Raw genomic sequence first — 55,281 nt, forward strand, 5'->3', positions numbered from 1 at the left:
AGCAGAAGATAGCCAGCATGAACACAGACTATCTGGATCAGGTCTTGGCAGCGGGGCTGAGGGCAATGGCGGCGCAGTGAGCATGAACACCTTGGTTTTTTAACAAAATGTTCACGCTCTCACCCTGGTGGTGCAACTGGCAGTGTTCGGGGCGTTTGCGTTCATGGTGGTACTCCTCCAGATTGGTAGCGAAGCTCAAAGCTGCCCACTCTCGGCTGGCTGGGAAGCGGTCATGATCTTCCCTTGAAGGCCCGCAGCAGCCGCGTCACAGACAGGACAAACAAGCCGGTCAGCGTGAGGGCTGCAATACCCCAGTGCTCCCCGATGAACGCGCCGGCCGTCGTGCCGGCTAGCACAATGGCGAGAATCGGCAAATGGCAGGGACAGGTGAGCACGGCCAGCGCGCCCCACAAGTAGCCGGTGATCGGTTTGTGCGTCTCAGACGGCAAGTGCTCTGGGCTGTTCATGGCAGACTCTCCGCGTGCTGTGCCGGTTCGGTTGGCATGGCGGCCAGTTGCATTTCGAGGCTGGCCAGGGCCTCGCGCCGACGCTCGACGAGTTGCCGCAACACGGCAAGCTGCGCAGACGCACCGTCACCGTCCGCAGCATCCAGCGCCCGGCACAGCCGCGCCAGTGCGTCCAGGCCGATACCCGCTTCGAAGGCAGCCCGTACAAAGCGCAGCCGTTGCAACGCGGTGTCATCGAACAAGCCGTAGCCGCCCGTGATGCACGCGACCGGCCGTAGCAATCCGCGCAGCAGGTAGTCGCGCACGATATGCACGCTCACCCCGGCATCAAGGGCCAGCCGGGACACTGTGTAGGCGCTCATTGAACACCTCCTTTTCCTCATCCGGCGCAGCACGAAAGCTGCTTCACGTCCTTGCTGAAGGTCTGCGCCGCGAGCTTCAGCCCTTCGACCATGGTCAGGTAGGGGAACAATTGGTCGGCCAGTTCCTGCACGGTCATACGGTTGCGAATGGCGAGCACCGCCGTCTGGATCAGTTCACCCGCTTCCGGGGCCACCGCTTGCACGCCGATGAGCCGTCCGCTACCTTCCTCGATGACCAGCTTGATGAAGCCGCGTGTGTCGAAGTTGGCAAGCGCACGCGGCACGTTGTCCAAGGTCAAGGTGCGACTGTCGGTCTCGATCCCGTCGTGATGTGCTTCCGCCTCGCTGTAGCCCACGGTCGCCACTTGCGGGTCGGTGAACACCACGGCCGGCATCGCGGTCAGATTGATGGCGGCGTCGCCGCCGGTCATGTTAATGGCCGCACGAGTGCCGGCCGCTGCCGCCACATAGACGAACTGCGGCTGGTCGGTGCAGTCGCCGGCCGCGTAGATGTTCGGGCTACTGGTGCGCATGCCCTTGTCGATGACGATGGCCCCCTGCGCATTGACGGCTACCCCCGCCGCTTCCAATGCCAGGCTGCGCGTGTTCGGTGTCCGGCCGGTGGCGACCAGCAGCTTGTCGGCGCGCACTTCGCCCTGTCCAGTGGTCAGCACGAATTCGCCGTCCACATGGGCGACTTGGCTGGCTTGCGTATGTTCCAGTACCTTGATTCCTTCGGCACGGAAGGCGGCTGTGACGGCCTCGCCGATGGCAGGGTCTTCGCGGAAGAACAGCGTGCTGCGCGCAAGGATCGTGACCTGGCTACCCAGCCGGGCAAAGGCTTGCGCCAGTTCCAGCGCCACCACCGACGAGCCGATCACGGCCAGGCGTTCGGGAATGGTGTCGCTGACCAAGGCCTCGGTCGAAGTCCAGTAGGGTGACTCTTTCAGGCCCGGAATCGGCGGCACGGCCGGGCTGGCACCCGTGGCGACCAGGCAGCGGTCGAACGCCACCACACGCTCGCCGCCATCGTTTAAACGGACGGCAAGGCTCTGGTCGTCCTTGAAACGCGCTTCACCATGCAGCACGGTGATGGCCGGGTTGCTGTCCAGGATGCCTTCGTACTTGGCGTGGCGCAGCTCATCGACGCGCGCCTGCTGCTGGGCCAGTAGTTTGCTGCGATCAATCGCAGGCACAGTCGCCGCGATGCCACTGTCGAATGGGCTTTCACGGCGCAAATGGGCGATATGGGCAGCGCGGATCATGATCTTGGACGGCACGCAGCCGACATTGACGCAAGTGCCGCCGATGGTGCCGCGCTCGATCAGCGTGACGTTCGCACCTTGCTCGACGGCCTTCAGCGCCGCCGCCATCGCGGCTCCGCCGCTGCCAATAACGGCGACGTGCAGTCCGTCCCCATCACCACCAGCCTTGTCGCCACCGCCCAGCCTTCCCAGCGCCTTGCCAAGCAGTCTGCCCCGCGCTGAAGTGGATGGGGCATCGGCGGGTGTGGCCTTGTAGCCCAGGCCGGCCACAGCGGCGGTCAGCGCCTCTGGCGAGGTGCCGGGATCGGTGGCGAGTTGCGCGGAGCCTTTCGGGTAGGACACGAGCGCCGACAGCACGCCCGGCACTTTCTCCAGGGCGTCCTTGACATGTGTCGCGCACGAGTCGCAGGTCATTCCGGTGATATTCAAATACATTGCATCGTTCCTTTTCGTTTCGGCAACTGCCAATGCAGTTAGCCGTGTTTGGGTGGTAGTTCGCAGCGGCGGTTGGCCGGTGAGAGCAGATCCCAGATCGACACCCCGATCATCAAGGCCAGACCGACATAGAGGAGGTTCGCCGTCCACCAATTGCCAAAAAACAAGAGCATGGCCGCCAGCACGATGGCTGGGCCGACCATCCCGAGCAGGCTGCGGTACCATTGCCGATGACTCAGCCAGCCCAGTGCATTCGCCAGCAAAGCCACGACTGCGAACAGCGGCAGCAGCTTGGAGATAAACAACCCTTCGTATTCCTGTAGAAAGCCAAGGCCGATGGCCGCGCCCAGGCTGGCGATAGCCGGGAAACAGGCAGCGCATCCCATCGCGGAAACAACGCTGCCAAGCGCGCCAGCCTTGTCGGCAATGCGTGTAATCAGTCCCATGATCGCCAGGTTCGGACTCAGTGGCTCATTGCTTAACGCTGGACGGGTAGCCCGCATCGCCAGTGGCCTTGATCAACTCATGCACACTGGTCTTGGTATCATCGAAGGTGACAACCGCTTCGCGTGGTTCGAAGGTAACGTCAACTTTATCAACGCCTTCAATCCTGGAAATCGCCATTTTGACGGTGATCGGGCAGGTGGGGCAGGTCATGCCGGGTACGGACAGCGTGACGGTCTGGGTCGCGGCCCACACGGGGGCAACAACGGCAGCGAGGGCGAGGGCGGCAAACAGTTTTTTCATGATGAACTCCTGTGATTAATAGAAAAATGGCATGACGTAGGGAAATCCGAGCGCGACCAGGACCAGCGCGGCCACGATCCAGAAAATGAGCTTGTAAGTAGCTCGCACTTGGGGAATCGCGCAGACCTCACCCGGTTTGCAGGCTTGCGCCGGGCGGTAGATGCGCCGCCAGGCGAAAAACAGCGCGACCAGCGCTGCGCCGATGAAGATCGGGCGATAGGGTTCCAGCACCGTCAGGTTGCCGATCCATGCCCCGCTGAACCCCAAGGCGATCAAAACCAGCGGCCCCAGGCAGCAGGCCGACGCAAGAATGGCGGCCAGCCCACCGGCGAAGAGCGCGCCGCGCCCGTTTTGTGGTTCAGACATACGCTTGTCCTTTCAAATTTGGTTTGGATAGCTTAAGCTTACTTCCGTAGTTATGTACGGAGTCAAGCGATATGCAAATTAATTTTGAGAATCTGACCATTGGCGTTTTTGCCAAGGCGGCCGGGGTCAATGTGGAGACCATCCGGTTCTACCAGCGCAAGGGCCTGCTGCCGGAGCCAGACAAGCCCTATGGCAGCATTCGCCGCTATGGCGAGGCGGATGTAACACGAGTGCGGTTCGTGAAATCGGCCCAGCGGCTGGGCTTTAGCCTGGACGAAATTGCCGAGCTACTGCGGCTGGAGGATGGCACCCATTGCGAGGAAGCCAGCGGCCTGGCCGAGCACAAGCTCAAGGACGTGCGCGAGAAAATGGCTGACCTGGCGCGCATGGAGGCCGTGCTGTCTGAGTTGGTGTGCGCCTGCCATGCGCGAAGGGGGAACGTTTCCTGCCCGCTGATCGCGTCACTACAGGGTGGAGCAAGCTTGGCAGGTTCGGCTACGCCTTAGCGTGCTTTATTTTCCGAATTCTGAGACGACCCCTACCTGAACAAGCGCTACCGCTGCATTCTGACCAACATTGAGGAGCGAACCCTGCTCGACCTGCTGGCCACCCGCCGCCAGGACGTGGTGACCAACTACCTGATGAAGCTGAAAGACCGGCAGAAGGTCGAGATCGTCAGCATGGACATGTGGAACCCCTACCGGGCAGCGGTCAAGGCTGTGCTGTCCCAGGCCCGTATCGTGGTCGATAAGTTCCATGTGGTGCGCATGGCCAACGATGCCCTAGAGAGAGTGCGCAAGGGCCTCAGAAAGGAGCTGAAACCGTCCCAGAGCCGGACTCTCAAGGGAGACCGGAAAATCCTGCTGAAACGCGCTCACGAAGTCTCAGACCGGGAGCGCCTCATCATGGAGACTTGGACAGGCGCGTTCCCGCAACTGCTGGCCGCCTACGAGCACAAGGAGCGCTTCTACGGCATCTGGGACGCCACCACACGGCTCCAGGCAGAAGCCGCCCTGGACGAGTGGATAGCCACCATCCCGAAGGGCCAAAAGGAAGTCTGGAGCGATCTGGTCAGGGCAGTGGGAAACTGGCGCGAAGAGACCATGACCTACTTCGAGACGGACATGCCCGTCACCAACGCTTACACGGAGTCCATCAACCGACTGGCCAAGGACAAGAACCGTGAAGGGCGCGGTTACTCCTTCGAGGTGATGCGGGCACGAATGCTCTACACCACGAAGCACAAGAAGAAGGCACCGACTGCGAAGGTCTCTCCTTTCTACAAGAAAACCATCGGTTACGGACTGCCGGACTTCGCAGAGGAACTCAACTACGGAGTCGATCTATCAACCATCTGAGGGTGGTATCAGATTGATGGGGTGAAGGTGCCCCATCAACCATTAAATCCGTATACCCTTAATTACAACGATATGGCGGGTTAGATTAAGCATGGCAACATGCCTGCGTTGAAAGCAGAATGACGAGCGAAGAACCTACGCCAGAGAAAGCTGTTACCTGCCCGTGTCGAGGGTGTAGCCCATACCCCTGATGGTATGGATAAGCCTTGGCTCAAAGCCATCGTCAATCTTGGCACGCAGCCGGCGAATGGAGACATCAATCACATTGGTGTCGCTGTCAAAATTCATGTCCCATACTAGGGACGCAATCAGTGAGCGCGGCAGCACTTCTCCCTGCCGGCGTACCAGCAGTTCCAGCAGCGCAAATTCCTTGTTGGTCAGGTGAATGGGAGTGTCGGCACGGCTTACCTGACGGCGGGGCAAGTCCAGCACCAGATCGGCCACCTGCAGTCGGTGCTCCTCCCGGCGGGGCGTACCCCGGCGCAACAGGCTGCGCACCCGGGCCAGCAGCTCGGCAAAGGCAAAGGGCTTAACCAGATAGTCATCGGCGCCCAGTTCCAGGCCGCGTACTCTGTCTTCCACACTGTCCCGCGCGGTCAAAAACAGTACTGGCATCTGCCGGCCCTGCTCCCGCAGACTCGCCACGATGTGCCAGCCGTCCAAATCCGGCAGCATGACGTCCACTACCACTAGATCGTAAGGTTCGGCGCAGGCCTGGTGCAGGCCATCGAGGCCGTTGCGCACCAGATCTACCACCAGGCCCGCCTCGCGCAGGCCCTTTTGCAGGTAATTGCCGGTGCTTTCTTCGTCCTCGATGAGCAGCAGTTTCATGGTTAGCTCCGTGGGGTTGGTTACCCCGATGATGGCGCACGTTAGCTCTGTTCTCAAGCCCGCTATAGCGGGCTGCTGATTGTCTCGCCAGAAGATGGCAATTTTGTCATCTTCTCGTCATGTTGGCTTCAGGTGCGCCTATCTATGCTGTCTCTATGACAGTAGGCAATTTAGGGAATGTGATGACACAGCCAAAAAACACGCTCAATCTGCCTCGGCGGCGCTTTGTGCAGGGACTGGCCGCAGGCGGCGTGGTGCTGGGGTTGGCGCCGATGCTGGCCTCAGCTCGCTCACCCGTGCCGGCTACCGTGACCGGCCATGTGCCCACGCTTACCGGAACCGAATTCGATCTGGTGATCGATGAAACCCCGGTCAATTTCACCGGCAAAGCGCGCATGGCCACCACCATTAACGGCTCTATTCCGGGCCCCACCTTGCGCATGCGCGAGGGCGATACCGTTACCATTCGCGTCACCAACCGGCTCAAGGAGCCTACCTCCATTCACTGGCACGGCATCATTCTGCCCTTCGAAATGGACGGCGTACCCGGTATCAGCTTTGCTGGCATTCCGCCCGGCGAAACCTTTACCTACCGTTACACTCTGGAACAGAGCGGCAGCTACTGGTATCACTCCCACTCGGGCATGCAGGAGCTGACCGGCATGTACGGTGCGCTGATTGTGGATCCGGCCGATGCCGATTCAATCAAGGCCGATCGGGAGCATGTGGTGGTGCTGTCGGACTGGACCGACGAAAATCCCATGCGGGTATTCGGCAAACTGAAAAATCAGGGCGATTACTACAACTTCAACCAGCCGACGGTGGCGGATTTTTTCCGCGATATGGCCAGTGGCGGTGTGGGGGCGGCGCTGGAAAAGCGGCAAATGTGGAATGAAATGCGCATGAGCCCCAGCGATCTGGCGGACTTGTCTTCCGAGACCCTGACTTACCTGATGAATGGCACCACGCCTGCCGGTAACTGGACCGGGCTGTTCAAGCCCGGGGAGCGGGTACGGCTGCGCTTTGTTAACGGCGCCGGCAATACCTTTTACGATGTGCGTATTCCCGGTCTGAAACTCACCGTGGTGCAGGCCGACGGCGTGAATGTAGAGCCGGTGGAGGTGGATGAATTCCGCTTTGGCCCCGGTGAAACCTACGATGTGCTGGTGGAGCCCACCGCTGAGGCCTATACCCTGTTCGCCCAGGCCATGGACAGAACCGGTTATGCCCGGGGCACCCTGGCCACCCGCGAAGGGCTGAGTGCGGCGGTGCCGCCACTGGATGAACCTCAAGCCCTGACCATGGCCGACATGATGGGCAGTATGGACCACGGTGCCATGAATGGCATGGCGGGCATGGACCACGGCGCCATGAATGGCATGGCGGGCATGGACCACGGCGCCATGAATGGCATGGCGGGCATGGACCACGGTGCCATGAATGGCATGGCGGGCATGGACCACGGTGCCATGAATGGCATGGCGGGCATGGACCACAGTGCCATGAACGGCATGGCGGGCATGGACCACAGTGCCATGAACGGCATGGCGGGTATGGACCACAGTGCCATGGCTGGCGGTCTGGCGGCGGCCAGCAAGGCAGTCCGTCATGCCCGTACCGAATATGGCCCCAGTGTCGATATGCGAGTAGACATGCCGCGCACCAACCTCGATGACCCCGGCGTGGGCCTGCGCAATAACGGCCGGCGGGTACTGACCCTGGCGGATCTGCGTACTCCCGGTGGCCCCATGGACCCGCGTCCGCCCGAGCGGGAAATTGAACTGCACCTCACCGGCAACATGGAACGCTACACCTGGTCGTTCGACGGCGTCGAGTTTGGCGGTTCCACGCCCATTCACCTGAACTACGGTGAGCGGGTACGCGTTATTTTGCACAACGACACCATGATGACCCACCCCATGCACCTGCACGGCATGTGGAGCGAGCTGGAAAGCCCGGACGGCGAGTTTCTGTGCCGCCGCCACACCATACCGGTGCAGCCGGCCCAACGCATCAGCTTTCTGGTGACCGCCGATGCCCTTGGCCGCTGGGCCTGGCATTGTCATCTGATGTTCCATATGGACGCGGGCATGTTCCGCATGGTGGTGGTGTCATGAGCAAACAGACAGCAGTGATGAAACATGTATTGGGCGTGTTGGCGCTGACCGCCCTGCCGGCCCTGGCTCAAATGGACCACGGCGATATGCAAATGCAGGGCGGGCAGCCGCCGGCCGATGCTCGGGATCCTCATGCTTACTCCGGTGGTTTCAGCCTGGACGAAGGCCCTTATGCGCTGCCGGGGCCCCGCCAGCTTAAACTGGCCGACGAGCACTGGTTTTACGGTGTGCTGGCCGACCGGCTGGAGCGGGTGGACGACGGCGATGACCAGGCACTGGCTTACGAGGTTAACGCCTGGGCTGGCCGCGACTACGACCGGGCGGTGGTGAGGGCGGAAGGCGACATTGAACACGGCAGGCTGGCGGAAGCCAGCACCGAGCTGCTGTGGCGCCATGCCCTGACCGGGTTCTGGAACAGCGATCTGGGGGTACGTTACGACACCGGTCACGGCCCGGATCAGGGCTGGCTGGCCGCCGGTGTGTCGGGGCTGGCACCCTACTGGCTGGAGCTGGACGCCACCGCCTACCTGGGCGACGACGGTCAGACCGCGCTGGCACTGGAGGCGGAATACGAGCTGTTATTGACCCAGCGGCTGGTGTTGCAACCGGCCATTGAACTCACCGCTTATGGCAGCAACGATGCCGAGCGCGGTCAGGGCCGGGGGCTGTCGGATCTGGTGGCCGGTGCCCGATTACGCTATGAGATAACTCGGCAGTTCGCACCTTATGTGGGCTGGGAATGGCAGGCTGCCTTGGGTGATCGCGCTGATCAACTCAGAGAAGAAGACGAGGCTACTCAGGAACATCGCTGGGTAGCCGGGGTCAGGTTCTGGTTTTAAGCTGCAGACAATATTTTTTATTTATCAGGAGCAATATCCATGAAAACCACGTTGTCCGTTTTAATGCTGTCCTTGTTGCCCGGCTTGGCGCTGGCCGCCGGTGAGCACGGCCACCATGAGGGCCATAATGCCGCCTCCATGCAACAGAGCATGCACGGGGTGGGTCGCCCCGGTCAGCCGGCCGAGGTCAGCCGTACCATAGCAGTAGACATGGGGGATGACATGCGCTTCATCCCGGCTGCCATTGAGGTAAAGGCGGGTGAAACCGTGCGCTTTTTTGTAAAAAATGCCGGCAAGCTTAATCACGAGCTGGTGCTGGGCAACCTGGCCATGTTGAAGGAGCATGCCGACATGATGCGTGAAATGCCGGGCATGCAGCACGCCGAACCCAATATGCTGAGCCTCAAGCCCGGTCAGAAAGGGGGACTGGTGTGGCATTTTGATCAAGCCGGCACCGTGGACTTTGCCTGCTTGATCCCGGGGCACATGGAAGCCGGCATGACAGGTCAGGTTCAGGTCGTACAATAACCAGCAGGCCCGCTTCAGCGTTTTAAGGGCTGAATTGCTAACAACAGGAGACAGAATGTGAGCAAAACATCGGACTCATCCCGTTGGGTGCTCTGGCTTGGCGGGGGCCTGGCCCTGCTGCTGCTTGCCATGATCGCTGGTCACTTTCTGATGGGCGGCAGTCAAATGTGGGGCGACATGCCTCATGGCCGGACACTCTCGGCGCAGGGGCAAGCCACCTACGGCGAGTATTGCGCCAGTTGCCATGGTGCTGACCTCAGAGGCACCCCAAAGGGGCCACCCTTTATTCACAAGGTATACGAGCCGTCACACCACGGTGACGAGGCCTTTTACCGGGCCGCCGCCAACGGTGTGCGTGCCCATCACTGGCGCTTTGGCGACATGCCGCCGGTGGAAGGCATCAGTCGCGATGAGGTGAGCGACATTATCGGCTATGTCCGTGAGCAGCAACGGCAGAATGGCATTAGATGATCGGGAAACGGCCCCGATGGTGGCCGTGTGATGTCGGCTTGAGCCGGTGATATCAGGTCAAACACTCTGCAAAGTCCATGTGCCGTAAGCCCTTGCATGTTGAACACAGGAGCAGTCTGCACATCTAAAGAAACGGACCCTTGGTTTTACCTTTTCATTCTCAAGGAAACCAGATCATGGCGAAAGCGGTACGACACCAGGACAAACACGGCAAGGCGGATGCTGAAAAGCAACGTTGCCATGATGGCATGGAGCAGCAACAGGAGCTGTTGATTCAAGGAGCCAGCTGTGCCGGCTGTGTCAAAAAAATTGAAGCGGCCTTGCAAAGCGTGCCTGGTGTCACCCATGCCGAAATGAATTTTGCTCAGCGTACTGTCAGTGTTGAAGGGGCGGTCGACGCCAGCATCCTGATCAAGGCGATAGAGCAGGCCGGCTATGGCGCACAAACTCAGTCTGCAGACAGCGATGACGACGCCCTGGAGGAAAAAGAAAAAGCCGACCGTGCCTACTACAAACGCCTGATGCTGGAAATGACCATTGCTCTTGGCCTGGGTGTGCCCTTGATGATTTATGGTCTGCTTATCGGTGAAATGACCGTCACCACAACATCGGAACGCATTGTCTGGCTGCTGGTTGGCCTGCTGACACTGGGAGTGATGATCTTTTCCGGCAAGCATTTTTATGTAGGAGCCTGGCAGTCCTGTAAAAATCATTCTGCCAACATGGATACCCTGATTGCTCTGGGCACGGGCACAGCCTGGCTGTATTCGATGGTGGTGGTGTTTTTCCCCCAGGTCGTACCCGACATGGCCCGCCATGTTTATTTTGAAGCGACCGCCATGATTATTGGCCTGATCGATCTGGGGCTGGCACTGGAGCTGAAAGCGCGGGGGCGCACTTCAGAAGCCATTAAGCGCTTGATTGGCCTTCAGCCCAAAACGGCGCGTGTCATTCGCGATGGCAATGACATGGATATTCCCATCGAGCAAGTTAGGTTGCATGACCTGGTTCGAGTGCGTCCTGGAGAGAAGGTGCCGGTGGACGGTGAAGTCATTGAAGGTCATACCGCCATTGATGAATCCATGCTGACCGGAGAGCCCATGCCGGTGGAGAAAAAGGAACAGGATGAGGTGGTGACGGGCACCATCAATAAAACGGGGGCGATTGTGTTCAAGGCGACCCGGGTCGGTAAGGACACGGCTCTGGCGCAAATTATCGGCATGGTAAAACGGGCCCAGAACTCCAAGCCGCCCATTGGCCGGCTGGCGGATGTGATTTCGGCGTATTTTGTCCCTGTGATCATGATGATTGCCATCGTCAGTGCATTGGCCTGGCTGAATTTTGGGCCTGAACCGGCGGTGGCCTTTGCGGTGGTATCGGCGACCACGGTATTGATTATTGCCTGCCCGTGTGCCCTGGGTCTGGCCACGCCCATGTCGGTGATGGTGGGCGTTGGCAAGGCCGCAGAAGCGGGGGTATTGATCCGCAACGGCGAAGCTCTGCAAACTTCCTCCAAAATCACCGCCATGATCCTGGATAAAACCGGCACCATTACCCTTGGTGCCCCCAAGGTGACGGACATTGTAACGGTGGACGGGGTTGACGAGGCCGGGGTGTTGCAACAGGTTGCCAGCCTGGAATCCGGCTCTGAACACCCCCTGGCCCTGGCTGTGGTCGAGTCGGCCAAAGAGCGCGGTATTAAACCCTTGGCCGTTACCGGATTCAACGCCATTGCCGGTCACGGTGTCGAGGCGGTTGTCGAGGGTAAAAACCTGTTGTTTGGCAACGAAAAGTTAATGAAGGATCAGGGTGTTGCCCTTGATGACTTCGTTGACAAGGCGCAGCAGCTGGCGGCAGAGGCAAAAACACCCATGTATTTTGCCGTGGATGGCAGGCTGGCGGCACTCATTGCCGTGGCCGACCCCATCAAGGAAGACTCCATTGCGGCTATCAAGCGTCTGCAACATAACGGTATTCGTGTGGTCATGCTGACTGGTGACAACCGGGCCACGGCCAGGGCCGTGGCGGAAAAGGCCGGTATCAAGGAATTTTTCGCCGAGGTTCTGCCGGAGGACAAGTCCAAAAAAGTACAGGAACTGCAAATGCAAGGGGAGGTGGTCGGCATGACCGGTGACGGCATCAACGACGCGCCGGCATTGGCGATGGCCAATGTGGGGTTTGCCATCGGCACCGGCACCGATGTGGCGATTGAGAGTGCCGACATCACCCTGATGCGCGGTTCACTGCATGGACTGGCCGATGCCATTGCCGTGAGCAAGGCGACATTGCGTAACATCAAACAAAACCTGTTTGGTGCCTTTATTTACAATATTGCGGGTGTGCCCGTTGCCGCCGGTTTGTTATACCCATTCTTCGGACTTCTTTTAAGCCCGGTCATTGCGGGGGCCGCCATGGCGTTTTCCTCGCTGACGGTGGTCACCAATGCCAACCGCCTGAGACTGTTCAAAACTCGGGAGCACTAAGGAGGAGGGGGAATGATTTTAGTTAACGTACTTGGCGTTTTGCTCATTGCCTTGATTGTCTGGTGGTTTTGGTTATATCAACCCCAGGCAACCGACCTGGGCGCAAGCGAACTGACCATTGTGGTGGAAAATGGCACCTATCAGCCGGCGCGGATCCAAGTGCCGGCCAATCAATCCGTGGTCTTGAGTTTTTTGCGTAAAGACTCGTCCCCCTGCTCCGAGACGGTTTTGTTCCCGGCGTTGAAGCTCAGCGAGACCTTGCCATTAAATAAGGTTAAGAACATCACACTGCCGGCGATGCAGGAGGGTGAATATGACTTTCATTGCCAGATGCAAATGTACCGAGGCCGGCTTCTGGTGGTGTGAGGGATAAAGAAAGATCTGCAATGGAGTCAGGTGCGAACCTGTCGGTTTGAAACGCCGTTATCGATGTGATTGAGCTGAGGTATGCCATGAATAAAAAACCGTCATTCTTGTCGACGCCCAGAGGGTGGCTCATTTTAGGTGTGGTTGCTTCACTCACTTACTTCTTGTTGGTCGAGCATAAACAGCACCTGTTTATCTTTTTACCCTATCTTATTTTTTTGCTGTGTCCATTAATGCACCTGTTTATGCACAGAGGGCACAAGCATGGCGAACATCACCATCATGACCCTGGTTCCGATGAGAGCAAGGAAGAAGCTTATCGTCGGGGGTTGGAGCAGGGGCGTCGAGAAGCTAAACACAAACCAGAGGATTAACATGTAGTTGGAGGGGTAATAGTAATTACACTGCTACAAGAGTTTCGATGTTATTTGTACTGAAACACAGTTACTCATATCAGGAGAAATATCATGAAAAAGTTAATTTTCGCTTTAACCCTGTCCTCCCTGTTCTCAATGCCTGCAATGGCTGAACAGGATAACCATCATCAGCAAGGCCAGAATATGCCCTTTCAGGGGGATATGATGATGAACCATGAGCAGATGATGACGATGCGTGAACATATGCGATCGGCTGCTGACACCATGATGCAATTGCAGGGAGAAACCGATCCCGAAAAACGTCAGGCTCTGATGCAGGAACACCTGGAACAGATGCAGGAAGGCATGCAGATGATGGACATGATGCATGAGGGTAATGATGACCAACTCCCAATGCCCAACATGATGGATATGTTGCAGCAGCGCATGAACATGATGAACGAAAATATGGATATGACGAAGATGATGATGGACCAGATGCAAATGCATGAAAGTGAACAGCGGCGTGAGTAAATGCACAGGGATGAATGATCTAAGGGGGCAGGGACTCTAGCCATGTTTAAATGAAAGGAGGGTTAGGTATGGCGAATCATAGAGCAGGGATTAACCCGGGGTTTTTGACAACCCATACCTTGAGTCTGACTGAAATGAGTCGGGCCAATATGGATGCCATGCTGGCGGAGATTGAAGCGCAGCACTGGGTTGACACGCTGGCGCTGGATAGTAAAACGAAAAAGCTGAAGGTTGCTTATGAGGCATCATCTCATAACATCGATGATATTATCGACATCATTGAGCAGCATGGTGCGGCGCTAAAAGATAGCTGGTGGAGTCGTACAAAACTTGGCTGGCAGCGGCAAACCGACGAGAACATTAAAAATAATGCAAAGCATGAGCCGCATTGTTGTAATAAAGCCCCACCTGGCCATTGAAATAATGTATCAGCCCATGCCGTCGGTTATATGCTGGCATGGGCGTATGAAAAACAACGTTTGCTTGCAATTCATTCCTGGCCGGCGGGAAAGCGCATGGTAAAGCAGGTTTCCTGCTCGTCGGAGTGTACCGACAGGGTGCCTCCGTGGCTGGTCACAATGGCTTTGGCGATGGCCAAGCCCAGTCCAGAGCCTTCGGTCATCTGCTGGCGGGCGTGATCCGCCCGGTAAAACCGGTCAAACAGCCGAGGCCATTCCTCGGGAGGAATGGGGGAGCCCGGGTTGGCCACCTCCACAGTCACGGCGCTGTCATTGCCGTTTACACGAATACTCACTTCTTGGTGTGCCGGGGTGTAACGAATGGCATTGGTCAGCAGGTTGCTGATGGCCCGTTGCAGCATGGCCCTGTCTCCCCACAACCGGGCATGGCCCAGGCGTTGCAACCGCACCTGTCGTTCACTGGCCAGCGGCTCGAAAAACTCGATCAACTCGTCCACTTCTTCCGCCAGATCCAGCGATTGGCACTGTATGGCTAATTGTCCCTGCTCCGATTTGGCCAAAAACAGCATCTCATTGATCATTCTGTTCAATCTTTCGGCGGCTTCCAGGTTGGCATAGAGGGCTTCCCGGTAGTCATGGTCCGAGCGGATCTGGCTCAGGGCAACCTGGGTTTGCAGTAGCAGGCCGTTCACCGGGGTGCGCAATTCGTGGGCAATGTCGGAGGAAAAGGTGGTGAGCCGCTGAAAGGACTCTTCCAGCCGATCCAGCATGTTGTTAAAGGCGTGAATGGGCCCATGCAGCTCGACCGGAGCACCGCTTACCGGCAGCCGGTGATCCAGCTTGTTGGCGGTGACTTGCGTGGACAGCCTGGCCAGGGAACGTAGGGGCTTGAGTCCGGCGCGCGAGGCCATCCAGCCCAGCAAAATTGAGATCAAGGCAATGCCGCCGGTCAGCCAAAGCAGGCCGTTTTTGATGTCATTGATAAAATGCTGGTGGTAGCGGGTGTCGAATATCACGCGGATCATCACTGTATCCGGCATCTCCGACACGGATGTCCGGGGCGGCAGAGCAAAAGGAGCTGATATGCTGCGGTAGTGAATGCCGTTTTCTTCCCAGCTTTCAATCACAGGCCCAGCATTGACGTCTGTGGCCGGAGGTCGGAATAGCTGACTGCCCGCCAGCAGTCGCCCCTGGGGAGTGGTGATCTGCAACCTATGGTCGCCATAGCCGGCCAGAGCGCTATGCAACCTGGATTCCAGCCTGGCCCAGTCCGGCTGGCCATTGTCCAACTGGGTAGCCAGCAGGCTTTTCACCAGTACCATTTTGCCCCTGAGATCGGCCTCGTCCTGGCGGGCGAAGTGCTGCTCCAACGACTGTATCAACACCATGCTGACCAAGCCCCAGATAGCCAGCATGGTCAGGCTGAACATCAAGCTCAGGCGTGCGGTAAGGGAAAGATGATTGCGCATGGTATGCCGCCCGGTTGAATGATCCCGATCGTGATCTATAAAGGGAATGCGATGTTAGCAAATACAGGAAGCACATCACTTGATTTTTTATACAATAGTTATCTTTGTAGTATGTTAGATTTCAATTCTTGGCAAAAAAAAGCGACTCACCGTCGCTTTTGAAGTTTATCTACCCAAACCACTCCCGCAGCTTGCGGTCGGCTTGCCGCTCCACCTCGGCATCCACGTACAGCGAGATGGTGACCAGGGCGGCGCTCAGCACCGCCAGGTCGTCGCTGTAGCCAATCACGAACACAGCATCCGGAATGGCATCCAATGGAACGAGGAAGTAGGCCAGGGCACCATAAACCACCGTCTTGGCCCACAGCGGGGTCTCCGGCTTTTGGGCTGCGTAGTACAGGCACAGGCAGTGGCGGATCACTTCTTTACCTGCCCGGCGCAGGTTGGCCCTGAGCTTGCGCCAGAACCGTTGCTCGTTGAACTGGGGCTCCAGCTCATTCGGGTTGAACTCCATGGGGACTCCTTGGGTTAAATCTGGCCGCGCTCTGCCAGAGACACGCAGCCTTCCAGGCCAACAACCACATGATCCAGAGTGCGGATATCTACCAAGTTAAGCGCATCGCGCAGGCGCTGGGTAATAGCCACGTCCGCCCGGCTGGGCTCGGGATCGCCGGAAGGGTGGTTGTGCACAAAGATGGCGGCGGCTGCGTTGCAGGTTAAAGCCAGCTTGACCACTTCCCTGGGGTAGACGCTGGCGGCGTCGATGGTGCCGCGAAACAGCTGTTCGAAGCGCAGAATGCGGTGCTGGTTGTCGAGCAGGACCACTGCAAAAATTTCGTGCTCGCATTCCTGCAGCAGGGTTTGCAGCGCCTCAAAGGTTTTGCTCGGGGCGTCGAGCACTCGGCCCTTGGCCAGCCGCCGGCGGGCCAGCTTGTGGGCCATGTGGAGAATGTCGGCCTCGGTCACCGGACCGGGAGCCAGGTAAGTGCCGGACTGCTCACCGGCTACAAAGGTTTTATTGCTCATGGGATCCTCCAGGCATAAAAAACGCCGCTCAGTGGCGGCGCGTAAAAGGGGTATTTATAACCAGGGCGTGAGGGCTAGAAGCGTTTCACTTCCAGATAAACTGAAACGCCAGCAATGATGATTAACAGCCCCCAGGCAAGCCATTCAATCCAGGGTTTGTTCATTCTGAGTCTCGTTTCTACTTGGTTGATGGAACGACAGTGCCGAGTTTGTTGGTCAGGCGAGTGGCCTTGACCAGGTTGGCGGGTTTGTTTTCAGGCTCTGACTGTTCGGTTTGCTCCGGGTAGAACTCGTCCAGCAACAGCGGGACTTCATCTTCACCATCTTCAAACTGGCCGTTGTGCAGCAGTTGCCTAGCGGTGTGTTCCAGGCTGGCAATGTCTACGCCGGACTGCCGATAGTGCTCGGCCTCCTGCAATGCCGTGCTGACAGCTTGCGCCAGGGTGTCCTCGTCGCGCAGGGTCAAGTCCACGTAATACACCGGAGTGCGGTAGGACTGGGTGGTGCTCTTGGCCCTGAGCTTGAGTTGCAGCGCCAAGTGCCGGGTATGGCCACCGGTTACCGCCTCAAAGTAACGCAGCCGGGCCGCCAGGGTTCGCACCGAGTTATAACCCGTGGTGCGAAAGATAAAGCTGCCCAGTTCGTCGTTCTGGCCTTCCACCTGCAGATTCAGGCGGCCATAAAGCTTGCAGCCCTGCTCATGGGCAAAGCGGCAATACTCCGGCCCCGGGCAAGTCACTTCTTCCATTCCTCCTTCATTCACGCGTTTGGCGGTCTCGCCATTGCCCACGCACAGCGGCCGCCCGGTACTACGATCAAAGGCGCTGTACTCGGCCCGCAGGTTCAGCTCACTGTCGTTGAACAATACCCGCACCGGGATTGCCCGGATCTTGCCGTTGGCAGCGCCCTCCGCGTAGCGCTGGTGCAGCGGGTGCAGCAGCCAGCCGTTGCGGCTCTGGACCTGGGTGGTGAGGGTAAAGCTGTCGTCCTTTTCCGGCAGCCACTTGTCGTTTTTGTTGACCAGCTTTCCAATGCTGATCCGCCCGATAATGGGTGGCGTGATGGCCAGTCCCTTGATCATGACTTGCTCCTTTGCAGTTGCACAGTAAAACGGCGTGAGCCGGGCACGGTTTTGCTGCACTGCTGCAGCCATTCCGGATGGGAATGGCTGAGCTTTTCCATATCGGGCACCACCCGATCACGGCTGCGTTTCCAGCTGATCTTTCCTTCCTGGAATACCGCGCCGCCGGCGTCGCCCAGGGCGGCTTGCAGTTGTTGCTTGAGCCTGGCCTCGCGAGCTTCGGCTTCTTCCTTCTTCTCCTTGGCACTGAGAAAGTGGCAGAACAGGGTGTTCATTTCCGCCGACTCGGTCAGATCCAGTACCGGTGTTTTGTCTTCGGGGTAGATCGATTGCAGGGCCTGGCCGGCGTCTTCCGAACCGTCCGGCTCCGGTTGGGTGTCGTTGACCACGTGCTGCCAGAACACGGTCTCCCGCTGGATCAGGTCGGCAATTTTGTCGTCGTCCCGATTAATGCGGTAGATACGAAAATCCTGCCCGGCAATCAGTACCGCCACATCGGCCCAGGCATGGCCGGTGACGGCCAACTGATGCAGTACCTGGCACTGGTACGCGAGGGGGATGCCCTGCTCCCACTGGGGCGCGGAGTGATAACCGGCGGTCTTGATCTCCAGGGTGCCGACGCCATCCGGGTGGCCCAGTACTTCCCGGTCCAGGTTGGCGAGCATGAAGGGATGTTCCGGGTGCTGCAGCACCGCATTGACCCGACGCACCTTGAGCTTGGTGCGCTGGGCGTAGACGTAAGCCAGCACCGGCTCCAGGGTGGTGCCCCAGAATACCGCTTCGTTGTTGCTTAAGTCCGGTGCCGGACGACGGCCGGTTTTCTCCAGCCACAGTGACAAGGGGCTCTTGTAGGGGGACAGGCCAATGGCCACCGCCGCATCGGACGAGCCGATACCGGACTGGCGCACTTCCAGCCATTGTTGGTGAGTGAGGGCCTTGGTGTCGGCCAGACGCAGAGCTTGAGAGTAACGAGTTTTCATGGTGAGTCTCCTTAAACGCATAAAGGCCCTGCTGGCAAACGCCAGCAGGGCCTATGTGGGTTGTGTGGGTAATAACGTCAGGAAAGCAGGGCCATGGCCTGGCCGTAAGCTTTTTGTTTCAGTTGAGCGCCGAGTCCGAACCAGGCGGAGTCGAGCCGGTTGTCCTGACTGCGGGCACGGCGATGGTGGTCCACAAACTCGGTCATGGCGTTCACTAGGCCCCAGGCGGTGTTCTTGCTGGAAGCCAGGTCAGCGCCCATACCGGCACCGTCGTACAGGCTCAGCAGTTGCTGCATGGGTTTGGAAGGCAACAGATCGCTATCGGTGGCGCAAGGGTCGTCCAGCACTTCAGCAAAAAAGCGGTGCGCTTCTTCTGGTGAAACCGGACGTTGGCTCATGGCCTTCAGGTCGCGCATGAAGGTATCCCAGCTCGACAGGCCCAGCCCCAGAGCTTCTTTCACCTGCTTGGGGTCAAACACGGTGGAATGGGGCACCTTGATGGCTCCGGCTTTCTGGTTAACGGCTACCTGCAGGGTGTTGTTGCATACCACCCGCACCGAGGTGAACTGTGCCGTGGTACACAGGGTGCCGTCGCAACTGGTGGCCAGCAGCAGATAGCCCTTGATGTGGTCGTTTCCCTTGAGCTTGTCCGCCTGGCCGGTTTTGGCCAACGCCCACAGTTTACGGCCGCCCTTAAGCACGCCGGCGGTTTCCAGCTCAAAGCCACCGGCCTGCACCAGGTCTTTATAGAAATGCAGTACTTCCCTGGGCTGCACCACCTTGTAACGGTTGGACACTACCGACAGCGGAGCCAGGGTATCGGAGCGATACAGTACCTGAGCGCCATCGTGACTGCGAAGGAACAGGCCGTCATCGGCGGCGTTGAACATGACATCGCTTTGCTTGATGGACCAGTCCATGCCGGCCTCTTTTAGCCAGACCGACAGAGGCTGCTGGCGGCTGAGCTGATTGCCCAGGCCATGCCAGGGCGTTTGGCCCACGTAGGCCATGGATTCGATGAGGTGAGACATAATGAATACTCCATTGATGCCTGATCAACGCAGGCTGAGAAAAGGCGGTGTTGTTCTACCGAGATCAATGAAGTGATATAGGTTTATAAATTTTTACAATCGAGTGTGATTTGTATTTTTATTCAATATCTAACGGTGCAATTTGTGCTGAGGATGCGTGGTGCTAAGTGATGAATAGGGAGTTAGAGGGGAGAATCGGCCAGATCGTGAGCCCGGATTTTGTGTAGGTTGAATTGTAGGTTTTTATTTTTTGTTTTAAAAATCCTTTATAAATCAATGCTAATACACCCATGCATCATTGGCGTATGCTGGGATTTGTCTTGACTCATAAGCGAAATCAACACCTTAGTATCTTGAAATATGAAGGTTCGGCAATGACGTTGGCGACTTTCGGCCAGGAGCGGCATAATACCAGCATATTAAACCCAGCACATGTCCGGAGGCCGGGGTTGCGGGATTCCATACTGGCACAACAACTTGGCGAGGCGCTGGCCGCGCGGGGGTGGCGGATCACCACTGCCGAATCCTGTACCGGCGGTGGCATCGCCGCCGCCATTACCGATATCGCCGGCAGTTCAGCCTGGTTTGAGTGCGGATACGTTACTTATTCCAACGCCGCCAAAAGCGAAATGCTGGGGGTGTCCGCCTCGCTTATTGCCCACTACGGGGCAGTAAGCGAGGCGGTGGTCGTGGCCATGGCCAGGGGGGCCTGTGCCGCCTCCGGCTGTGAGCTTGGGGTTGCGGTCAGCGGTGTGGCCGGGCCAGGCGGGGGCAGTCCGGACAAGCCGGTGGGCACCGTCTGGCTGGCCTGTTATCTGGCCCCGGCAGATCGTCTGCATTGCCACCTGCTCCGGCTGGATGGAGATCGCCTTGCCGTGCGCCGGCAGGCGGTGATTGCGGCCTTGCAGGAGTGTCTGGCACTGCTGGCGGAACACCAGACTTGATACTGTACGAATAACCAGTATACTCAACCTATTATCTTGATACGCATCAGCACTTCAGCGGAGCACCTCATGGATCAGAACAAAGAAAAAGCCTTGGCCGCCGCCCTGGGTCAGATTGAAAAACAGTTTGGCAAAGGTTCCATCATGCGGTTGGGCGATAACAAGGCGTTGAATGTTGAGGCCATTTCCACCGGCTCCCTGTCGCTGGATATCGCTCTGGGCATCGGCGGCCTGCCCACCGGTCGTATTGTGGAAATTTACGGTCCGGAATCCTCGGGCAAAACCACCCTGACGCTGCAGGTGATTGCCGAGGCCCAACGCCAGGGCAAGGTCTGTGCCTTCGTTGACGCCGAACACGCGCTGGATCCGGTTTATGCGGGCAAGCTGGGCGTAAATGTGGACGATCTGCTGGTGTCCCAGCCGGATACCGGCGAGCAGGCCCTGGAGATCTGCGACATGCTGGTGCGCTCTGGTGCCGTCGACGTCATCATCGTCGACTCGGTGGCGGCACTGACGCCCCGTGCCGAGATCGAGGGCGAGATGGGCGACTCCCACGTGGGCCTGCAGGCGCGCCTTATGTCCCAGGCTCTGCGCAAACTCACCGGTAACATCAAGAGTGCCAATTGCCTATGTATCTTCATCAACCAGATCCGTATGAAGATAGGTGTCATGTTCGGCAGCCCCGAAACCACCACCGGCGGCAATGCCCTTAAGTTCTACGCCTCGGTGCGCCTCGATATCCGTCGCATCGGCGCTATCAAGGAAGGGGACGAGGTGGTCGGCAACGAAACCCGGGTCAAGGTGGTCAAGAACAAGGTGGCGCCGCCCTTCAAGCAGGCCGAATTCCAGATCATGTATGGTGCCGGCATTTCCAAGGAGGGCGAGCTGATCGAACTGGGTGTCAAGCACAAGCTGATCGAAAAAGCTGGTGCCTGGTACAGCTACAAGGGTGACAAGATAGGCCAGGGCAAGGCCAACTCCATCAAGTACCTGCAGGAGCACAAAAATATTTCCGACGAGATAGATCAGCAGTTGCGCCAGCTGCTGCTGACGCCGGCGGTACGTGAGGACAACGGCGAGCGGGACTACGAGACCGTGGCCGAGCTGGACTCCCCGGAGGGTAATGACGATTTCTGATGAACAGGCCGGGATTTTCCCGGCCTGAATGATTAAGGGCCGGCCATGGAACCGAATCCGACTTCTGCCTCCCCTTGGGATACCGCCCTGAGGTTGCTGTCACGCCGGGATCACGGCCGGCGGGAGCTGGCTCAGAAACTGCGCCAGCGCGGCTTCGAGCCGGAACAGATCGAGCAGGTACTCGATCGGCTGGAACAACAGCACTGGCTGGAAGAGAGCCGTTTTGCCCAGGTGCAGGTGCGTCAGCATCTGCTTAAGAAGCACGGCCCCCGGCGTATTCGCGCCGAGCTGCAACGCAAGGGCGTGGCCGGTGCCGATATCGAGGCGGCTCTGGCGGCAGAGGCCCCCGATTGGTTCGAGCTGGCCGCGCGCTGCTACCTGGCCCGCTTTACTCCGGCCGTCCGGCTGGAGCTAAAGGAAAGGGCCCGGCGGGTGCGTTATTTGCAGGCTCGCGGATTCGAGCCCGAGCATATCCGCCATGCCCTCGACAGCTTCCCCGACTGAATATCCCCATCCCGCCGCAAGGCGCGTTTTACATTGGGCCGGATAACTTTTAAATTATCCCGGTTAACGCCTATCGCATCCCCAATTTGACAGGATTATCCATGCAGATGACCACATCCGAGTTGCGCACCGCGTTCCTCGAGTATTTTCGCCAGCAGGGCCACCAGGTGGTGGCATCCAGCTCGCTGGTGCCCCACAACGACCCCACCTTGCTGTTCACCAACGCCGGCATGAACCAGTTCAAGGACCTGTTCCTGGGCCTTGAGCAGCGGGCCTACAACAGGGCGGTGAGTTCCCAGCGCTGTGTGCGCGCCGGCGGCAAACACAATGACCTGGAAAACGTGGGCTATACCGCCCGTCACCACACCTTTTTTGAAATGCTGGGCAACTTCAGTTTTGGCGACTATTTCAAACAGGATGCCATCCGCTTTGCCTGGGAGTTCCTCACCGGTGTGGTCAAGCTGCCCAAGGACAAGCTCTGGGTGACCGTCTATGCCACCGATGACGAGGCCTTCGATATCTGGGCCAAGGAAATCGGCGTACCGACCGAGCGTATCGTGCGCATCGGCGACAACAAGGGGGCGCAGTACGCCTCCGACAACTTCTGGACCATGGGAGACACTGGCCCCTGCGGTCCCTGCACCGAGATCTTCTACGATCACGGCCCCGAGATCTGGGGCGGCCCTCCCGGCAGCCCGGAGGAGGACGGCGACCGCTACATCGAGATCTGGAACCTGGTGTTCATGCAGTTCAACCGCCATGCGGACGGCACCATGGAGCCACTGCCCAAGCCGTCGGTGGATACCGGCATGGGCCTTGAGCGGATTGCCACCATATTGCAGGGGGTGCACTCCAACTACGAGATCGACCTGTTCCAGGCCTTGATCAAGGCCGCCGCCGGGGCCGTTGGCACCCGGGATCTGGACAACAAGTCCCTGCGGGTGATAGCCGATCATATCCGCTCCTGTTCCTTCCTGATCGCCGACGGCGTCATGCCGTCCAACGAGGGCCGGGGCTATGTGCTGCGTCGCATCATCCGCCGCGCCGTGCGTCACGGCCGCAAGCTGGGTGCCGAGCAGGCGTTTTTCTATACCCTGGTAGGGGCCCTGTGCGAGCAGATGGGCGATGCCTATCCCGAGCTGAACAGCCAGCGTCCGGTGATTGAAAAAGTGTTGCGGCTGGAAGAGGCGCAGTTTGCCCGCACCCTGGACCGGGGGCTGCAACTGCTGGAAGACGCTATCGGTGAACTGGGCGAAGGCAAGGTGTTGCCCGGCGAAGTGGTGTTCAAACTTTACGATACCTACGGTTTCCCGGCGGATCTCACCGCCGATGTGTTACGGGACCGGGATATCAGTATCGACGAGGCCGGTTTTGAAGCCCTGATGCAGCAGCAGCGGGAGCGCGCCAAGGAAGCCTCCAATTTCGGCGTCGATTACTCAAAGGCGATCAAGGTCGACGGCTGCACCGCCTTTACCGGTTACGAGCACCTGGCCCAGCCGGCCCGGGTAACCGCCCTGTTCAAGGACGGTGAACCGGTACCGGCGCTGATCGCCGGTGAAGAGGGTGCCGTGGTGCTGGATACCACCCCCTTCTACGCCGAGTCCGGCGGCCAGGTGGGCGATGCGGGCGTGATCAAAATGGACGACGGCCTGTTCGTGGTCAAGGACACCCAGAAAGCCGGCAACGGCATACTGCATCTGGGCTATCTGGAGCTGGGCACGCTGGAGGTGGACGAAACCGTAACCGCCGCGGTCGATGGCCAGCGCCGCCAGGCCACTGCCCTCAACCATTCCGTCACCCACCTGTTGCATGCCAGCCTGCGCAAGCTGCTGGGTGAGCACGTGACCCAGAAAGGCTCTCTGGTGGGGCCGGACCGGCTGCGCTTCGACTTTTCCCACCTGGAAGCGATGAGTGCCCAGGAAATTCGCGAAGTGGAAGACAGGGTCAACCGGGATATCCGCGCCAACCACGCGGTGTCCACCGAACTGATGGAACTGGACGCTGCCAAGCAGGCCGGCGCCATGGCCCTGTTTGGCGAAAAATACGACGACGAAGTGCGGGTCGTGACCATGGGCGATGCTTCCGTGGAGCTGTGTGGTGGCACCCATGTGCGCCGCACCGGTGATATCGGCCTGTTCAAGATCCTGTCCGAAAGCGGCATTGCCGCCGGTGTGCGTCGTATTGAGGCAGTAACTGGCGATGCGGCCCTGGCCTACCTGCACCAGCTGGATCACGAGATCTCCCAGGCGGCCAGCCTGGTCAAGGGAGATCTGTTCTCGGTCACTGCCAAGGTGCGTCAGGTGCTGGATCGCAGCCGCCAGCTGGAAAAGGAAATCGAGCAGCTTAAGGCAAAGCTGACCGCCCAGGCCGGGGCTTCCCTGCTGGAACAGGTGATTGACGTTAACGGCACCAAGGTGCTGGTGGCCAAGCTGGAGGGTGTGGATGCCAAGTCCCTGCGCGGCTCCCTGGACGATCTCAAGGCCCGCCTGCAGTCCGGTGTGGTGGTGCTGGCGACCGTGGCTGACGACAAGGTCAGTCTGATCGCCGGGGTCACCCAGGATCTTACCGACAAGGTCAAGGCCGGCGAACTGGTCAACCTGGTGGCTCAACAGGTGGGTGGCAAGGGCGGTGGCCGTCCCGACATGGCCCAGGCCGGCGGAACCGAGCCTGCCCGGCTGCCGGCGGCGCTGGCGTCCGTTACCCCCTGGCTGGTCGAGCGGCTATAATTTTATCCGCCAGGGGAGAGCCGAAGTGAACCAAAGAGGCCTGTCGATGACAGGCCTCTTGATTTTTCTCTTTGCTTACCCCATCTCATGCCAAGGGAAGGCTAGGTTTTTCGGCGCCTTTATCGGATAATGAATAACATTTTTTACTAATACATCTTGTTAACAGGAGCATTCATATGCTGATTTTGACTCGTCGCGTAGGGGAAACCCTGATGATTGGTGATGAAGTAACCGTGACCGTGCTGGGCGTCAAGGGCAACCAGGTACGTATCGGCGTCAATGCCCCGAAAGAGGTTTCCGTGCATCGTGAAGAAATTTACATGCGTATACAGGCCGAGAAGGGCTCCGAGCAGGAAGGTCAGTACTAAGGCATTGGGGGCGTTTTTTGTTCGGTCTGGGTGCTTTTAACTCATTGTGTTTAAAGACTGTTCGAACAAAAAACGGATTGGAAAAAGTGTTTGACTTATTTTCGCCGGACAGTAATATACGCCCCGCAAACACGGTGAGGTGGCCGAGAGGCTGAAGGCGCTCCCCTGCTAAGGGAGTATGCGGCTTATACCCGCATCGAGGGTTCGAATCCCTCCTTCACCGCCATTTACGCATCCGTAGCTCAGCTGGATAGAGTACTCGGCTACGAACCGAGCGGTCGGAGGTTCGAATCCTCCCGGATGCGCCATATTGTACAACACAGTTTTTTTAGATAAGCATCCGTAGCTCAGCTGGATAGAGTACTCGGCTACGAACCGAGCGGTCGGAGGTTCGAATCCTCCCGGATGCGCCATCTAAATCCTGAAACCAAAAATTTGCATCCGTAGCTCAGCTGGATAGAGTACTCGGCTACGAACCGAGCGGTCGGAGGTTCGAATCCTCCCGGATGCGCCATTTTACAAAAAGCCGGTCTCGTACCGGCTTTTTGCTTTTCTGCGTTTCGCAAGTTCCCGCACTGTTTTACCCAGTTGTTGTATTTTTGTATGCAAACCACATTTATATTCTTTATGTTGAATAATTATTCTTATTTGATGGCTTTAAATGTGGAAAATTCGCTCTGGCTCACACTTTTTTTGTAATATTTACAACAAATTTGAATCGGCAACATTGCCAAGGCGGCCCCAAGCTGGGTATTCTCTTGGCCGGATAGTAGACAGCAAGGAGCATGCTGATGAATAACGTTTCTGAACAACTGCTTGAGGCCGCATCCCTGATGGGACTCGGCATGGCATTCGTGTTCGCTTTTCTTTCCCTTGCCATACTGGCGATCACCGTGATGTCTCGGCTGGCGGCGGAAGCCGCTCCGGCCCCTAAGGTGGCTGTGCCGGCGTCATCCGCCCCGGGCCTGAGCCCGCAAAAGATGGCGGCCATCGGCGCAGCCATCAAGCAATACAAAAACAATAACAAGTACTGAGCCCGGCTCAGACATGGACTAACTGAAAACGGAACTTAAAACGGAGCTTCGTCATATGACCAAACCTCTTGCCATCACCGACGTGGTGCTGCGTGATGCCCACCAATCCATCCTGGCCACTCGCCTGCGCCTGGAAGACATGTTGCCGATAGCCGCCAAGCTGGACGATATCGGCTACTGGTCCCTGGAAACCTGGGGCGGTGCTACCTTCGACGCCTGCATCCGCTACCTGGGCGAAGATCCCTGGGAGCGCCTGCGCGCCCTGAAAAAGGCCATGCCCAAGACCAAACAGCAAATGCTGCTGCGTGGTCAGAACCTGCTGGGCTATCGCCACTATGCCGACGACCTGGTGTACAAGTTTGTCGAGCGGGCGCGCACCAACGGCATGGACGTGTTCCGCATCTTCGACGCCATGAACGATGTACGCAACCTGGAAACCGCCATCAAGGCGACTGTGGCGGTAGATGGCCACGCTCAGGGCACCATCTCCTACACGACCTCGCCGGTGCATACCCTGGAGATGTGGGTCGACATGGCGAAAAAACTGGAGGACATGGGCTGTCACTCCATCTGCATCAAGGACATGTCGGGCCTGCTCAAGCCCTATGAGGCCGAAAAGCTGATCAAGAACATCAAGGCGGCGGTCAAGCTGCCCCTGGCGCTGCACTGCCATGCCACCACCGGCCTGAGCCTGCCGACCCATATGAAGGCCATCGACGCCGGCATCGACATGCTGGACACCGCCATCTCTTCCATGAGCATGACCTACGGCCACTCGCCCACCGAGACTCTGGTGGCCATGGTGGAAGGCACAGATCGGGATACCGGTCTGGATCTGGTCAAGCTGGAAGAAATCGCGGCTTACTTCCGGGATGTGCGTAAAAAGTACGCCAGGTTTGAAGGCAGCCTCAAGGGCGTGGACTCCCGCATCCTGCTGGCCCAGGTGCCCGGCGGCATGCTCACCAACATGGAGAGCCAGCTCAAGGAGCAGGGTGCGGCCGACAAGATGGACGAAGTACTCAAGGAAATACCGCGGGTGCGCGAGGACCTGGGCTTTATCCCCCTGGTGACGCCGACTTCCCAGATCGTGGGCACTCAGGCGGTGATCAACGTGCTTACCGGCGAACGCTACAAGAGCATCACCAAGGAAACCGCCGGTGTGCTCAAGGGCGAATACGGCGCCGCGCCGGCGGCGGTCAATGCCGAACTGCAAAAGAGGGTGCTGGATGGCGCCGATCCCATCACCTGCCGTCCGGCGGATCTGCTGAGCGACGAACTCGACAGGCTGACCACCGAATTCCTGGGACTGGCCAAAGAGGAAAAACTGCGGGTCGCTGCCGACGAGGTGGACGATGTGCTGACCTATGCCCTGTTCCCGCAAATCGGCCTCAAGTTTATCCGTAACCGCGACAATCCCGCCGCCTTCGAACCGGCGCCGGGCAGCGAGCCCGAGCCGGTTGCCGCCCCGGCAGCTGCCAAGGCCACCGATAGCGCGCCCGAGGTGTATGCGGTCAAGGTCGACGGCCAGCTGTTCGAAGTGGAAGTGGGTCCGGCCGGCAGCATCAGTGCCGTACGCGAGGGTAGTGCGGCGCCGGTTGCCGCACCCGCACCTGCTGCCCCGGCAGGAGCTGGAGAGGCAGTGGCAGCGCCGTTGGCGGGCAATATCTTCAAGGTGGTGGCCAGGAAAGGCAGCCAGGTTGCCGCGGGTGACGTACTGGTGATCCTGGAAGCCATGAAGATGGAAACCGAGGTACGTGCCGCCCGTGCCGGCCTGGTGGCCGATGTCATGGTCAAGGAAGGAGACGCCGTTGCCGTCGGCGATCCCCTGGTCAGCCTGGCTTAAGGAGCGGACATGGAGTCTTTACTGACACTGTGGCAGGAAACCGGCCTGGCCAACTTCCACTGGAAACAGCTGGTGATGATAGCGGTGGGTCTCGGCCTTATCTATCTCGCCATCGCCAGGGGCTTTGAGCCCCTGTTGTTGTTGCCCATCGGCTTTGGCGGCGTGTTGGCCAATATTCCCAATGCGGGCATGGCCGACCCCGGCGGCCTGTTGTATTACGTCTATGAAGTCGGGATCGGCAGCGGCGTCTTTCCGTTGTTGATTTTCATGGGCGTCGGCGCCATGACCGACTTTGGGGCCCTGATCGCCAATCCCAAGACCCTGTTGCTGGGGGCGGCGGCCCAGTTCGGCATTTTCGCCACCCTGTTTGGCGCCATTGCCCTGAACTTCCTGCCCGGCTTCAATTTCACCCTGGCGGATGCCTCGGCCATCGCCATCATAGGGGGGGCGGACGGCCCGACCGCCATCTTCCTGGCGTCCAAACTGGCGCCGGATCTGCTGGGGGCCATTGCGGTGGCGGCCTATTCCTATATGGCGCTGGTGCCCATTATCCAGCCGCCGATTATGAAGCTGCTGACCACCAAGGAAGAGCGGGCCATCAAGATGGACCAGTTGCGCCATGTGAGCAAACGGGAGAAAGTGCTGTTCCCGCTGATGGTGCTGACCCTGACCATCCTTTTCCTGCCATCGGCGGCACCCCTGATTGGCATGTTCTGCCTGGGTAACCTGATGAAGGAGTCCGGGGTGGTGGACCGGCTGTCGAAAACCGCCCAGAACGAGCTGATCAACATCGTCACCATCTTCCTCGGACTGGCAGTGGGCTCCAAGCTGTCGGCAGAGATGTTCCTGACCCTGGATACCCTGGGCATACTGGCGCTGGGCGCAGTGGCCTTTGCCATCGGTACCGCCGGCGGTGTGCTGATGGCCAAGCTGATGTGCAAGCTGTCCGGCGGCAAGGTCAACCCGTTGATCGGCGCGGCCGGGGTGTCGGCGGTCCCCATGGCGGCCCGGGTGGTGAACAAGGTCGGCCTGGAAGCCAACAACCAGAACTTCCTGCTGATGCATGCCATGGGCCCCAACGTGGCCGGCGTGCTGGGCTCGGCGGTGGCGGCCGGTGTGCTGCTGGCCCTGGTAGGCTGAGCAGAAGACTGAGCTTTAATCAGATACAAGGCGCCCGCGGGCGCCTTTTTATTGTGTGGCTCGGGACGGGACAAGGGCATGGTTCAAGTGGAGCGCAGGCGGCTTGTCTGCATTCGCGCCGCAAGGCACTCAAGTCTCCGCTGCGGCTGCGCGCCGCCGGGCCGTCATTAGGCCCACAAAAAAGGGCTGCCGATGGCAGCCCTTGCGTGTTCAGGGAGAGGCTCAGGCCAGGTCTTCCAGGCCGACAATCAGCCAGGGCGCGTTGGGTTGGGTGAGATCCCGCTCCAGGTGCCAGACCTCGCGGATATCCTGCTCTACGCCTTCCTGACTGTCGCGGTAGCGGCCGCTGAACTTGAGGCTGACCTGGGCCTGGTAGGAGGTGTGGTCGGCACGAACCAGCTCGGCGTCCACAAACATCACCTCGGTGTGCTGAGCGCCGTTGAGCGCGGCGCGCTCACGGCTCAGCTCGGCAAACAACTCGGGTGACAGGTATTCGCGCATTTTTTCCAGATCGTTCCCGTTCCAGGCGTCCTGCAGGGTACGGTAGTGCTCGCGCGAGCCTTGCAAAAAGGCCTGCAGATCAAATCCCGGGGGCAGATTGAAGGGTACCTCGCTGGCGCCAAAACCGGTGCCTGCGGAAGCCTGGGGCGCAGGACGCGGAGCTTCGAACTGCTGGGGGCCGTTATAGGCGGGCTGGCGCTGGGTGGCCTTGTTGCCACGCAGCGCGCGGAACAACATGACGGCGCCAAAGGCCAGACCGGCAATCAGCAGGAAGTCCATGAATTGGAAGCCTTCGAAGGCGCCTGAGCCGAGCAGGTAGGCAAACAGGCCGCCGGCGAGCAGGCCACCGAGCAGGCCGCCCATCAGCCCCGACTTCTTGGGTTGCTGCTGGGTCTGGCCGGTGTTGTTGCGGTTGACGTTTTGCTGGGCTGGCTGGCTGGGTGCGGTTTGGTAGGATTTGCCGACCGAACGGCTGCCGCCGCCCATTTTACGGGCCTCGGCATCAAAGGCGGTGGTGCCGAGACCGACCGCGAAAATCAGGGTAAAAAGAGCAAGAAGTTTGCGCATACGGGGTTTCCTTGGGTTACAGACAAGCAACATCCTAAAGCAGGGACATGTTATGTCAACTGGTGATTAAGCGTCCAGCAGCGGGCCGCGGCTGGAACGTTCAGGGAAAGCGTTTCTGGTGGCCGAACAGCAGGAAGCCAAAGCCCACACGATTGACCTTGTGGTCGTAGTCCACCAGGCTTTCGCCATAGCCGTGATAGAGCTGAACATAGCCGCGCACTTTGTCCAGCCCGATGGGAAAGCTCCAGTCAAGCTGGCCGCCGAAGTGGCCATATTCCGGATTGCCTCTGCCGATCAGGGTGAATTCATGATCCTGATGGCGATAGATGGCGGTCAAATCCAGGTGTCCCATATAGTGGTGGATATCCGGATTGTCGTCGTCGGCGCTGTTTTCCGGAATGCGCCAGAACGGACGGGCCAGCAGCCGCCAGTCGCCCTGCTCCCATTCGGTTTCGGCATACACCCGGTTCCAGGAACGGGACAGGGGGTCGGAGCGGCCGTTGGACTGGTGCTCCACGCCGAAGGTATTGCTGATGTTGGTCCAGCCCAGCAAGCGGGTGTCGTTTTCGAACTCTATAAAAAATTCGGGCTGATAGTTGGTTTCCCGGAAAGGGGAGGACGCGTCCTGGTTATAGGCCTGCCACAATGATTGCTGGGTATAGCCGAAGTAGAGATCGCCGTTGTCGCCGAACAGGTTGTCCACCAGCCCGAGCTTGATGCTGAACTGAAACTTCACTTCCTTTTTATCCTGGTCGGCGTTGGGTTGCAGCGCTTGCCAGCGGTCCTGGTTCAGCGAGGCGTTGTAGGTCAGTGGTAACAGGTAGTTGCGTTTGTGGGCCAGCAGCTTGAATCCCTGGCGCAGCTCGCGGCTGTCGGTGGCGGCGGCAACCGGGGTCCCGTCGCCGGTGGTGCCGGTCTGGGGGGCGGCTATCGCGGTCAACGGCAGCAACAGGACAAGGGATAGGGCCTTCTTCATGGTTCATCCTCCGGGTGTGGAGGCGCCATTCTACCTACCGGAGGGCAAGAATGGGACTTTCAGTGGCCGGACAAAATCCCGATAATGGCCTTTTGGCAAAACCGAGAGACAACCGATGACCGAAAAGACCGCCGCCAAGACCGACAAGGCCGTGGCCCAGCTCAAGATGCCGCCCCACTCCTTCGAAGCGGAACAATCCGTGCTGGGCGGCCTGCTGCTGGACAACAATGCCTGGGATCGGGTGGCGGAGAAGGTATCGGAGCCGGATTTCTACAGCCGGCCGCACCGGCTGATCTTCCAGGCCATGCAGCGGCTGAGCCAGGCCGGCAATCCCATCGACCTGATCACGGTGCAGGAAGAGCTGGAGCGGCACGAGGCGCTGGAAACGGTGGGCGGCTTCTCCTACCTGGTGGAGATCGCCAAAAACACCCCCAGCGCCGCTAACATCGGTGCCTATGCGGACATAGTGCGCGAGCGGGCCGTGGTGCGGGAGATGATCTCGGTGGCCAACGAGATCGCCGAGGCCGGCTTCGATCCCCAGGGGCGCAGCTCCGCCGATTTGCTGGACCTGGCCGAGACCAAGGTGTTCAAGATCGCCGAGAGCCGCACCAGCGCCAACGACGGGCCCCAGCCGCTCAGGGTGCTGCTCGAAAAGACCATAGATCGCATAGAAGATCTGTTCAAGAATCCCCACCAGGGCATTACCGGGGTGTCCACCGGATACACGGATCTAGATAAAAAAACTGCCGGACTGCAGTCTTCGGACCTGATTATAGTGGCGGCTAGACCCTCTATGGGTAAAACCACTTTTGCGATGAATCTTTGTGAGCATGCTGCACTGACAAACGACAAACCTGTACTCATTTTCTCCTTGGAGATGCCTTCGGAGCAGATTATTATGCGGATGCTTGCCTCCCTGGGGCGTATCGATCAGACCCGCATACGCACCGGGCAGCTGGATGATGAAGACTGGGCCAGATTGTCCTCGACCATGGGCATGCTGCTGGAAAAAGGGCAGCTCTATATCGACGACTCTTCCGGCCTGACGCCGACCGAAGTCCGTTCCCGCGCCCGGCGCGTGGCGCGCGAGCACGGCGGCATCAGCATGATCATGGTGGACTACCTGCAATTGATGACGGTACCCAGCCTGTCCGACAACCGGACCCTCGAAATCGCCGAGATCTCCCGCTCGCTCAAGGCCCTGGCCAAGGAGCTGCAGGTGCCGGTGGTGGCCCTGTCCCAGCTCAACCGGAGCCTGGAGCAGCGCGCCGACAAGCGGCCGGTGAACTCGGATCTGCGGGAATCGGGCTCCATCGAGCAGGACGCCGACCTTATCATGTTTATCTACCGGGACGAGGTCTACCACGACGACAGCCCGGACAAGGGCATCGCGGAAATCATCATCGGCAAGCAGCGTAACGGACCCATAGGCAAGGTGCGGCTGACGTTCCAGGGGCAGTTTTCCCGCTTCGACAACTACGCCGGACCGGATTTCGATGATGATTATTAAGGAGCAAAGATGGATGCAAGAGGGGCTGTGGCCCGCATCAATCTGGAGGCGGTCAGGCACAACCTGCGGGTAGCCAAACAGCTGGCCCCGGGTGCCAGGGCCATCGCCGTGGTCAAGGCCAATGCCTACGGCCATGGCGACCTGACGGTGGCCGCCGCCCTCAAGGACGAGGCCGAGCTGTTCGCGGTGGCCCGCTTCGAGGAAGCGCAAAAGTTGCGGGCCGGCGGCATCCGCCAGCCGATACTGCTGCTGGAAGGTTTTTTCAACGTCGCCCAGCTGGAATATGCGGCCCGGCACGACTTTCACATCTGCATTCACCAGTTCGCCCAGCTCGAAGCCTTGGAGCGCACGCCCCTGGCCAGGCCGGTCACCGTCTGGGTGAAGATCGACTCGGGCATGCACCGGGTGGGCTTCGCCCCCGAGCAGGCCGACGAGGTATTCGCCCGCCTGGCTCGGGTGGCCGCCGTGCTGCAGCCGGTCAACGCCATGACCCACTTCGCCCGGGCCGATGAGCCGGAGCAGCGGGCCGTGACCGAGGCCCAGATCGCCCGCTTCCAGCAGGTGACCAAGGGCCGGGTGAAGGCCACCGCCCTGTGCAATTCCGCCGGCGTTATCGCCTTTCCCGAGGCCCATGCCGACTATATCCGCCCGGGCATCATGCTGTACGGCATTACCCCCTTCGGCGACCAGCAGGGCAGCGACATCGGCCTGCGCCCGGCGATGGACTTCACCACCACCCTGATCGCGGTGCGCGAGCACAAGGCCGGCGAGCCGGTGGGCTATGCCGGCTCCTGGGTAAGCCCCAGGGATACCCGCATCGGGGTGATAGCGGTGGGCTACGGCGACGGCTACCCGCGTATGGCGCCTCCCGGCACCCCGGTGCTGGTGAACGGCCGGCGGGTGCCCCTGGCGGGCCGGGTGTCCATGGACATGGCCACCATCGATCTGGGGCCGGACGCCACCGACAAGTTAGGCGACGAAGTGCTGCTGTGGGGCCAGGGCCTGGCGGCGGAAGAGGTGGCCCGCCATGTAGGCACCATCGCCTACGAACTGGTCACCCGCATGACCGCCCGGCCCAGGCTGGAATATATCGGCGAGTAAGAGGCAGCCAGGCTGCCAAGGTTTTCGCGCCGTCAAGCAGGCCGGTCCCGCAAGGGGCCGGCCTTGTTTTTAGCGTACGTTCAGCACCGTTTCCTGCTCCCGGCGGCGGAACCAGGCCAGCAACGCCAGGGCGGGGATGTTCATCAGGATGCCGTAAAGCAGGGCCAGCATCGCCAGGGCGTCCGAGCCGAGCTGGGTGTAGGCCACCAGGATGGCGGTGGCGCCGTTCTGGATGCCTACCTCGAAGGCCAGGCTGCGGGAGCTCGCCTCCGGACACCGGGCCAGGCGGGCCACCAGGTAGCCGCAGGCCAGGGCCAGGCTGCACAGCAGCAGCATGGCCAGGGCGGCGGTGCTGAACAGGGAGGGCAGTTGCTTGAGGTTGCGCGCGACCAGCGCCAGCAGCACCAGCATGAACAAGAAGCTCACCCCCTGCTTCAGCCTTGGCTGGTGGCACTCGACCCAGCGGCGGTACCGCCCCCGAATGGCCATGCCGACCAGCACCGGCAGTATGCAAATCAGTGTCAGTTGCACCATGGTACTGCCCAGGGGCAGGGCCAGTTCGGTGCCGCCCTGGCCCAGCCAGTGCAGCTGGGTGGCCACCGCCAGCGGCATCCAGAACGGCGCCAGCAGGCCGACGAAAGCGGTCAGGCTGACCGACAGGGCGGTGTCGCCCTCGGCCAGGAAGCTGAACATGTTGGAGGTGGCTCCGCCGGGGGCGGCGGCCACCAGGATGACGGCGGCGGCGACAAGGGGCGGCAGCGCCAGCGCCCAGATCAGCAGCCAGGCCAGCAACGGTAGCAACAGCCACTGCATTCCCAGCCCCAGCAACAGCGGAGTCGGCATACGCAACAGGCGGGTAAAGTGGCGGGGCTCCAGGGTCATGCCCATCACCAGCGTCATCAAGGCCAGCATCAGGGGCAGAAACAGGGTGGTCAGCATATCGGCCATGGCGGTCGTCCGGGATAAATAAAACGGAATACTACCATAGAGGTATTTCGGCTGGCTGATCCAGGTCAGTTTTGGCCGCCTGACAACAGGAAAACACCCCCTGGCCCGGGATCCACAGCAGGTACAGCCAGGGAGAATCGGGTTGCCAGCGGGGAAAGGCGATTTCCAGCCGGTTGTCGGCATAGCGATACAGGGACGTATCGAGTCGGATATCGCTCAGCAGCAGTACGCCGAGCAGTGCCAATAACAGCCATTTCAGCAAGGTGCCCATACCGCCTCCGTTGGTCCGGCATGGGCTTAACTATATCAGTCGCCCGTGTTTTTTTCCGCGCGGCACTGGCGACATTGGCCATGGGCCTCGATCGACTGGCTGGTAATGCCAAAACCGTGCCGCTCCGCCTGAAGATTGAAAGCCTGGTTGATCGCCTCGTCATGCAATTCGATCACCAGGCCGCAATGGTTGCAAATCAGCAGCTGCATCGGGTGGTGTTCGGCGAAGTGGTCGCAAAACAGGAAGGCGTTGAGGGATTCCACCTTGTGTACAAATCCCTGGGACAGCAGAAAATCCAGCGCCCGGTATACGGTGGGAGGTTTGGCGTTGGGTTCCAGCTCGCGCAGCCGGTCCAGCAGGTCGTAGGCGCTGACCGCCCCCTTGTGTTCGGCCATCAGGGTAAACACGTGGCGACGGGTGGGAGTAAAGCGGACACCGCGCTGTTCGCATAGCCGTTCGGCTCGCTCAAGCTGATGTTGAATCGACATAAAAGAAGATCATCCTCAATGGCTACTGACGGGCATCTTAACACAGCCTGATCCCGCTTCCTCGGATCAAGGTCGAGTCTTTGGCATCCCTCTCGGGCCAGGGGAACCCCGTGACCCGACCATCGCCTTGCCCGGGGCGGGCGGTGGTCAATTTCCCGAAGCTGCCGGACTCCTGATACACTATCGCCTTGTCTTTTTTGACGCTCACTATGCAGCGGTAGCGTATGACGCCCGCCGCCGTTTTGTGCTTCTCCACTGTAAAGCTGGCCATGCTTCCTCCATCGGCCATCCCATGTGCGCGGGATACTCAGTGAGATGCCGTAGCCCGAACAATGCCTGAGAACAATGCCCAATGACCGAGATTGTAAGAGATTCAAATTCAAGGAAAAACCAGAGCGAAGCCGCTATGGCTGGCGGTTTCAGCTCTGGCCGGTTTTCTGTTGCCCCTATGCTCGACTGGACCGACCGCCACTGCCGCTATTTCCACCGGCTAATGAGCCGCCATGCCCAGCTCTATACCGAGATGGTCACCACCGGCGCCATACTGCACGGCAAGGGCGATTACCTGGCGTTCAGCCCCGAGGAGCATCCCCTGGTACTGCAGCTGGGCGGCAGCGATCCGGCGGCCCTGGCCCGTTGCGCCGTGCTGGCCGAGCAGCGGGGATATGACGAAATCAACCTCAATGTGGGCTGTCCCTCGGATCGGGTACAAAACGGCCTGTTCGGCGCCTGCCTGATGGCCGAGCCGCAGCGGGTGGCGGCCGGGGTAGCGGCAATGAAGGCCGAGGTGGCGATACCGGTGACGGTTAAAACCCGTATTGGTATCGATGATCAGGACAGTTACGATTTTCTCCGTACCCTGGTCGATGCCCTGGTGGAGGCTGGGGTGGACGCCCTTATCGTGCATGCCCGCAAGGCCTGGCTGAAGGGGCTGAGTCCGCGTGAAAACCGTGAGATTCCGCCGCTCGATTACGATCGAGTGTACCGTCTTAAGCAGGATTATCCCGGCCTGACCATCGCCATCAACGGCGGGATCAAGACCCTGGCGGAGGCTCGCAGCCATCTGCAGTGGGTGGATGGCGTCATGCTGGGCCGCGAAGTCTATCAAAATCCCTATCTGCTGGCGCAGGTGGACGCCGAGCTGTTCGGAGATCTCCGGTCGGCGCCGAGCCGCCACCAGGTGATCCGCGAGTTGTTGCCCTATATCGAGCGGGAACTCGCCGCCGGTACTTACCTGGGCAACATTACCCGCCATACCCTGGGGATTTTCCAGGGACTGCCCGGAGCCCGGGCCTGGCGGCGGCACCTGAGCGAAAATGCCCACAAGCGGGGAGCCGGGGTTGAAGTGGTGGAGGCGGCCATGGCCCGGGTGCCCGAGCCGGAGCTCGACTATAGTTAAGGCAACTTTCAGCGACCTGAAGGAGCCATCCCATGAGCCAGCATGCCCTGAACATAGAGTTTCCGGAATACGCCGATAAAATCCTGCTGCTTAAACAGCAGGACGAGGAGTTTGCCCGCATGGCGAACGAATATCACAAGCTGGATCATCAGATTGCCGGGCTGGAGTCCCGCAACATGCCCATTTCCGATGAAGACTTCGAGCAGCTCAAGATGCTGCGCCTGCAGCTGAAAGACCGGATCTACCGGCGTTTGCTCAACGGCCAGGGCTAGCGAAACCTTTTCCTGACCCGTTATTGATAGTTTTTATCAATCAACGGGATTTGTACAAACAGGTTCAACAAGCTCTTCAATGGGGGCATACTGAGTCCACCAGTAGCCCTCAGGAGAAGCATGATGTTGAACAGCAAAGAAGGACAAGCCGTCCCCCAAGTGACCTTTCGTACCCGCCAGGGTGAACAGTGGGTCGATGTGACCACGGACCAGATTTTCAAGGGCAAGACGGTGGTGGTGTTTTCCCTGCCGGGGGCCTTTACCCCTACCTGTTCCTCTACCCATTTGCCGCGCTACAACGAGCTGGCACCGGTGCTGTTCGAGAACGGGGTTGACGATATCGTCTGCGTCAGCGTTAACGATACCTTTGTGATGAATGCCTGGCTGGCCGATCAGGAAGCGGAGCACATCCGTGTGATCCCGGACGGCAACGGCGAATTCACCGACGGCATGGGCATGCTGGTCGACAAGCAGGATCTCGGCTTTGGCAAACGCTCCTGGCGTTATTCCATGCTGGTAAAGGATGGCATCATCGAGAAGATGTTCATCGAGCCCAACAAGCCCGGTGACCCCTTTGAGGTTTCCGATGCGGATACCATGCTGGCCTATATCAACCCCGAAGCGGCCAAGCCTTCCGCCATCACCGTCTTCAGCAAACCCGGTTGCCCCTACTGTGCCCGGGCCAAGCAGATGTTGCTCGACCAGGGGATGCGCTTTGAGGAAGTGGTGATCGGCCAGGACGCCACCAGTATCAGTCTCAAGGCGGTGTCCGGGCGCGCAACGGTGCCGCAGATCTTCATCGACGGCCGCCATATCGGCGGCAGCGACGAGCTGGCGCAATACCTGGCCTAATTAAGCCGGTGGCGGGCCGGGTGCCGGGGAGCCGGTACCCGGCCTTTCTATTTTTGGCCGGATGGGGGACTATTGGATGCAACAATCCGCGTTGGGGTACACAGGTGAATTTACGGGATCTTGAATATCTGGTGGCGCTGGCCGAAGAGCGCCACTTTCGCAAGGCGGCGGAAAAATGTTTTGTCAGCCAGCCCACGCTCAGCGGCCAGTTGCGCAAGCTGGAGGAGGAGCTCGGCGTGTTGCTGATGGAGCGGACCTCGCGCCGGGTCCTGTTTACCCCGGCGGGGGAGGCCATTACCGCCCAGGCCCGGCGGGTGCTGGCGGCGACCAAGGAGTTGCGGGACATAGCCCGAACCTTTACCGAACCCATGTCCGGCGAGCTGCATATCGGCTTGATCCCAACGGTCGGGCCCTATTTGTTACCCTACATTATTCCCGCGCTCAAGCAGCATTTTCCCGAGTTGCACATTTATCTCTATGAAGCCCAGACCCAGGTCTTGCTCAAGCAACTGGCGGATGGGGAGCTGGACTGCCTGATCCTGGCCCGGCTCGACAACATGGACAACTTCGGTGCCCTGCCCCTGTACGATGAACCCATGCTGCTGGCCCTGCCGGCGGATCATCCCTGGGCCGGCCGGGGCAGCATTGCCCTGGGCGAGTTGAAGGGCGAAAAATTGCTGATGCTGGAAGACGGCCACTGCCTGCGGGAGCAGGCCATGGGGTTTTGTTTTGCGGCCGGAATTGGCGAAGACAGCCATTTCCAGGCCACCAGCCTGGAAACCCTGCGCAACATGGTGGCGGCGGGCTCGGGGCTGACCCTGATCCCGCGCCTGGCGGTCAGCCGCCACAATGGCGAGCTGGGCGTAAAATACTTGTCGGTGACGGATCCCGAACCCAGCCGCAACATCGCCCTGCTGTATCGGCTGCACTCGGTGCGCCGGCCCTGTTTCAATGAAATGGCCAAGGTCATCGGCGAACTGGTGCGGAACCTGTTATAGCGCCAGGCCCCGGCATCAGAACAGCTCGTCGGTAATGCTGGTGCCGCCAAACTGGGACGTTGAACCCGGCCGGCCGTAGCGGCTGGGCTCAGTGCCTTCCACGAAATACTCGCCGATGCCGCCGTTGCTGGCGCGCAGGCCGCTGCCGCTGTCGATACTGACACTGACGATCCCGGGCGGTACCGCTCGTTCCCGCACCGGGAAGGGAGCCAGGGCCGCCTTCATGTACTCGCTCCAGATAGGCAAGGCGGTGCTGCCACCGAATTCGCCGCCCGCCACCTGCTCGGGCCCCAGGTTGGGGTTGTGGGCGGTACGGCCCAGGGGCCGCCCGAAGTCGTCGAAGCCAACCCAGGCGGTGGCCACCCGGTCGGGGCTGAAACCGGAAAACCAGGCATCGCGGGAGTCGTTGGTTGTGCCCGTTTTGCCGGCGATGTCCTTGCGCTCCAGGGCCCGGCCGGCGCGCCAGCCGGTGCCGTTCCAGCGCCGTCCGTCGCTCGCGCCGCCCCAGATGGCGGAACTCAGGGCTTCGGTGATGAGGAAGGCGTTTTCCTCGCTGACGGCCCGCTCCCGCACCGGCTGAGCCTGGTACAGCAGTTGCCCCTGGGTATCCTCGATGCGTGCCACCACATAGGGGGTAACCCCTGTGGCCGCCATTGGCAAAGGCGGCGTAGCCGGTGGCCATTTGCAGCGGCGTGGCCGAGGGCGACCCCAGGGCCAGGCTCTCGGTGGCCGGGATATCGGCGGTATTGAAACCGAACTGATTCAGCCGTTGCATGGCGTTGGCGATGCCGGTATCGCGCAGCAGGCGGATGGACACCACGTTTTTGGAGCGGGCCAGGGCCTCGCGTACCCGAATGGGGCCATCATAGACATTGGGAGAGTTGCGCGGTTTCCAGGCGTTGCCGCTGCCCGCGTCCCAGTGGTTGATGGGGGCGTCGTTGACCATGCTGGCCAGGGTAAAGCCGTGATCCAGGGCGGCGGAGTAGATGAAGGGCTTGATGTTGGATCCCATCTGCCGCGCCGCCTGTTCGGCCCGGTTGAACTTGTTGAGGGTAAAGTTGAAGCCGCCCACCAGGGCGGTGACGGCACCGCTGGCGGGTTCGAGGGCCACCAGGGCGCCGTTGATTCCCGGCAACTGGCCGAGCATCCAGCCTTCTCCCTGAGGCCGAACCCAGATTTGCTCGCCGGGCTTGAGAATGTCGGCGGCGCGGCGCGGCGCGTTGCCCTGGCGATTGTCGGCAATGTAGCGCCGGGCCCATTTCAGGCCGTCCCAGTCGAGCTCGGCCTCGCCCCGGTCACGGATGATCACGGTGGCGCTGCGTTCGGCCACGGCGGTGACCACGGCTGGCTCCAGCGGCCAGTAGCGGGGTTGCTCGTCCAGATGCTCGCGGATGCGCTGTCCGTCCCAGGCCGGGGCGCCTTGCCACAGGCTGGCCACGGCTCCCCGGTAGCCGTGACGCAGGTCATAGGCAAGCAGGCCATTGATCAGCGCCTGGTTGGCGGCATGCTGTTCGTTCGCCTGCACCGTGGTATAGATGTTGAGTCCGCGGGTATAGGCCTCATCGCCGTAGAGCGACAGGGCGAACTGGTGGGCCATTTCCGCCAGATAGGGGGCGTTGAGGGTGATTTCGGCGCCGTGGTAGCGGGCGGCCACCGGAGCGGCCATGGCTTCGTCGTACTGGCTGCGGTTAATCTTGCCGGTTTCCAGCATGCGGCCCAGCACTATGGCCCGGCGTTCGCCCGCCCGGCGCGGATTGCTGATAGGGTTGAGGACTGAGGGTGCCTGGGGCAGGCCGGCGATCATCGCCATTTCCGCCAGGGTCAGCTCGGCCAGCTCTTTGCCGTAATACACCTGGGCGGCGGCGGCCACCCCATGGGAGCGGTGGCCCAGGGGGATTTTGTTGAGGTAAAGCTCAAGAATTTCATCCTTGCTCAGCAGGGTTTCGATATGCAGCGCCAGGAAAATTTCCTTGATTTTACGGGTGACCGTTTTTTCCCGGCTGAGGAAGAAGTTGCGTGCCACCTGCTGGGTGATGGTGCTGGCACCCTGGCGTTTTTCTCCCGTGCTGATCCAGATGATGGCGGCCCGGGTAATGCCGATGGGATCTATGCCCGGGTGCTCGTAGAAGCGGGCATCCTCGGTGGCAAGGAAGGCATCGATCAACAGCGGCGGCATGGCGTCTATGGTGACGGGATTGCGCCGCTGCTCGCCGTACTGGGAGATGAGTTCGCCGTCCTGGCTGAAGACGCGCATGGGGATTTCCAGGCGAACTTCCTTGAGGGTGGATACGTCCGGTAATTCCGCGCGGATCTGCTGATACAGCACAAACACGGCCACCAGGCCGCAAATACCGAGGAACAGGACAAAGGATAACAGGCGAACCAGCCATTTGAGCATGAAGTGAGAACCCGATAAATCATTTTTTGACCAATAGCGGGCAAGTATATCCTGTGTCGGCAACCATGTTCGAGTGCTTTGTTTTTATCGGACGGGATTTGCCTCAGCCAGCTTGAGTCCGTCTATCCTTACAGGGACTCATAAAAATACAGACATGGATGCCTATGCGGAGCCTCTTCGGTAAAAAGGATGTGCGCTGGATGGTGGGGGTGGACTTCGGCGCCAGCAGTATCAAGGCGGTGGCGCTCAAGGGGCGGCCAGGCCACTACCAGCTCGAGGCCATGGCCAGCGTGCCCACGCCCAGGGGCAGTATCGTCGATCATCAGCTGCAGGACGTAGCCCAGGTAGTGGTGGCGCTCCGCCAGTTGCGTCGCCAGCTGAACAGCCGCTATGGCGAGGTAGCCACCGCCGTGACCGGCAGCAGCGTGACCACCAAGGTGATCCTGGTGCCGCGCAGCCTGTCGGCGGAAGAGCTCGAAAACCAGGTGTTGATCGAGGCGGAGCAGCACATTCCCTTTCCCCTTGAGGAAATCAGTCTCGACTATGAAAGCCTTGGCGTCAGCCCGAGCCATCCGGAGCGGGAAAGCATCCTGCTCAGCGCGGCCCGTACCGAAAGCATCAGCACCCGGCTGGCGGCCTTACAGGAGGCCGGCTGGACCACCCGGGTGGTGGATATCGGTGTGCATGCCCTGGCCCGGGCGGTCAATGCCCTGGTGGCGGCGGAACAGGCCCACAGCAGCCTGCTGGGGGTGGTGGACATTGGTGCCGAATGCCTGAGTTTCGCGGTGCTGGAGGAAGGGGAAGTCATCCACAGCCGGTTGCAGAACTTCGGTGGCGCCCAGTTTACCCGCGAGCTGTGCAAACTGACCGATATGCCGGAAGAGCAGGTAGAGCAGGCCAAAGTGGGCAATACCCTGCCCGAGGCCTTGCGCCACGATGTCGAGCAGCAGCATATCACCGCTATCCTTCAGCATATTCGCCGCAATATTCAGCTGTTTTGCAGCAGCTCCGGCAACAAGCCGCCGGCGGCCATTTTCCTCAGCGGTGGTGGCAGCCAGGTGCCGGAGCTGGCCCCTATCCTGGAGCAGGAGCTGAGCGTTCCCGTGCTGCAGCCCAGGCTGGATCGCCTGTTCGAGGGCAGGGCCGGTCCTTTTCCCGACGGTGCCGCCTACCTGACGGCCCTCGGCCTTGCCCTCAGGAGCTTTACCCCATGTCCAACATAAATCTGCTGCCCTGGCGGGAGGGCTTGCGGGCCCGGCAGAAAAGGCAGTTTCTGCTGTTGCTGGCGGGAGCCGCCGCGCTGACCCTGGCGTTGATGCTGGCGATCAACCTGTGGATCCACCGGCTGATCGCCCATCAGCAGGAGCGCAACCAGTTCCTGCAGACCGAGACCGTCCGCCTTGATCAGGTGCTGGGCGACATCCGGCTGATCAAGGAGCAGCGGGCCCAGTTGATCGAGCGCATGCGGCTGATCGACGGTTTTCAGCAGCGGCGCAATTTCTCGGTGCGGCTGTTCAACCAGATGCCGGCACTGGTGCCGCCCGGGGTCTACCTCAGCGAGGTCAGCGTGGCCGGTGACCGGCTTGAGCTGAATGGCAAGACCGAGGCCTATCCCAGGGTGGCGAGCATGATCCGGGCCATGGAAGCCACGCCCTGGCTGAGTGAGCCGCGATTGAGCTCGATTTTCGCCAGCGACAGCCAGCCCATCAGCCTCAGCCAGTTTGCCATGCAGGTGAGGATACGCACACCGGGAGGCCAACCATGAACTGGCAGCAGGTCAATGAACTCGACTTCGACAATGTCGGCCAGTGGCCCGCCGGCGCCAAGGCGGCGGCCATAGGCGTGCTGTGCCTGGCCCTGGCCGGGCTGGTGGGCTATTTCTTTATCCGGGACAGCCTGGCACAGCTCGATCGCTCCCGGGAACAGGAAATTCGGCTCAAATCGGCGTTTGAGGAAAAGGCCCGGCAGGCGGCGGCCCTGCCCGCTTACGAACAACAGTTGATGGAACTGCAGGCCCGACTGGAAACCGAGCTGCGCAAGTTGCCCGACAACCTGGAAATCGCCGGCCTGCTCGACGACATCAGTTTCATCGCCACCGACAACGGCCTGCGGCTGGAGCGGATCAACTGGGAGCCGGAGCGCCCGAGCGAGTTCTCTACCGAACTGCCCATGCGCATCATCGTCACCGGCGACTATCATCAGCTCGGGCGGTTCGTGGCCGATGTGGCGGCGCTGCCGCGCATTGTGATCATCGACAGCTTCAGTCTGTCGCGGGCCGGGGGAGGCCGGTTGAGCATGAGCATGCTGGCGCGCACCTACAAATACAACGAACAGGAGGCGCGATGAGGCGGTGGGCGGCGATGGGCCTGCTGCTGTTGCTGACGGCCTGCATGGACAACAGCGATCTCGGCCAGTATGTGGCCGAGGTAAAAGCCAGGCCCGCCAGCCCGCCGGATCCCATGCCAGAGGTCAACGACTATGTGCCCGAGCCCTACCGGCCCGGTGCCGAGCGCAGCCCCTTTGTCGAGCCGGTGCCGGAAATGGCCCGCCCGTCGGCCCCGACCCAGGCCGACTGCGTTCAGCCGGATCCGCAGCGGCCGCGGGAGCCGCTCGAACGCTACTCGCTCGACAACCTGTCGCTGCGCGGTACCCTGGCCGACGAGCGCGGAATTCGGGCGCTGGTCCGTGCCCAGGATGGGGTGACCCACAGTATCGGGGTGGGGGACCGGCTGGGGCTAAACCAGGGGGAGGTGCTCCGTATTGGGCCCGACGCCCTGGTGTTGCGGGAATACCTGGCCGATGGCAAGGGCTGCTGGGAACAGCGGGAAACCACCCTGGAACTGGCCACCACACAATAATAATGATGGCAGGGAGTGCGTTATGGGCAAAGGGATGAAAATGAACGGGCTGGCCGGGCTGGTGCTGGTGATGCTTATACAGGCCGTGCCGGCGTGGGCGGCGACCCTGGAGCAGTTCAGGGTCAATCCGCTGACCGGGGAGCAACTGCTGCTGGAACTGGAGTTTGACGGACCCGTGCCCGCCGTCAGTGAACTGCTGCGCCAGCAGCCCGACCGGCTGGTGCTGCAGTTGCCCGGCACGGTATCGGCCCTGGCCCAGAACCTGATCCCGATAGAGCGCCAGGGGGTGGGAATGGTCGATATCCGGCGGATCGGGACCAACCTGGAAGTGGCGGTCGGCCTGGACCGCCGCCAGCCCTACCGTATCAGCACCGAGGGCAACCGGTTGCAACTGCTGCTGGGCGAGCAGGTGGCCGGCCAGGACGGTGCGGGCGCGAGTCTGCCGCCGGGGACCATTAACATCCTTACCGGCGTTGACTTTCGCCGGGGTCATGACGGTCAGGGTCAAGTATTGATAAGCCTGGGCCAGTCCACGGCGGCGGTCGACATGCAGGTACGGGGCAACCGGCTGGTGGCCAGCTTCCACAACACCCATATTGAGGATGACCAGTTGCAAACCTACGATGTCACCGATTTTGCCACGCCGGTACGCCAGGTTGCGGCGAGCCGGGAGCGGGATAGGGCGCTGGTCACGGTGGAAACCGACGGTCCCTTTGAGTATCGCTATGACCAGTCGGAGAGGATGTTCGTACTGGAAGTGTCCCGTCCGGCGGCGCCGGCCTCGGCCGCCCCGGACACCGGCAAACGCTATGGCGGCAAGCCCATTTCAATGAATTTCCAGGATATCCCTGTGCGTACCGTGCTCCAGCTGATCGCCGATTTCAACAACTTCAACCTGGTCACCACCGACTCGGTGCAGGGCAATATCACCCTGCGCCTGGACGGTGTGCCCTGGGAGCAGGCGCTGGACACCATATTGCAGGTGCGCGGCCTGGACAAACGGCTGGAGGGCAACATATTGCTGGTGGCACCGGCGGCGGAGCTGGCGGGCCAGGAGCGGCAACAGCTGGAAAACCGCCAGGCCCAGGAGGTGCTGGCCCCCCTGGTCACCGAGTTCCTGCAGGTGAATTATGCCAAGGCGGCGGATATCCAGGCATTGCTTGTCGGGGAGGGCCGGAGCAGTACCCATCGGGATGGGGCACCGGAGAATGAAAGGGCTACAACCAGCTCAGCGGGGCGTTTGGTTTCCGAACGGGGCAGCGTAGCGATTGATGAACGCACCAATATTTTAATGATAAAAGACACTCGGGAAAGCATTGAAAATATTCGTCGCCTGCTAGGGTTGCTTGATGTCCCTATAAAGCAGGTGGTCATAGAGGCGCGGATGGTGAGTGTCAGTGAGGGGCTGGATGAGGCCTTGGGCATCAGGTGGTCTTACTTCGACAGCAATATGGGCAATGACAAGATCCGTGATCTGGGCTTTAACGTCAATCTGCCTATTGCCAATCCGGCGGGAACCTTGGAACTGCAACTGGCCAAGCTGTCCGATGGCCGCATCCTGGATCTCGAGCTGCAGGCGCTGGAGAAGGAAAACCGGGCCGAAATTATCGCCAGCCCCCGGGTGGCGACCTCGAGCCAGCAGCAGGCAGAGATCCGGCAAGGGGTACAGATTCCTTATACAACAGTTGATGATAAAGGGGTGGTTAAAACTGCGTTTGCCCCTGCCGAACTCAGCCTGACGGTAACGCCCTTGATCACCCCGGACAACCGCCTGGTGCTCGACCTGGAAGTCACCCAGAATACGGTAGGAGCCCTGGTGTCTGTGGCGGGAGGAGGGCAGGCCCCTTCGATCAATACGCAGTCGGTCAAGACCCAACTGCTGGTGAACGACGGCGAAACCCTGGTGCTGGGCGGTATTTTCCAGCAGCTTACCCAGAGCGGTGTGACCAAAATACCCGTGCTGGGCGATATCCCCGTGGTCGGTAATTTGTTCAAAAGCAGGGAGGAGAAACATGAGAAAAGGGAACTGCTGATCTTTGTGACTCCTCGTATTGCTCAGTAAGGTCGACGTTTTTCTGATCACCTGTTCACGATCTGGGTTACTCGACCAAAGCTTACTACTCCGCCGACAGGTTGAACCTATCCATGGGGGCTCCGCCTCTTTCCTTGGCGCGAAGGGTCGGTGGAGCGGTCCCCTTTGTTCTTTCTAACGCTTCAGTGTTTCCTGTTGGCGCGACCTTCAGACAACGATGGAGCCAGGAAGAGGCAACAGGGATTGCCTCCGCCGACCGTCACATGCCAGGGATGGCATGTGCCGAGCGCCACAGGGATGTGCTCGCAGCGTGTCGGGGGAGGTGGCCCTGTTGCCTTTTCTCTGAGCTACAGCAGACAAGACTCGTGAAGATTGTAAACAGGCACTAAGATGTACTTTTTCCCCGGCTTCGGGCGAGGCAAAGGATTTTGTAAGCGGGGCAAGCGAAGCGGTCACATACTTTTTACCTGATGTGGCCCCGCGGAGGGCGGTGATGGTCGATGTCCAAGCGGCGTTGCCCTTGCCAGCGTCCGGCGCAGTTGCGATAATCCGGCGTCCAATTTCAGAAAGTTAAGGTTAGGTTCATCGTCGACCCTGCGGTGTTCGTGGGGCGCATTTGTTTGTGAGAATTTCGTGTAACATGGCTGAGAAACGCAATATCTTCCTAGTAGGGCCCATGGGTGCGGGCAAGAGCACCATCGGCAAATACCTGGCGCAGCAACTGCATATGGATTTCTACGACTCCGATCATGAAATCGAGCGTCGTACCGGTGCCGACATCAGCTGGGTATTTGATGTAGAGGGCGAAGAAGGCTTCCGCCAACGCGAAGAAAAGGTCATCAACGACCTGAGCGAGCTGCAGGGCATAGTGCTGGCAACCGGCGGCGGTTCCATCAAAAGCCGGGAAAGCCGTAACCGGCTGTCGGCCCGGGGTATCGTCGTCTACCTCGAAACCACCGTCGAGAAACAGCTGGCCCGGGTGCAAAAAGACAAGCGCCGCCCCCTGCTGCAGACCGAAGAGCCGCCCCGGGAAGTCCTCGAGCGGCTGGCCGCAGAACGCAACGAACTCTATATGGAAATTGCCGACTATGTGGTGCGCACCGATGAGCAAAGCGCCAAGCTGGTTGCCAACCAGATAGTCGAACTGATCGGTCTGTAAGTAACAGGAGCCCCATGGAAAGGTTAACCGTGAATCTGGGCGAGCGCAGCTACCCCATACTGATTGCCGAAGGGCTGATGTCCCGTCCCGGACTGCTGCGCGATGCTGTCCGGGGCAGCAAGGTGCTGGTGGTGACCAACGAAGTCGTTGCGCCCCTCTACCTGGATAGCCTGGTCGCCAGCCTGGCGCCGCTCGCAGTGGATACTCTGGTCCTGCCCGACGGTGAACAGTTCAAAACCCTGGACACCTTTAACCAGGTCATGAGCCGGCTGCTGGCGGGCAACCACGGTCGCGACACTACCCTGATCGCTCTCGGCGGCGGTGTGATTGGCGATCTGACCGGATTTGCCGCCGCCTGCTACCAGCGTGGCGTGCCTTTTATCCAGGTGCCCACCACCCTGCTGTCCCAGGTCGACTCCTCGGTCGGCGGCAAGACCGCGGTCAACCATCCCCTGGGCAAAAACATGATAGGGGCTTTCTACCAGCCGGAATTGGTGTTGATTGACACCCTCTGTCTGCAGACCCTGCCGGAGCGGGAGTTCGCCGCCGGCATGGCGGAAGTGATCAAGTACGGCGTTATCTGGGATGCGGGCTTTTTCGCCTGGCTGGAGCAGAACCTGCCCCGGCTGCAACGGCTGGAAACCGACGCCCTGGCGCATGCCATCCGCCGTTGCTGCGAGATCAAGGCCGAAATGGTGGCCTGCGACGAACGCGAACACGGGGTGCGGGCGTTGCTCAACCTCGGCCATACTTTCGGCCATGCCATAGAGGCGGAGATGGGCTATGGCAACTGGCTGCACGGCGAGGCGGTGGCGGCGGGCACCATGCAGGCCTGCCATACCGCCCGTCTGCGCGGCGCCATGACCGACGCCGAGGTAGAGCGGGTTGGCGCCCTGCTGGCCCGCGCTCACCTGCCGGTGCAGGGGCCGGCCGAAATGGCCCTGGAGCACTACCTGCCGCATATGTTGCGCGACAAAAAAGTGCTGGCGGGCAAGCTGAGGCTGGTTCTGCCCAGGGGCATAGGGCAAGCCGAGGTGGTGGATGACGTGACCGAGGCGCAACTGTCCCGGGTGCTGGCGCCGGAGCGCCGGCAGCCGGAAGGCCGGCCGTGACCGAGACGGTCAGGATCCCCCTAGATTCCCAGCAGCGGCTGCTTGAACGGCTGCTGCACCTTTCCCGTCTGAATACCGATCTGGTCCTGCTGACCGGCCCTTCCGGGGCCGGTAAATCCTTCCTTGCCGGCCTGCTGGCCGAGCAGAGCGATTTGTTGATGCCGGCGCGGCTCGATGCCAGGGCGCTCGATACCAATGCCCGTTTTCGCGACACCCTGCTCGGACACTGGTTTGCCGGCGCCGTGTTCGACGCCGATGATGCCCTGTACGATTCGATGTCCCGCTTGTTGCCGGGCGGCCCGGGCAAGCGCCTGCTGGTGGTGGACAACGCCCCCTGGCTGAACGAGGTGCTGTTGCAGGAACTGGCCGGGTTGTACGCGCTGGCCGAGCGGGATCGTCCTTTCATGCTGTTGCTCGGTCACGCCGACTGGGCCCGGGAGGTTCGTCGCCAGTTGGACGATGCCCACATCGGCCCGGTGCTGGAGGTTGAAGTTCCCGAACTGAGCGAGGAAGATAGGCAGCAGTTATGGCAGGCGTTGGGCCGCCGGCCGCCGGCCGATGCCCCCGCCGTGCGTTATCCCGGTGACCTGACCGGTACTATGGAGCCGCCGATGAGAAAACCCGTGTATCAGCAATGGCTTGAGCAAAAATCGGTTAAGATTCTGTTGACCGCCCTGATCCTGCTGGGCCTGGTGATCCTGATCGTCAGCCTGCTTGGCGGGCGGGAGCCGGCCCGGTCCGGCCCGGTCCGGCCCATGGCCGACACCGCCCTGCCCGAGCCTGCGCCCAGTGTGCCCCTGGTGCTGGCGCCAGAGCCCGCCGAACCCGCTCCCGCCGAACCGGTGGCGGATAATGCCCCGGTGCGGGACTGGCCGGCAGCGCCCCTGCCCGAGTCGCCGCGGGTCGATACCCGGGTGGCGGACAGCCCCGACGACAGCGACAAGGAAAGGGTCGTGATCGAAGACGAAGTGGTCAGCCGGTTGCTGCAACGGGAGCGGGGCAAGGAAGCACCGGCGGTTGAACCGGTACGTCCGGTGGCGCCGGCTCCGGTCAGTCCCCTGTCGGTCCTGATGCAAAAACCCGCCGGGCGCTACACCCTGCAACTGATGGCGGGGCGCGAGCGAAGCCTGCTCGAACCCTTGGCCGAGCGCCACCGGCTGAGTCCTGCCTGGGTCTATCCGCGCAGCATCAACGGCCAGAACTGGTTTGTGCTGGTGTATGGCGACTTCGAGAGCCCGGAGCAGGCCAGGCGCGCCATCGGCGGCCTGCCAGCCGAACTGCAGGCGGCCAAGCCCTGGCCCAAGCCCTTCGGACAGGTGCAAAAGGAAGTCAAACCATAGTCATGGGGGCGGCTTGCGGTTACAATGCGCGCCCCCTGCAGCGGCTCGGCAACACAAGGTAATGATGACTAAAACTCGGGCATTCCTGAAATGGGCCGGCGGCAAGTACGGCCTGGTGGAGAGCATCAACCGTCGCCTGCCCGAGGGCCGGGTGCTGGTGGAGCCCTTTGTGGGGGCGGGGTCGGTGTTTCTGAATTCCGATTACGACGCTTACCTGCTGGCGGATATCAACGCCGATCTGATCAACCTTTACCAACTGCTCAAGACCCGCCCCGAGGCCTTTATCCGCGACGCCGCCGGCCTGTTTATCGAGGCCAACAACGACAGGGCCGTCTACTACGCCTTTCGGGCCGAGTTCAACCGGGAGCCGGATCCGTACCGTCGCGCCCTGCTGTTTCTCTACCTGAACCGCCACGGTTACAACGGCCTGTGCCGTTACAACCAGAAAGGGGGCTTCAACGTGCCCTTCGGTGCCTATAAAAAGCCCTATTTTCCCGAGCGGGAGCTGTGGTTCTTCGCCGAAAAGGCGCAGAAGGCCACTTTTGTCTGCCAGGGCTATGCAGAGGTGTTCGCCGCCGCGTGCGAAGAGCAGGTGTTTTACTGCGATCCGCCCTATGCGCCCCTGTCCACCACCGCCAGCTTCACCACCTATGCGGCCAACGGTTTTACCCTGGACGACCAGGCCATACTGGCGCGGCTGGCGCGGGAAACCGCCGCCCGGGGGGTGCCTGTATTGATCAGCAACCACGACATCCCCCTCACCCGGGAGCTGTACCGGGATGCCCAGCTCGACGTGGTGGCGGTCAAGCGCACCATCAGCCGCCATGGCCACAACCGCAAAAAGGTGGACGAACTGCTGGCGCTGTTCCGGTAAGACCCAGTTCGGCCCCCTGAGGGCTGGCGATGTGGCAGAGGACAGTGCGCCAATACCCTCAAGCCTAGCGCAGCACCAGCCTGACCACTCCCAGCAGGAGCAACACGAACAGCAGTATGGCGGTCGCCCCCAGCCCGATATAGGGCCAGGGACTGCCCCTGAACTGCAATTGCCGGTTTTTTTCCGACTGCACACCGAACAGGGCGGCCACTACCGCCTGCAGCCTGTGTTTCCAGCTCATAACCCACCTTTTCCGCCAACGTCTGCCAAGCATAGACGCCTTGCTAGAGAATCACCGGGCGCTGGGGTAGAATCGGGGCGTTTTTTGCGCTTAAGGGAACCCCCGATGAAAGACTACCTGATTGCCCCCTCCATCCTTTCCGCCGATTTCGCCCGCCTGGGCGACGATGTGGCCCGGGTACTGGACGCGGGCGCCGACGTGGTGCACTTCGATGTGATGGATAACCACTACGTGCCCAACCTGACCATAGGCCCCATGGTGTGCAAGGCCCTGCGCGACTACGGCATTCAGGCTCCCATCGACGTGCACCTGATGGTCAAGCCGGTAGACAGCCTGGTGCCCGAGTTCGCCAAGGCCGGGGCCTCCATCATCACCTTCCACCCGGAAGCCTCCGAGCATATCGACCGCACCCTGGGCCTGATCCGGGAGCAGGGCTGCCAGGCCGGCCTGGTATTCAACCCCGCCACCCCACTCAGCTACCTGGACTATGTGATGGACAAGGTGGACGTGATCCTGCTGATGTCGGTCAACCCCGGTTTCGGCGGCCAGTCCTTCATCGCCGCCACCCTCGACAAGCTGCGCCAGGCCCGCCGCCGCATCGACGAGAGCGGTCGCGCTATCCGCCTGGAGATCGACGGTGGGGTCAAGGTCGACAATATCCGCGATATCGCCGAAGCCGGTGCCGACATGTTCGTGGCCGGCTCCGCCATCTTCAGCCAGCCCGACTACAAGGCGGTGATCGACCAGATGCGCGCCGAACTGGCCAAGGCCCATGGCTGAGTTTGACCTGATCCAGTTCGATCTGGACGGCACCCTGATCGACAGCGTGCCCCAGCTGGCGCAGGCGGTGAACCGCATGCGGGTGCAACTGGGCTTTGGCGAGGCCGGCGAGCAGGCGGTGCGCCACTGGGTGGGCAACGGCGCCGACATGCTGGTGCGCCGGGCCCTGGCCGACGCCCTCGGCACCGAGCCCGGTGATGAGTTGCGCCGGGCGGCGCGTACCGCCTTCGATGTGGCCTACGACCAGGTGGCCGACCAGGGGCTGGTGTTCTACCCCGGGGTGCTCGATACCCTGGCGGCCCTGCGCCGGGCGGGCAAGCGGCTGGCCATCGTCACCAACAAGCCCTACCGTTTCGTGCCCGCCATTCTGGCGGCGGCCGGGCTGAGCGAGCAGTTCGAGCTGGTGCTGGGCGGCGACAGCCTGCCCGAGAAAAAACCGAGCCCGGCGCCCCTGCTGCACGTGTGCCGGCAACTGGACGTGGATCCGGCTCGCACCCTGATGGTCGGCGACTCCGAGAACGACGTGCTGGCGGCCCAGGCGGCCGGCATGGCGGTGGTGGGCCTGACCTACGGCTACAACTACGGCCGGGATATCGCCGACAGCGGCCCCGACTGGGTGCTGAGCGACTTTGCCGCCCTCGCCGATATACTGCTAACCGATTGACAGAGAACCGACAACCATGGCTAAACCGATAGTACTCAGCGGCGCCCAGCCCTCGGGCCAGCTGACCATAGGCAACTACATGGGCGCCCTGCGCCAGTGGGTGAAAATGCAGCAGGACTACGACTGCCTGTACTGCATCGTGGACATGCACGCCATCACCGTCCGCCAGGATCCCAAGGCCCTGCGTGCCGCCTGCCTGGACGCGGCCGCCCTCTACCTGGCCATCGGCCTTGAGCCCGAGCAGAGCACCATCTTCATCCAGTCCCACGTGCCCGAGCACGCCGAGCTGGCCTGGGTGCTCAACTGCTACACCCAGTTCGGCGAGCTGTCGCGCATGACCCAGTTCAAGGACAAGTCCAGCCGTTATGCCGAAAACATCAACGCCGGCCTGTTCACCTATCCGGTACTGATGGCGGCGGACATCCTGCTGTACCGGGCCAACCAGGTACCGGTGGGCAACGACCAGAAGCAGCACTTGGAACTGACCCGGGATATCGCCTACCGCTTCAACCAGCTCTATGGCGAGGTGTTCACCGTGCCCGAGCCCTTTATCCCCGAAGACGGCGCCCGCATCATGAGCCTGCAGGAGCCGACCAAGAAGATGTCCAAGTCGGACGACAACGCCAACAACTTCATCGGCCTGCTGGAAGATCCCAAAACCATCGCCAAGAAGCTCAAGCGGGCGGTCACCGACTCGGAAGATCCGCCCGTGGTGCGCTTCGATGTGGAGCAAAAGCCCGGCGTGTCCAACCTGCTGACCCTGATGTCCGGCGCCAGTGGTCGCACCATTGGCGAGCTGGAACAGCATTTCGAGGGCAAGATGTATGGCCACCTCAAAACCGAGACCGCCGAGGCGGTGCTGGCCATGCTGGAGCCCATCCAGCACCGTTTCCATGAGTTGCGGGAAGACGAAACCGAACTGCGTCGGGTACTGACCCTGGGGGCCGACAAGGCCCGGGCAAAAGCTGTACAGACCCTGGAAAAGGTATATGATGTCATCGGCTTCGTTCCGAAAAGCCGCTAAATACCAAAAGGAGCCGCCCGGCTCCTTTTTACATTATCCGAGTGGACGCATTCTTATCGATGAGTGAGCACATGACCCTTGATCGGGATCTGACCGACAAGCTGTACTGGCTGCGCAAGTTTCGCATGGCCAAAAACGACAAGACCTTGGAACTGATGGTGTCCAAGGCCATCGACGACCACCACCAGCATTCCGCCGTGGTGGCCGCCATCTATCTGGCCGAATGCCAGCGCGAGCGGGAAATGGCCCAGGGGCGTTTTCTCGACCACTAACCCCCGTCTCCTCCTTTAGGGCTGAGGTCAGCGCTCCAGCCCGGGCAGGTGGCGGAACAGTGCCAGCGCCTCCGGATTGGCCAGGGCGCCGAGGTTTTTCACCGGTTCCCCGTGCACTACGTTGCGCACCGCCAGCTCTACCGTCTTGCCCGAGCGGGTTTTGGGGATGTCGGCCACCGCCAGGATTTTTGCCGGCACATGGCGGGGCGTACACTGGCGGCGGATCCGCTCGCGGATGGCCTTTTCCAGCTCCTCGGTCAGTGCTTCCCCCGGGGCCATCTTCACGAACAGCACCACCCGAACGTCGTTCTGCCACTGCTGGCCGATCACCACTGCATCCTGGATTTGTTCGAACTGGTTGACCTGGCGGTAGATCTCGGCGGTGCCGATGCGCACCCCGCCCGGGTTGAGCACGGTGTCGGAGCGGCCGTAGAACAGCATGCCGCCATGTTCGGTCTGCTCGACGAAATCCCCGTGGTGCCAGACCCCGGGCCAGGTGGCCCAGTAGGCGGCGTGGTAGCGGCTGCCGTCCTCGTCGCCCCAGAACCCCAGCGGCCGGTTGGGGAAGCTGTTGCGGCACACCAGCTCGCCCCGCTGGCCGACCAGGGGGCGGCCTTCATCGTCGAATACCCCCACGTCCAGCCCCAGGCCGGGGCCCTGGCATTCGCCCCGGTACACCGGGCTGATGGGATTGCCGAGCACAAAGCAGCCGCAGATATCGGTGCCGCCGGAGATGGACGCCAGCTGCAGATCCCCCTTGATATGGCGGTAGACGTAGTCGAACTGCTCCGGTGCCAGGGTGGAGCCGGTGGAGCAGAGGGTGCGCAGGGCGCCGAGGTCGTGGCGCTCTGCCGGGTGGATGTGCTGCTTCTCCAGCGCCTCCAGGTACTTGGCGGAGGTGCCGAACAGGGCGACCCTTTCCCGTTCGCTCCAGTCCCACAGCACCCGGCCGTCGGGGACAAAGGGGGAGCCTTCGTACAGCAGCAGGGTGGCGCCGCTGGCCAGGGCGGACACCAGCCAGTTCCACATCATCCAGCCGCAGGTGGTGAAGTAGAGTACCTTGTCGCCGGCGCGGATGTCCGAGTGCAGCTGGTGCTCTTTCAGGTGGTTGAGCAACATGCCGCCGGCGCCGTGGACGATGCATTTGGGCTTGCCGGTGGTGCCGGAGGAATAGAGCACGTAGAGCGGCGCATTGAAGGGCATGGGACGGTAGCGGGGCGACCGGCCCCGGTGGCGTTCGAGCAGCTCGGGCCATGACAGGGCGCCATCACTCGGGGCCAACGAGTGCCGGCCGATATAGGGGATCTGCACCCAGTGGCGCACGCTGTCCAGCGCGGCGACTATCTCCCTGGCCTTGGCGCTGGTGTCGTGCAGCTTGCCGTTGTAGCGGTAGCCGTCGGCGCTGAACAGCACCTTG

At 60.7% G+C, this 55,281-nt stretch carries 58 protein-coding genes, 4 tRNA genes and 1 pseudogene (1 of these 63 only partly in view); 42 read left to right on the forward strand and 21 right to left on the reverse strand.

All coding sequences use genetic code 11. The features are described from left to right. Positions 1-230 precede the first annotated feature (230 nt). The 6 genes from merE to C7I36_RS05660 are packed head-to-tail and all read right to left on the reverse strand — an operon-like array spanning position 231 to position 3,642. Complete coding sequence (gene merE / locus C7I36_RS05635; RefSeq protein WP_001087807.1) at positions 231-467, reverse strand: broad-spectrum mercury transporter MerE; 237 nt, start codon at positions 465-467, stop codon at positions 231-233. Beyond that, positions 464-829, reverse strand: a complete 366-nt coding sequence (merD, locus tag C7I36_RS05640) for a mercury resistance co-regulator MerD (RefSeq protein WP_106452757.1) — start codon at positions 827-829, stop codon at positions 464-466. Before merD ends, merE begins: the two co-directional genes overlap by 4 nt. Positions 830-846: 17 nt before the next feature. Further along, positions 847-2,529, reverse strand: coding sequence for a mercury(II) reductase (gene merA, locus C7I36_RS05645; protein ID WP_106452758.1), 1,683 nt, complete (start codon positions 2,527-2,529; stop codon positions 847-849). Positions 2,530-2,567: 38 nt separating this feature from the next. Further along, positions 2,568-2,975: an organomercurial transporter MerC gene (merC, locus tag C7I36_RS05650; RefSeq protein WP_000522993.1), complete on the reverse strand. Its 408-nt coding sequence runs from the start codon at positions 2,973-2,975 to the stop codon at positions 2,568-2,570. Positions 2,976-3,000: 25 nt separating this feature from the next. Beyond that, on the reverse strand, positions 3,001-3,276 hold the full coding sequence (gene merP / locus C7I36_RS05655) for a mercury resistance system periplasmic binding protein MerP (protein ID WP_106452759.1): 276 nt from the start codon (positions 3,274-3,276) through the stop codon (positions 3,001-3,003). Positions 3,277-3,291: 15 nt separating this feature from the next. Next, the gene (locus tag C7I36_RS05660; protein ID WP_001294660.1) at positions 3,292-3,642 is read right to left on the reverse strand and encodes a mercuric transport protein MerT; all 351 of its coding nucleotides are present in this window, start codon (positions 3,640-3,642) and stop codon (positions 3,292-3,294) included. A gap of 71 nt (positions 3,643-3,713) precedes the next feature. Between C7I36_RS05660 and merR the strand changes: the two genes are divergently transcribed. Both merR and C7I36_RS05670 read left to right on the forward strand, forming a co-directional pair. Continuing rightward, positions 3,714-4,148, forward strand: coding sequence for a mercury resistance transcriptional regulator MerR (gene merR / locus C7I36_RS05665; RefSeq protein ID WP_106452760.1), 435 nt, complete (start codon positions 3,714-3,716; stop codon positions 4,146-4,148). A gap of 24 nt (positions 4,149-4,172) precedes the next feature. Then, positions 4,173-5,000, forward strand: a pseudogene (locus C7I36_RS05670) (ISL3-like element ISPst2 family transposase); the annotation flags it as partial. A 153-nt stretch (positions 5,001-5,153) separates the two neighbouring features. Here the strand turns inward: C7I36_RS05670 and C7I36_RS05680 are convergent. Then, positions 5,154-5,831: a heavy metal response regulator transcription factor gene (locus C7I36_RS05680; protein WP_019933354.1), complete on the reverse strand. Its 678-nt coding sequence runs from the start codon at positions 5,829-5,831 to the stop codon at positions 5,154-5,156. Between the two features lie 182 nt (positions 5,832-6,013). Between C7I36_RS05680 and C7I36_RS05685 the strand changes: the two genes are divergently transcribed. The 9 genes from C7I36_RS05685 to C7I36_RS05725 all read left to right on the forward strand — a co-directional run bounded on the left by C7I36_RS05685 (position 6,014) and on the right by C7I36_RS05725 (position 13,944). After that, entirely contained in the window at positions 6,014-7,948 is a 1,935-nt protein-coding gene (locus C7I36_RS05685; RefSeq protein ID WP_106452761.1) for a copper resistance system multicopper oxidase, read from the forward strand. 17 nt (positions 7,949-7,965) lie between these two features. Next, complete coding sequence (locus tag C7I36_RS05690) at positions 7,966-8,787, forward strand: copper resistance protein B (protein ID WP_106452762.1); 822 nt, start codon at positions 7,966-7,968, stop codon at positions 8,785-8,787. Positions 8,788-8,826: 39 nt separating this feature from the next. After that, a complete protein-coding gene (locus tag C7I36_RS05695) occupies positions 8,827-9,315 on the forward strand; it encodes a cupredoxin domain-containing protein (protein WP_106452763.1) in 489 nt (162 codons plus the stop codon). A 57-nt stretch (positions 9,316-9,372) separates the two neighbouring features. Continuing rightward, positions 9,373-9,786 (forward strand): c-type cytochrome, encoded by a 414-nt coding sequence (locus C7I36_RS05700; RefSeq protein WP_106452764.1) that lies wholly within the window; start codon positions 9,373-9,375, stop codon positions 9,784-9,786. A gap of 176 nt (positions 9,787-9,962) precedes the next feature. Next, positions 9,963-12,269, forward strand: coding sequence for a heavy metal translocating P-type ATPase (locus tag C7I36_RS05705; RefSeq protein ID WP_219899600.1), 2,307 nt, complete (start codon positions 9,963-9,965; stop codon positions 12,267-12,269). A 12-nt stretch (positions 12,270-12,281) separates the two neighbouring features. Further along, positions 12,282-12,635 carry a cupredoxin domain-containing protein gene (locus C7I36_RS05710; RefSeq protein ID WP_106452765.1) on the forward strand — a complete coding sequence of 118 codons (354 nt, stop codon included), beginning with the start codon at positions 12,282-12,284 and terminating at the stop codon, positions 12,633-12,635. Between the two features lie 86 nt (positions 12,636-12,721). Continuing rightward, the gene (locus C7I36_RS05715) at positions 12,722-13,009 is read left to right on the forward strand and encodes a DUF2933 domain-containing protein (RefSeq protein ID WP_106452898.1); all 288 of its coding nucleotides are present in this window, start codon (positions 12,722-12,724) and stop codon (positions 13,007-13,009) included. 93 nt (positions 13,010-13,102) lie between these two features. Beyond that, positions 13,103-13,525: a hypothetical protein gene (locus tag C7I36_RS05720; RefSeq protein WP_106452766.1), complete on the forward strand. Its 423-nt coding sequence runs from the start codon at positions 13,103-13,105 to the stop codon at positions 13,523-13,525. A 68-nt stretch (positions 13,526-13,593) separates the two neighbouring features. Further along, positions 13,594-13,944, forward strand: a complete 351-nt coding sequence (locus C7I36_RS05725; RefSeq protein WP_106452767.1) for a hypothetical protein — start codon at positions 13,594-13,596, stop codon at positions 13,942-13,944. A gap of 71 nt (positions 13,945-14,015) precedes the next feature. On the opposite strand, the gene C7I36_RS05730 is transcribed toward C7I36_RS05725, so the two are convergent. The 6 genes from C7I36_RS05730 to C7I36_RS05755 form a co-directional block, all read right to left on the reverse strand. After that, entirely contained in the window at positions 14,016-15,413 is a 1,398-nt protein-coding gene (locus tag C7I36_RS05730) for a heavy metal sensor histidine kinase (protein ID WP_106452768.1), read from the reverse strand. 169 nt (positions 15,414-15,582) lie between these two features. Further along, positions 15,583-15,927 (reverse strand): YkvA family protein, encoded by a 345-nt coding sequence (locus C7I36_RS05735; protein ID WP_106452769.1) that lies wholly within the window; start codon positions 15,925-15,927, stop codon positions 15,583-15,585. Between the two features lie 14 nt (positions 15,928-15,941). Continuing rightward, a complete protein-coding gene (radC, locus tag C7I36_RS05740) occupies positions 15,942-16,439 on the reverse strand; it encodes a RadC family protein (protein ID WP_106452770.1) in 498 nt (165 codons plus the stop codon). A gap of 178 nt (positions 16,440-16,617) precedes the next feature. Continuing rightward, a complete protein-coding gene (locus C7I36_RS05745) occupies positions 16,618-17,520 on the reverse strand; it encodes a recombination directionality factor (protein WP_106452771.1) in 903 nt (300 codons plus the stop codon). Further along, complete coding sequence (locus C7I36_RS05750) at positions 17,517-18,500, reverse strand: YqaJ viral recombinase family nuclease (protein ID WP_106452772.1); 984 nt, start codon at positions 18,498-18,500, stop codon at positions 17,517-17,519. The genes C7I36_RS05745 and C7I36_RS05750 overlap by 4 nt, the downstream gene beginning before the upstream one ends. Before the next feature lie 77 nt (positions 18,501-18,577). Then, positions 18,578-19,531, reverse strand: coding sequence for a DUF932 domain-containing protein (locus tag C7I36_RS05755; RefSeq protein ID WP_106452773.1), 954 nt, complete (start codon positions 19,529-19,531; stop codon positions 18,578-18,580). A 449-nt stretch (positions 19,532-19,980) separates the two neighbouring features. On the opposite strand from C7I36_RS05755, the gene C7I36_RS05760 reads away from it, so the two are divergent. From C7I36_RS05760 to C7I36_RS05815, 12 genes are all read left to right on the forward strand, one after another. Further along, positions 19,981-20,475 carry a CinA family protein gene (locus C7I36_RS05760; protein ID WP_245880043.1) on the forward strand — a complete coding sequence of 165 codons (495 nt, stop codon included), beginning with the start codon at positions 19,981-19,983 and terminating at the stop codon, positions 20,473-20,475. A gap of 69 nt (positions 20,476-20,544) precedes the next feature. Further along, positions 20,545-21,612 (forward strand): recombinase RecA, encoded by a 1,068-nt coding sequence (gene recA, locus C7I36_RS05765; protein ID WP_106452775.1) that lies wholly within the window; start codon positions 20,545-20,547, stop codon positions 21,610-21,612. Between the two features lie 45 nt (positions 21,613-21,657). Continuing rightward, on the forward strand, positions 21,658-22,116 hold the full coding sequence (locus C7I36_RS05770) for a regulatory protein RecX (protein WP_106452776.1): 459 nt from the start codon (positions 21,658-21,660) through the stop codon (positions 22,114-22,116). Between the two features lie 101 nt (positions 22,117-22,217). Continuing rightward, on the forward strand, positions 22,218-24,842 hold the full coding sequence (gene alaS / locus C7I36_RS05775) for an alanine--tRNA ligase (RefSeq protein WP_106452777.1): 2,625 nt from the start codon (positions 22,218-22,220) through the stop codon (positions 24,840-24,842). A 176-nt stretch (positions 24,843-25,018) separates the two neighbouring features. Beyond that, on the forward strand, positions 25,019-25,210 hold the full coding sequence (csrA, locus tag C7I36_RS05780; protein WP_106452778.1) for a carbon storage regulator CsrA: 192 nt from the start codon (positions 25,019-25,021) through the stop codon (positions 25,208-25,210). Between the two features lie 133 nt (positions 25,211-25,343). Next, positions 25,344-25,436: transfer RNA gene (locus tag C7I36_RS05785), tRNA-Ser, on the forward strand. 5 nt (positions 25,437-25,441) lie between these two features. Then, positions 25,442-25,518, forward strand: a tRNA-Arg gene (locus C7I36_RS05790). 28 nt (positions 25,519-25,546) lie between these two features. Then, positions 25,547-25,623 (forward strand) — tRNA-Arg (locus C7I36_RS05795). A gap of 24 nt (positions 25,624-25,647) precedes the next feature. Then, positions 25,648-25,724 (forward strand) — tRNA-Arg (locus tag C7I36_RS05800). Positions 25,725-25,995: 271 nt separating this feature from the next. Further along, positions 25,996-26,244: an OadG family protein gene (locus C7I36_RS05805; protein ID WP_106452779.1), complete on the forward strand. Its 249-nt coding sequence runs from the start codon at positions 25,996-25,998 to the stop codon at positions 26,242-26,244. A gap of 55 nt (positions 26,245-26,299) precedes the next feature. Next, positions 26,300-28,087 (forward strand): sodium-extruding oxaloacetate decarboxylase subunit alpha, encoded by a 1,788-nt coding sequence (gene oadA, locus C7I36_RS05810; RefSeq protein ID WP_106452780.1) that lies wholly within the window; start codon positions 26,300-26,302, stop codon positions 28,085-28,087. 9 nt (positions 28,088-28,096) lie between these two features. After that, on the forward strand, positions 28,097-29,227 hold the full coding sequence (locus tag C7I36_RS05815; RefSeq protein WP_106452781.1) for a sodium ion-translocating decarboxylase subunit beta: 1,131 nt from the start codon (positions 28,097-28,099) through the stop codon (positions 29,225-29,227). Between the two features lie 222 nt (positions 29,228-29,449). Here C7I36_RS05815 and C7I36_RS05820 read toward each other — a convergent pair whose 3' ends face one another. Both C7I36_RS05820 and C7I36_RS05825 read right to left on the reverse strand, forming a co-directional pair. After that, positions 29,450-30,295 (reverse strand): Tim44 domain-containing protein, encoded by an 846-nt coding sequence (locus C7I36_RS05820; protein ID WP_106452782.1) that lies wholly within the window; start codon positions 30,293-30,295, stop codon positions 29,450-29,452. Between the two features lie 100 nt (positions 30,296-30,395). Further along, a complete protein-coding gene (locus tag C7I36_RS05825) occupies positions 30,396-31,271 on the reverse strand; it encodes a phospholipase A (RefSeq protein ID WP_106452783.1) in 876 nt (291 codons plus the stop codon). Positions 31,272-31,386: 115 nt separating this feature from the next. On the opposite strand from C7I36_RS05825, the gene dnaB reads away from it, so the two are divergent. Together dnaB and alr are read left to right on the forward strand one after the other, a co-directional pair. Next, positions 31,387-32,781: a replicative DNA helicase gene (dnaB, locus tag C7I36_RS05830; RefSeq protein WP_106452784.1), complete on the forward strand. Its 1,395-nt coding sequence runs from the start codon at positions 31,387-31,389 to the stop codon at positions 32,779-32,781. Positions 32,782-32,790: 9 nt separating this feature from the next. Next, a complete protein-coding gene (gene alr, locus C7I36_RS05835) occupies positions 32,791-33,882 on the forward strand; it encodes an alanine racemase (protein ID WP_106452785.1) in 1,092 nt (363 codons plus the stop codon). Between the two features lie 69 nt (positions 33,883-33,951). Here the strand turns inward: alr and C7I36_RS05840 are convergent, their stop codons facing one another. Genes C7I36_RS05840 through zur form a run of 3 tightly spaced genes read right to left on the reverse strand, consistent with a single transcriptional unit; the run spans position 33,952 to position 35,589 of the window. Next, positions 33,952-34,830 (reverse strand): bile acid:sodium symporter family protein, encoded by an 879-nt coding sequence (locus C7I36_RS05840; protein WP_106452786.1) that lies wholly within the window; start codon positions 34,828-34,830, stop codon positions 33,952-33,954. A gap of 31 nt (positions 34,831-34,861) precedes the next feature. Beyond that, positions 34,862-35,101, reverse strand: coding sequence for a hypothetical protein (locus C7I36_RS05845; protein WP_106452787.1), 240 nt, complete (start codon positions 35,099-35,101; stop codon positions 34,862-34,864). 35 nt (positions 35,102-35,136) lie between these two features. After that, positions 35,137-35,589, reverse strand: a complete 453-nt coding sequence (gene zur, locus C7I36_RS05850) for a zinc uptake transcriptional repressor Zur (RefSeq protein WP_106452788.1) — start codon at positions 35,587-35,589, stop codon at positions 35,137-35,139. A gap of 406 nt (positions 35,590-35,995) precedes the next feature. Between zur and dusA the strand changes: the two genes are divergently transcribed. The 4 genes from dusA to oxyR all read left to right on the forward strand — a co-directional run bounded on the left by dusA (position 35,996) and on the right by oxyR (position 39,110). After that, positions 35,996-36,988, forward strand: coding sequence for a tRNA dihydrouridine(20/20a) synthase DusA (dusA, locus tag C7I36_RS05860; RefSeq protein ID WP_219899601.1), 993 nt, complete (start codon positions 35,996-35,998; stop codon positions 36,986-36,988). 32 nt (positions 36,989-37,020) lie between these two features. Then, positions 37,021-37,260 carry an HP1242/YdcH family protein gene (locus C7I36_RS05865; RefSeq protein ID WP_106452791.1) on the forward strand — a complete coding sequence of 80 codons (240 nt, stop codon included), beginning with the start codon at positions 37,021-37,023 and terminating at the stop codon, positions 37,258-37,260. 123 nt (positions 37,261-37,383) lie between these two features. Continuing rightward, positions 37,384-38,112, forward strand: a complete 729-nt coding sequence (locus tag C7I36_RS05870; protein ID WP_106452792.1) for a glutathione peroxidase — start codon at positions 37,384-37,386, stop codon at positions 38,110-38,112. 104 nt (positions 38,113-38,216) lie between these two features. Next, on the forward strand, positions 38,217-39,110 hold the full coding sequence (oxyR, locus tag C7I36_RS05875; protein WP_106452793.1) for a DNA-binding transcriptional regulator OxyR: 894 nt from the start codon (positions 38,217-38,219) through the stop codon (positions 39,108-39,110). Positions 39,111-39,198: 88 nt separating this feature from the next. Here the strand turns inward: oxyR and C7I36_RS17920 are convergent, their stop codons facing one another. Further along, the gene (locus C7I36_RS17920; RefSeq protein ID WP_342749482.1) at positions 39,199-41,508 is read right to left on the reverse strand and encodes a penicillin-binding protein 1A; all 2,310 of its coding nucleotides are present in this window, start codon (positions 41,506-41,508) and stop codon (positions 39,199-39,201) included. Positions 41,509-41,672: 164 nt separating this feature from the next. Here C7I36_RS17920 and pilM point away from each other — a divergent pair, with 164 nt between their 5' ends. The 9 genes from pilM (at position 41,673) to C7I36_RS05925 (ending at position 50,883) form a co-directional block, all read left to right on the forward strand. Continuing rightward, a complete protein-coding gene (pilM, locus tag C7I36_RS05885) occupies positions 41,673-42,731 on the forward strand; it encodes a type IV pilus assembly protein PilM (RefSeq protein ID WP_181256301.1) in 1,059 nt (352 codons plus the stop codon). Beyond that, positions 42,719-43,273, forward strand: a complete 555-nt coding sequence (locus tag C7I36_RS05890) for a PilN domain-containing protein (RefSeq protein ID WP_106452794.1) — start codon at positions 42,719-42,721, stop codon at positions 43,271-43,273. Before pilM ends, C7I36_RS05890 begins: the two co-directional genes overlap by 13 nt. Then, the gene (locus C7I36_RS05895; protein ID WP_106452795.1) at positions 43,270-43,854 is read left to right on the forward strand and encodes a type IV pilus inner membrane component PilO; all 585 of its coding nucleotides are present in this window, start codon (positions 43,270-43,272) and stop codon (positions 43,852-43,854) included. Before C7I36_RS05890 ends, C7I36_RS05895 begins: the two co-directional genes overlap by 4 nt. Beyond that, positions 43,851-44,366 (forward strand): pilus assembly protein PilP, encoded by a 516-nt coding sequence (locus tag C7I36_RS05900; protein WP_106452796.1) that lies wholly within the window; start codon positions 43,851-43,853, stop codon positions 44,364-44,366. Before C7I36_RS05895 ends, C7I36_RS05900 begins: the two co-directional genes overlap by 4 nt. A gap of 22 nt (positions 44,367-44,388) precedes the next feature. After that, the gene (locus tag C7I36_RS05905) at positions 44,389-46,428 is read left to right on the forward strand and encodes a type IV pilus secretin PilQ (protein ID WP_245880045.1); all 2,040 of its coding nucleotides are present in this window, start codon (positions 44,389-44,391) and stop codon (positions 46,426-46,428) included. Positions 46,429-47,038: 610 nt separating this feature from the next. Next, positions 47,039-47,557 carry a shikimate kinase AroK gene (gene aroK, locus C7I36_RS05910; RefSeq protein ID WP_106452797.1) on the forward strand — a complete coding sequence of 173 codons (519 nt, stop codon included), beginning with the start codon at positions 47,039-47,041 and terminating at the stop codon, positions 47,555-47,557. Positions 47,558-47,571: 14 nt separating this feature from the next. Beyond that, positions 47,572-48,669 carry a 3-dehydroquinate synthase gene (gene aroB / locus C7I36_RS05915; RefSeq protein WP_106452798.1) on the forward strand — a complete coding sequence of 366 codons (1,098 nt, stop codon included), beginning with the start codon at positions 47,572-47,574 and terminating at the stop codon, positions 48,667-48,669. Continuing rightward, the gene (locus C7I36_RS05920) at positions 48,666-50,009 is read left to right on the forward strand and encodes an SPOR domain-containing protein (RefSeq protein ID WP_106452799.1); all 1,344 of its coding nucleotides are present in this window, start codon (positions 48,666-48,668) and stop codon (positions 50,007-50,009) included. Before aroB ends, C7I36_RS05920 begins: the two co-directional genes overlap by 4 nt. 64 nt (positions 50,010-50,073) lie before the next feature. Beyond that, complete coding sequence (locus tag C7I36_RS05925; protein ID WP_106452901.1) at positions 50,074-50,883, forward strand: Dam family site-specific DNA-(adenine-N6)-methyltransferase; 810 nt, start codon at positions 50,074-50,076, stop codon at positions 50,881-50,883. Positions 50,884-50,947: 64 nt separating this feature from the next. Here C7I36_RS05925 and C7I36_RS05930 read toward each other — a convergent pair whose 3' ends face one another. Beyond that, a complete protein-coding gene (locus tag C7I36_RS05930) occupies positions 50,948-51,124 on the reverse strand; it encodes a DUF2970 domain-containing protein (RefSeq protein WP_106452800.1) in 177 nt (58 codons plus the stop codon). 105 nt (positions 51,125-51,229) lie between these two features. Here C7I36_RS05930 and rpe point away from each other — a divergent pair, with 105 nt between their 5' ends. The 4 genes from rpe (at position 51,230) to C7I36_RS05950 (ending at position 53,864) form a co-directional block, all read left to right on the forward strand. Further along, complete coding sequence (rpe, locus tag C7I36_RS05935; RefSeq protein ID WP_106452801.1) at positions 51,230-51,904, forward strand: ribulose-phosphate 3-epimerase; 675 nt, start codon at positions 51,230-51,232, stop codon at positions 51,902-51,904. Further along, the gene (locus C7I36_RS05940) at positions 51,897-52,568 is read left to right on the forward strand and encodes a phosphoglycolate phosphatase (protein ID WP_106452802.1); all 672 of its coding nucleotides are present in this window, start codon (positions 51,897-51,899) and stop codon (positions 52,566-52,568) included. Before rpe ends, C7I36_RS05940 begins: the two co-directional genes overlap by 8 nt. Before the next feature lie 16 nt (positions 52,569-52,584). After that, the gene (trpS, locus tag C7I36_RS05945) at positions 52,585-53,592 is read left to right on the forward strand and encodes a tryptophan--tRNA ligase (RefSeq protein ID WP_106452803.1); all 1,008 of its coding nucleotides are present in this window, start codon (positions 52,585-52,587) and stop codon (positions 53,590-53,592) included. A gap of 71 nt (positions 53,593-53,663) precedes the next feature. Continuing rightward, positions 53,664-53,864: a hypothetical protein gene (locus tag C7I36_RS05950; protein WP_245880046.1), complete on the forward strand. Its 201-nt coding sequence runs from the start codon at positions 53,664-53,666 to the stop codon at positions 53,862-53,864. 27 nt (positions 53,865-53,891) lie between these two features. On the opposite strand, the gene C7I36_RS05955 is transcribed toward C7I36_RS05950, so the two are convergent. Next, positions 53,892-55,281, reverse strand: partial view of an acetoacetate--CoA ligase gene (locus C7I36_RS05955; protein ID WP_106452805.1) — the 3' portion only. 575 nt of this gene lie beyond the right edge of the window; 1,390 of the gene's 1,965 nt are visible here — the last part of the coding sequence; its start codon lies beyond the right edge, outside the window; its stop codon occupies positions 53,892-53,894.

This window comes from Zobellella taiwanensis (genome assembly GCF_003012795.1).
In the GTDB taxonomy this organism is placed as follows: domain Bacteria; phylum Pseudomonadota; class Gammaproteobacteria; order Enterobacterales; family Aeromonadaceae; genus Oceanimonas; species Oceanimonas taiwanensis.

Excerpts from the sequence above, each read along its gene's own strand:
- trpS (WP_106452803.1), top strand. The coding sequence starts at position 52,585 with ATGGCTAAACCGATAGTACTCAGCGGCGCCCAGCCCTCGGGCCAGCTG.
- merE (WP_001087807.1), bottom strand. The coding sequence starts at position 467 with ATGAACAGCCCAGAGCACTTGCCGTCTGAGACGCACAAACCGATCACC.
- C7I36_RS05840 (WP_106452786.1), bottom strand. The coding sequence starts at position 34,830 with ATGGCCGATATGCTGACCACCCTGTTTCTGCCCCTGATGCTGGCCTTG.
- merC (WP_000522993.1), bottom strand. The coding sequence starts at position 2,975 with ATGGGACTGATTACACGCATTGCCGACAAGGCTGGCGCGCTTGGCAGC.
- C7I36_RS05940 (WP_106452802.1), top strand. The coding sequence starts at position 51,897 with ATGGCTGAGTTTGACCTGATCCAGTTCGATCTGGACGGCACCCTGATC.
- C7I36_RS05695 (WP_106452763.1), top strand. The coding sequence starts at position 8,827 with ATGAAAACCACGTTGTCCGTTTTAATGCTGTCCTTGTTGCCCGGCTTG.
- C7I36_RS05805 (WP_106452779.1), top strand. The coding sequence starts at position 25,996 with ATGCTGATGAATAACGTTTCTGAACAACTGCTTGAGGCCGCATCCCTG.
- csrA (WP_106452778.1), top strand. The coding sequence starts at position 25,019 with ATGCTGATTTTGACTCGTCGCGTAGGGGAAACCCTGATGATTGGTGAT.
- C7I36_RS05930 (WP_106452800.1), bottom strand. The coding sequence starts at position 51,124 with ATGAGCTGGAAACACAGGCTGCAGGCGGTAGTGGCCGCCCTGTTCGGT.
- merD (WP_106452757.1), bottom strand. The coding sequence starts at position 829 with ATGAGCGCCTACACAGTGTCCCGGCTGGCCCTTGATGCCGGGGTGAGC.
- aroK (WP_106452797.1), top strand. The coding sequence starts at position 47,039 with ATGGCTGAGAAACGCAATATCTTCCTAGTAGGGCCCATGGGTGCGGGC.
- C7I36_RS05815 (WP_106452781.1), top strand. The coding sequence starts at position 28,097 with ATGGAGTCTTTACTGACACTGTGGCAGGAAACCGGCCTGGCCAACTTC.
- merA (WP_106452758.1), bottom strand. The coding sequence starts at position 2,529 with ATGTATTTGAATATCACCGGAATGACCTGCGACTCGTGCGCGACACAT.
- C7I36_RS05725 (WP_106452767.1), top strand. The coding sequence starts at position 13,594 with ATGGCGAATCATAGAGCAGGGATTAACCCGGGGTTTTTGACAACCCAT.
- C7I36_RS05690 (WP_106452762.1), top strand. The coding sequence starts at position 7,966 with ATGAAACATGTATTGGGCGTGTTGGCGCTGACCGCCCTGCCGGCCCTG.
- C7I36_RS05755 (WP_106452773.1), bottom strand. The coding sequence starts at position 19,531 with ATGTCTCACCTCATCGAATCCATGGCCTACGTGGGCCAAACGCCCTGG.
- C7I36_RS05890 (WP_106452794.1), top strand. The coding sequence starts at position 42,719 with ATGTCCAACATAAATCTGCTGCCCTGGCGGGAGGGCTTGCGGGCCCGG.
- C7I36_RS05660 (WP_001294660.1), bottom strand. The coding sequence starts at position 3,642 with ATGTCTGAACCACAAAACGGGCGCGGCGCGCTCTTCGCCGGTGGGCTG.
- recA (WP_106452775.1), top strand. The coding sequence starts at position 20,545 with ATGGATCAGAACAAAGAAAAAGCCTTGGCCGCCGCCCTGGGTCAGATT.
- C7I36_RS05845 (WP_106452787.1), bottom strand. The coding sequence starts at position 35,101 with ATGGGCACCTTGCTGAAATGGCTGTTATTGGCACTGCTCGGCGTACTG.
- C7I36_RS17920 (WP_342749482.1), bottom strand. The coding sequence starts at position 41,508 with ATGCTCAAATGGCTGGTTCGCCTGTTATCCTTTGTCCTGTTCCTCGGT.
- oadA (WP_106452780.1), top strand. The coding sequence starts at position 26,300 with ATGACCAAACCTCTTGCCATCACCGACGTGGTGCTGCGTGATGCCCAC.
- dusA (WP_219899601.1), top strand. The coding sequence starts at position 35,996 with ATGGCTGGCGGTTTCAGCTCTGGCCGGTTTTCTGTTGCCCCTATGCTC.
- C7I36_RS05895 (WP_106452795.1), top strand. The coding sequence starts at position 43,270 with ATGAACTGGCAGCAGGTCAATGAACTCGACTTCGACAATGTCGGCCAG.
- C7I36_RS05745 (WP_106452771.1), bottom strand. The coding sequence starts at position 17,520 with ATGATCAAGGGACTGGCCATCACGCCACCCATTATCGGGCGGATCAGC.
- C7I36_RS05825 (WP_106452783.1), bottom strand. The coding sequence starts at position 31,271 with ATGAAGAAGGCCCTATCCCTTGTCCTGTTGCTGCCGTTGACCGCGATA.
- C7I36_RS05950 (WP_245880046.1), top strand. The coding sequence starts at position 53,664 with ATGACCCTTGATCGGGATCTGACCGACAAGCTGTACTGGCTGCGCAAG.
- C7I36_RS05715 (WP_106452898.1), top strand. The coding sequence starts at position 12,722 with ATGAATAAAAAACCGTCATTCTTGTCGACGCCCAGAGGGTGGCTCATT.
- rpe (WP_106452801.1), top strand. The coding sequence starts at position 51,230 with ATGAAAGACTACCTGATTGCCCCCTCCATCCTTTCCGCCGATTTCGCC.
- C7I36_RS05705 (WP_219899600.1), top strand. The coding sequence starts at position 9,963 with ATGGCGAAAGCGGTACGACACCAGGACAAACACGGCAAGGCGGATGCT.
- C7I36_RS05865 (WP_106452791.1), top strand. The coding sequence starts at position 37,021 with ATGAGCCAGCATGCCCTGAACATAGAGTTTCCGGAATACGCCGATAAA.
- C7I36_RS05710 (WP_106452765.1), top strand. The coding sequence starts at position 12,282 with ATGATTTTAGTTAACGTACTTGGCGTTTTGCTCATTGCCTTGATTGTC.
- C7I36_RS05680 (WP_019933354.1), bottom strand. The coding sequence starts at position 5,831 with ATGAAACTGCTGCTCATCGAGGACGAAGAAAGCACCGGCAATTACCTG.
- radC (WP_106452770.1), bottom strand. The coding sequence starts at position 16,439 with ATGAGCAATAAAACCTTTGTAGCCGGTGAGCAGTCCGGCACTTACCTG.
- C7I36_RS05900 (WP_106452796.1), top strand. The coding sequence starts at position 43,851 with ATGAGGCGGTGGGCGGCGATGGGCCTGCTGCTGTTGCTGACGGCCTGC.
- C7I36_RS05730 (WP_106452768.1), bottom strand. The coding sequence starts at position 15,413 with ATGCGCAATCATCTTTCCCTTACCGCACGCCTGAGCTTGATGTTCAGC.
- aroB (WP_106452798.1), top strand. The coding sequence starts at position 47,572 with ATGGAAAGGTTAACCGTGAATCTGGGCGAGCGCAGCTACCCCATACTG.
- C7I36_RS05905 (WP_245880045.1), top strand. The coding sequence starts at position 44,389 with ATGGGCAAAGGGATGAAAATGAACGGGCTGGCCGGGCTGGTGCTGGTG.
- alr (WP_106452785.1), top strand. The coding sequence starts at position 32,791 with ATGGATGCAAGAGGGGCTGTGGCCCGCATCAATCTGGAGGCGGTCAGG.
- zur (WP_106452788.1), bottom strand. The coding sequence starts at position 35,589 with ATGTCGATTCAACATCAGCTTGAGCGAGCCGAACGGCTATGCGAACAG.
- C7I36_RS05870 (WP_106452792.1), top strand. The coding sequence starts at position 37,384 with ATGTTGAACAGCAAAGAAGGACAAGCCGTCCCCCAAGTGACCTTTCGT.
- C7I36_RS05720 (WP_106452766.1), top strand. The coding sequence starts at position 13,103 with ATGAAAAAGTTAATTTTCGCTTTAACCCTGTCCTCCCTGTTCTCAATG.
- C7I36_RS05735 (WP_106452769.1), bottom strand. The coding sequence starts at position 15,927 with ATGGAGTTCAACCCGAATGAGCTGGAGCCCCAGTTCAACGAGCAACGG.
- dnaB (WP_106452784.1), top strand. The coding sequence starts at position 31,387 with ATGACCGAAAAGACCGCCGCCAAGACCGACAAGGCCGTGGCCCAGCTC.
- alaS (WP_106452777.1), top strand. The coding sequence starts at position 22,218 with ATGCAGATGACCACATCCGAGTTGCGCACCGCGTTCCTCGAGTATTTT.
- C7I36_RS05685 (WP_106452761.1), top strand. The coding sequence starts at position 6,014 with ATGACACAGCCAAAAAACACGCTCAATCTGCCTCGGCGGCGCTTTGTG.
- C7I36_RS05925 (WP_106452901.1), top strand. The coding sequence starts at position 50,074 with ATGACTAAAACTCGGGCATTCCTGAAATGGGCCGGCGGCAAGTACGGC.
- C7I36_RS05770 (WP_106452776.1), top strand. The coding sequence starts at position 21,658 with ATGGAACCGAATCCGACTTCTGCCTCCCCTTGGGATACCGCCCTGAGG.
- merP (WP_106452759.1), bottom strand. The coding sequence starts at position 3,276 with ATGAAAAAACTGTTTGCCGCCCTCGCCCTCGCTGCCGTTGTTGCCCCC.
- C7I36_RS05820 (WP_106452782.1), bottom strand. The coding sequence starts at position 30,295 with ATGCGCAAACTTCTTGCTCTTTTTACCCTGATTTTCGCGGTCGGTCTC.
- C7I36_RS05750 (WP_106452772.1), bottom strand. The coding sequence starts at position 18,500 with ATGAAAACTCGTTACTCTCAAGCTCTGCGTCTGGCCGACACCAAGGCC.
- merR (WP_106452760.1), top strand. The coding sequence starts at position 3,714 with ATGCAAATTAATTTTGAGAATCTGACCATTGGCGTTTTTGCCAAGGCG.
- pilM (WP_181256301.1), top strand. The coding sequence starts at position 41,673 with ATGCGGAGCCTCTTCGGTAAAAAGGATGTGCGCTGGATGGTGGGGGTG.